General features: G+C 42.7%; 52 protein-coding genes (1 of these 52 running past the window's edge). 34 read left to right on the plus strand and 18 right to left on the minus strand.

Features of this window, described 5'->3' with window-relative positions:
* Positions 1 to 79: 79 nt before the first annotated feature.
* The gene (gene rpmB, locus H0262_RS03675; protein ID WP_011280972.1) at positions 80 to 316 is read right to left on the minus strand and encodes a 50S ribosomal protein L28; all 237 of its coding nucleotides are present in this window, start codon (positions 314 to 316) and stop codon (positions 80 to 82) included.
* Between the two features lie 484 nt (positions 317 to 800).
* Between rpmB and H0262_RS03680 the strand changes: the two genes are divergently transcribed.
* Together H0262_RS03680 and purU are read left to right on the plus strand one after the other, a co-directional pair.
* A complete protein-coding gene (locus tag H0262_RS03680; protein WP_181209725.1) occupies positions 801 to 3,017 on the plus strand; it encodes an Ig-like domain-containing protein in 2,217 nt (738 codons plus the stop codon).
* 237 nt (positions 3,018 to 3,254) lie between these two features.
* On the plus strand, positions 3,255 to 4,133 hold the full coding sequence (purU, locus tag H0262_RS03685) for a formyltetrahydrofolate deformylase (protein ID WP_220432374.1): 879 nt from the start codon (positions 3,255 to 3,257) through the stop codon (positions 4,131 to 4,133).
* A 122-nt stretch (positions 4,134 to 4,255) separates the two neighbouring features.
* Here purU and H0262_RS03690 read toward each other — a convergent pair whose 3' ends face one another.
* On the minus strand, positions 4,256 to 5,062 hold the full coding sequence (locus H0262_RS03690; RefSeq protein WP_181209726.1) for an inner membrane protein YpjD: 807 nt from the start codon (positions 5,060 to 5,062) through the stop codon (positions 4,256 to 4,258).
* Positions 5,063 to 5,295: 233 nt separating this feature from the next.
* On the opposite strand from H0262_RS03690, the gene ffh reads away from it, so the two are divergent.
* From ffh to H0262_RS03725, 7 genes are all read left to right on the plus strand, one after another.
* The gene (gene ffh, locus H0262_RS03695) at positions 5,296 to 6,843 is read left to right on the plus strand and encodes a signal recognition particle protein (protein WP_149409293.1); all 1,548 of its coding nucleotides are present in this window, start codon (positions 5,296 to 5,298) and stop codon (positions 6,841 to 6,843) included.
* 198 nt (positions 6,844 to 7,041) lie between these two features.
* Positions 7,042 to 7,725 carry a tRNA (adenosine(37)-N6)-threonylcarbamoyltransferase complex dimerization subunit type 1 TsaB gene (gene tsaB, locus H0262_RS03700; protein WP_181209866.1) on the plus strand — a complete coding sequence of 228 codons (684 nt, stop codon included), beginning with the start codon at positions 7,042 to 7,044 and terminating at the stop codon, positions 7,723 to 7,725.
* A 126-nt stretch (positions 7,726 to 7,851) separates the two neighbouring features.
* Complete coding sequence (locus tag H0262_RS03705; protein WP_181209727.1) at positions 7,852 to 8,694, plus strand: undecaprenyl-diphosphate phosphatase; 843 nt, start codon at positions 7,852 to 7,854, stop codon at positions 8,692 to 8,694.
* Between the two features lie 67 nt (positions 8,695 to 8,761).
* Positions 8,762 to 9,652 carry a class I SAM-dependent methyltransferase gene (locus tag H0262_RS03710; protein WP_181209728.1) on the plus strand — a complete coding sequence of 297 codons (891 nt, stop codon included), beginning with the start codon at positions 8,762 to 8,764 and terminating at the stop codon, positions 9,650 to 9,652.
* A 40-nt stretch (positions 9,653 to 9,692) separates the two neighbouring features.
* Positions 9,693 to 9,932, plus strand: coding sequence for a hypothetical protein (locus tag H0262_RS03715; RefSeq protein ID WP_011514301.1), 240 nt, complete (start codon positions 9,693 to 9,695; stop codon positions 9,930 to 9,932).
* 253 nt (positions 9,933 to 10,185) lie between these two features.
* Complete coding sequence (ubiA, locus tag H0262_RS03720; RefSeq protein WP_181209729.1) at positions 10,186 to 11,109, plus strand: 4-hydroxybenzoate octaprenyltransferase; 924 nt, start codon at positions 10,186 to 10,188, stop codon at positions 11,107 to 11,109.
* Positions 11,102 to 11,776, plus strand: a complete 675-nt coding sequence (locus tag H0262_RS03725) for a DUF4112 domain-containing protein (protein ID WP_181209730.1) — start codon at positions 11,102 to 11,104, stop codon at positions 11,774 to 11,776. The genes ubiA and H0262_RS03725 overlap by 8 nt, the downstream gene beginning before the upstream one ends.
* 116 nt (positions 11,777 to 11,892) lie before the next feature.
* Here the strand turns inward: H0262_RS03725 and H0262_RS13115 are convergent, their stop codons facing one another.
* The 6 genes from H0262_RS13115 to ispZ form a co-directional block, all read right to left on the minus strand.
* Positions 11,893 to 12,276, minus strand: coding sequence for a hypothetical protein (locus H0262_RS13115; RefSeq protein ID WP_259275389.1), 384 nt, complete (start codon positions 12,274 to 12,276; stop codon positions 11,893 to 11,895).
* Entirely contained in the window at positions 12,273 to 12,512 is a 240-nt protein-coding gene (locus tag H0262_RS13120; RefSeq protein ID WP_259275390.1) for a hypothetical protein, read from the minus strand. Before H0262_RS13120 ends, H0262_RS13115 begins: the two co-directional genes overlap by 4 nt.
* Positions 12,513 to 12,571: 59 nt before the next feature.
* Positions 12,572 to 14,665 (minus strand): FAD-dependent 5-carboxymethylaminomethyl-2-thiouridine(34) oxidoreductase MnmC, encoded by a 2,094-nt coding sequence (gene mnmC, locus H0262_RS03735; RefSeq protein ID WP_181209731.1) that lies wholly within the window; start codon positions 14,663 to 14,665, stop codon positions 12,572 to 12,574.
* Positions 14,666 to 14,764: 99 nt separating this feature from the next.
* Positions 14,765 to 15,259 carry a hypothetical protein gene (locus H0262_RS03740; RefSeq protein ID WP_181209732.1) on the minus strand — a complete coding sequence of 165 codons (495 nt, stop codon included), beginning with the start codon at positions 15,257 to 15,259 and terminating at the stop codon, positions 14,765 to 14,767.
* Entirely contained in the window at positions 15,256 to 15,585 is a 330-nt protein-coding gene (locus tag H0262_RS03745; RefSeq protein WP_181209733.1) for a YciI family protein, read from the minus strand. Before H0262_RS03745 ends, H0262_RS03740 begins: the two co-directional genes overlap by 4 nt.
* A 157-nt stretch (positions 15,586 to 15,742) precedes the next feature.
* Positions 15,743 to 16,294: a septation protein IspZ gene (gene ispZ, locus H0262_RS03750; protein WP_011514294.1), complete on the minus strand. Its 552-nt coding sequence runs from the start codon at positions 16,292 to 16,294 to the stop codon at positions 15,743 to 15,745.
* Positions 16,295 to 16,448: 154 nt separating this feature from the next.
* Between ispZ and H0262_RS03755 the strand changes: the two genes are divergently transcribed.
* Positions 16,449 to 17,330, plus strand: a complete 882-nt coding sequence (locus tag H0262_RS03755) for a PHP domain-containing protein (RefSeq protein ID WP_049751816.1) — start codon at positions 16,449 to 16,451, stop codon at positions 17,328 to 17,330.
* Positions 17,331 to 17,496: 166 nt separating this feature from the next.
* Positions 17,497 to 19,017 carry a diguanylate cyclase gene (locus tag H0262_RS03760; RefSeq protein ID WP_181209734.1) on the plus strand — a complete coding sequence of 507 codons (1,521 nt, stop codon included), beginning with the start codon at positions 17,497 to 17,499 and terminating at the stop codon, positions 19,015 to 19,017.
* Between the two features lie 51 nt (positions 19,018 to 19,068).
* Here the strand turns inward: H0262_RS03760 and truD are convergent, their stop codons facing one another.
* Positions 19,069 to 20,238 (minus strand): tRNA pseudouridine(13) synthase TruD, encoded by a 1,170-nt coding sequence (truD, locus tag H0262_RS03765; RefSeq protein WP_181209735.1) that lies wholly within the window; start codon positions 20,236 to 20,238, stop codon positions 19,069 to 19,071.
* A gap of 171 nt (positions 20,239 to 20,409) precedes the next feature.
* Here truD and H0262_RS03770 point away from each other — a divergent pair, with 171 nt between their 5' ends.
* A complete protein-coding gene (locus tag H0262_RS03770) occupies positions 20,410 to 22,050 on the plus strand; it encodes an FAD-dependent oxidoreductase (RefSeq protein ID WP_181209736.1) in 1,641 nt (546 codons plus the stop codon).
* A 233-nt stretch (positions 22,051 to 22,283) separates the two neighbouring features.
* A complete protein-coding gene (locus tag H0262_RS03775; RefSeq protein ID WP_181209737.1) occupies positions 22,284 to 22,922 on the plus strand; it encodes a GNAT family N-acetyltransferase in 639 nt (212 codons plus the stop codon).
* Positions 22,923 to 22,942: 20 nt separating this feature from the next.
* On the opposite strand, the gene H0262_RS03780 is transcribed toward H0262_RS03775, so the two are convergent.
* On the minus strand, positions 22,943 to 23,152 hold the full coding sequence (locus tag H0262_RS03780; protein WP_149409416.1) for a hypothetical protein: 210 nt from the start codon (positions 23,150 to 23,152) through the stop codon (positions 22,943 to 22,945).
* A 104-nt stretch (positions 23,153 to 23,256) separates the two neighbouring features.
* Here H0262_RS03780 and H0262_RS03785 point away from each other — a divergent pair, with 104 nt between their 5' ends.
* Complete coding sequence (locus H0262_RS03785) at positions 23,257 to 23,625, plus strand: hypothetical protein (RefSeq protein ID WP_310502979.1); 369 nt, start codon at positions 23,257 to 23,259, stop codon at positions 23,623 to 23,625.
* A gap of 150 nt (positions 23,626 to 23,775) precedes the next feature.
* Here the strand turns inward: H0262_RS03785 and gorA are convergent, their stop codons facing one another.
* From gorA to H0262_RS03800, 3 genes are all read right to left on the minus strand, one after another.
* Entirely contained in the window at positions 23,776 to 25,131 is a 1,356-nt protein-coding gene (gorA, locus tag H0262_RS03790; RefSeq protein WP_181209738.1) for a glutathione-disulfide reductase, read from the minus strand.
* Positions 25,132 to 25,213: 82 nt separating this feature from the next.
* Entirely contained in the window at positions 25,214 to 25,666 is a 453-nt protein-coding gene (locus H0262_RS03795) for a threonine/serine exporter family protein (RefSeq protein WP_011514285.1), read from the minus strand.
* 1 nt (position 25,667) lies between these two features.
* Entirely contained in the window at positions 25,668 to 26,456 is a 789-nt protein-coding gene (locus H0262_RS03800) for a threonine/serine exporter ThrE family protein (RefSeq protein ID WP_181209739.1), read from the minus strand.
* Between the two features lie 163 nt (positions 26,457 to 26,619).
* Between H0262_RS03800 and H0262_RS03805 the strand changes: the two genes are divergently transcribed.
* A complete protein-coding gene (locus tag H0262_RS03805) occupies positions 26,620 to 26,901 on the plus strand; it encodes a DUF503 domain-containing protein (RefSeq protein ID WP_181209740.1) in 282 nt (93 codons plus the stop codon).
* A gap of 76 nt (positions 26,902 to 26,977) precedes the next feature.
* Here H0262_RS03805 and H0262_RS03810 read toward each other — a convergent pair whose 3' ends face one another.
* Both H0262_RS03810 and uvrA read right to left on the minus strand, forming a co-directional pair.
* Positions 26,978 to 28,714, minus strand: coding sequence for a P-loop NTPase fold protein (locus tag H0262_RS03810; protein WP_181209741.1), 1,737 nt, complete (start codon positions 28,712 to 28,714; stop codon positions 26,978 to 26,980).
* Positions 28,715 to 28,835: 121 nt separating this feature from the next.
* Positions 28,836 to 31,742, minus strand: a complete 2,907-nt coding sequence (uvrA, locus tag H0262_RS03815; protein WP_181209742.1) for an excinuclease ABC subunit UvrA — start codon at positions 31,740 to 31,742, stop codon at positions 28,836 to 28,838.
* Positions 31,743 to 32,327: 585 nt separating this feature from the next.
* Here uvrA and H0262_RS03820 point away from each other — a divergent pair.
* From H0262_RS03820 to H0262_RS03865, 10 genes are all read left to right on the plus strand, one after another.
* Entirely contained in the window at positions 32,328 to 33,692 is a 1,365-nt protein-coding gene (locus tag H0262_RS03820; protein ID WP_181209743.1) for an MFS transporter, read from the plus strand.
* A gap of 108 nt (positions 33,693 to 33,800) precedes the next feature.
* Positions 33,801 to 34,460 carry a single-stranded DNA-binding protein gene (gene ssb, locus H0262_RS03825; RefSeq protein ID WP_011514278.1) on the plus strand — a complete coding sequence of 220 codons (660 nt, stop codon included), beginning with the start codon at positions 33,801 to 33,803 and terminating at the stop codon, positions 34,458 to 34,460.
* Between the two features lie 499 nt (positions 34,461 to 34,959).
* On the plus strand, positions 34,960 to 35,283 hold the full coding sequence (locus H0262_RS03830) for an H-NS family nucleoid-associated regulatory protein (RefSeq protein WP_020444129.1): 324 nt from the start codon (positions 34,960 to 34,962) through the stop codon (positions 35,281 to 35,283).
* A 216-nt stretch (positions 35,284 to 35,499) separates the two neighbouring features.
* A complete protein-coding gene (gene gspN, locus H0262_RS03835; protein ID WP_181209744.1) occupies positions 35,500 to 36,330 on the plus strand; it encodes a type II secretion system protein N in 831 nt (276 codons plus the stop codon).
* On the plus strand, positions 36,331 to 37,233 hold the full coding sequence (locus H0262_RS03840) for a type II secretion system protein N (protein ID WP_181209745.1): 903 nt from the start codon (positions 36,331 to 36,333) through the stop codon (positions 37,231 to 37,233).
* A gap of 212 nt (positions 37,234 to 37,445) precedes the next feature.
* Positions 37,446 to 39,698: a type II secretion system secretin GspD gene (gspD, locus tag H0262_RS03845; protein WP_181209746.1), complete on the plus strand. Its 2,253-nt coding sequence runs from the start codon at positions 37,446 to 37,448 to the stop codon at positions 39,696 to 39,698.
* A 323-nt stretch (positions 39,699 to 40,021) separates the two neighbouring features.
* Positions 40,022 to 40,177 (plus strand): hypothetical protein, encoded by a 156-nt coding sequence (locus H0262_RS03850; RefSeq protein WP_181209747.1) that lies wholly within the window; start codon positions 40,022 to 40,024, stop codon positions 40,175 to 40,177.
* Positions 40,178 to 40,248: 71 nt separating this feature from the next.
* Positions 40,249 to 41,259: a TatD family hydrolase gene (locus H0262_RS03855; protein WP_181209868.1), complete on the plus strand. Its 1,011-nt coding sequence runs from the start codon at positions 40,249 to 40,251 to the stop codon at positions 41,257 to 41,259.
* Positions 41,260 to 41,331: 72 nt separating this feature from the next.
* Positions 41,332 to 42,234 carry a tRNA threonylcarbamoyladenosine dehydratase gene (locus H0262_RS03860; protein ID WP_259275391.1) on the plus strand — a complete coding sequence of 301 codons (903 nt, stop codon included), beginning with the start codon at positions 41,332 to 41,334 and terminating at the stop codon, positions 42,232 to 42,234.
* A 21-nt stretch (positions 42,235 to 42,255) separates the two neighbouring features.
* Positions 42,256 to 44,055 carry a GAF domain-containing hybrid sensor histidine kinase/response regulator gene (locus H0262_RS03865; RefSeq protein ID WP_259275392.1) on the plus strand — a complete coding sequence of 600 codons (1,800 nt, stop codon included), beginning with the start codon at positions 42,256 to 42,258 and terminating at the stop codon, positions 44,053 to 44,055.
* 126 nt (positions 44,056 to 44,181) lie between these two features.
* Here H0262_RS03865 and efp read toward each other — a convergent pair whose 3' ends face one another.
* Positions 44,182 to 44,754, minus strand: coding sequence for an elongation factor P (efp, locus tag H0262_RS03870; RefSeq protein WP_011514270.1), 573 nt, complete (start codon positions 44,752 to 44,754; stop codon positions 44,182 to 44,184).
* A 193-nt stretch (positions 44,755 to 44,947) separates the two neighbouring features.
* On the opposite strand from efp, the gene epmB reads away from it, so the two are divergent.
* The 8 genes from epmB to H0262_RS03910 all read left to right on the plus strand — a co-directional run bounded on the left by epmB (position 44,948) and on the right by H0262_RS03910 (position 55,707).
* Positions 44,948 to 45,955 carry an EF-P beta-lysylation protein EpmB gene (gene epmB / locus H0262_RS03875; protein WP_181209749.1) on the plus strand — a complete coding sequence of 336 codons (1,008 nt, stop codon included), beginning with the start codon at positions 44,948 to 44,950 and terminating at the stop codon, positions 45,953 to 45,955.
* Positions 45,956 to 46,130: 175 nt separating this feature from the next.
* Positions 46,131 to 47,837 carry a hypothetical protein gene (locus H0262_RS03880; RefSeq protein ID WP_181209750.1) on the plus strand — a complete coding sequence of 569 codons (1,707 nt, stop codon included), beginning with the start codon at positions 46,131 to 46,133 and terminating at the stop codon, positions 47,835 to 47,837.
* Between the two features lie 238 nt (positions 47,838 to 48,075).
* On the plus strand, positions 48,076 to 50,169 hold the full coding sequence (locus H0262_RS03885; RefSeq protein ID WP_181209751.1) for an EAL domain-containing protein: 2,094 nt from the start codon (positions 48,076 to 48,078) through the stop codon (positions 50,167 to 50,169).
* A gap of 143 nt (positions 50,170 to 50,312) precedes the next feature.
* Positions 50,313 to 50,768, plus strand: coding sequence for a cytochrome c family protein (locus H0262_RS03890; protein ID WP_181209752.1), 456 nt, complete (start codon positions 50,313 to 50,315; stop codon positions 50,766 to 50,768).
* A gap of 67 nt (positions 50,769 to 50,835) precedes the next feature.
* Positions 50,836 to 51,843: a MoxR family ATPase gene (locus tag H0262_RS03895; RefSeq protein ID WP_181209753.1), complete on the plus strand. Its 1,008-nt coding sequence runs from the start codon at positions 50,836 to 50,838 to the stop codon at positions 51,841 to 51,843.
* A 142-nt stretch (positions 51,844 to 51,985) separates the two neighbouring features.
* Positions 51,986 to 53,047, plus strand: coding sequence for a hypothetical protein (locus tag H0262_RS03900; RefSeq protein ID WP_181209754.1), 1,062 nt, complete (start codon positions 51,986 to 51,988; stop codon positions 53,045 to 53,047).
* On the plus strand, positions 53,044 to 55,347 hold the full coding sequence (locus H0262_RS03905; protein ID WP_181209755.1) for a DUF3488 and transglutaminase-like domain-containing protein: 2,304 nt from the start codon (positions 53,044 to 53,046) through the stop codon (positions 55,345 to 55,347). The genes H0262_RS03900 and H0262_RS03905 overlap by 4 nt, the downstream gene beginning before the upstream one ends.
* Positions 55,348 to 55,419: 72 nt before the next feature.
* A complete protein-coding gene (locus H0262_RS03910; protein WP_181209756.1) occupies positions 55,420 to 55,707 on the plus strand; it encodes a DUF4031 domain-containing protein in 288 nt (95 codons plus the stop codon).
* 88 nt (positions 55,708 to 55,795) lie between these two features.
* On the opposite strand, the gene H0262_RS03915 is transcribed toward H0262_RS03910, so the two are convergent.
* Together H0262_RS03915 and H0262_RS03920 are read right to left on the minus strand one after the other, a co-directional pair.
* Entirely contained in the window at positions 55,796 to 56,314 is a 519-nt protein-coding gene (locus tag H0262_RS03915) for a DUF302 domain-containing protein (protein ID WP_181209757.1), read from the minus strand.
* A 138-nt stretch (positions 56,315 to 56,452) separates the two neighbouring features.
* Positions 56,453 to 57,319, minus strand: a complete 867-nt coding sequence (locus H0262_RS03920; protein ID WP_181209758.1) for a LysR family transcriptional regulator — start codon at positions 57,317 to 57,319, stop codon at positions 56,453 to 56,455.
* Positions 57,320 to 57,432: 113 nt separating this feature from the next.
* On the opposite strand from H0262_RS03920, the gene H0262_RS03925 reads away from it, so the two are divergent.
* On the plus strand, positions 57,433 to 57,671 hold the start of the coding sequence (locus H0262_RS03925) for an S-(hydroxymethyl)glutathione dehydrogenase/class III alcohol dehydrogenase (protein ID WP_181209759.1). It continues 886 nt past the right edge of the window; 239 of the gene's 1,125 nt are visible here — the first part of the coding sequence; its start codon is at positions 57,433 to 57,435; its stop codon lies beyond the right edge, outside the window.

The raw sequence follows: 57,671 nt of genomic DNA on the forward strand, positions 1-57,671 counted from the left end.
TATATGAGCTGGTAAATCTTCAGCATAACAGCAGCCTAAATAGCGATATTCATCGATAGATTAGACTGCCAATATTTACTTAAACTTTTTGACCTTGTGCGCGTAGATCTACTAGCACTTTATCGATACCCAATTTGTCAATGATGCGCATACCTTTGGTAGACACACGTAGACGTACAAAACGATTTTCAGACTCTACCCAAAAACGATGGTTGTGAAGGTTTGGTAGAAAGCGACGACGGGTTTTGTTGTTTGCGTGCGAAACATTATTACCCACCATAGGGCGCTTTCCAGTCACTTGGCAAACTCTAGACATGGCGAACTCCTAATCTATGAGGTATGAGTTTTTCTCATACCAGTCTGGGCAAGTTGCACGTATTTGCGGCATGGACACAGCAAGCGGCAGCTTTGCACCAAACAAAACTATATGAAGGTTGAGCTGATTTACTGTCATCTAAAGGCAAATAACAGGCAAACCAAATCAGAAAATTTTAAAGCCGACATTTATACCATAAAAGTAATGAATACTCAAATATTTTTGTGATAGTTGTTGGTTTAAAGGGTAGCTATTATACCCTGAAATGAGCGTCCTATGTTATTGATTATTTAATAATAAGGATTCACTTTTTAGTTGTAAGTTATGACAAAAGTCAGTAAAGTCTCAGTTATATATTTAATACAATCTGTTAATACTAATGGCATTATTGTAAGTGTATGTATCATTACTAATCTATTAGGATTCCGTGTAATGATTTTGCCTGTTTACTTACACAAATGATTGCCGCTGCGGAGTTCCAAACATGTCATACACCTTATTACCTACCTCTAAATTATTTCAGCTCACCTTTTTAACCTGCGCATTGGCACTGGCTGGTTGTGGTGGTGGAGATGGCACGGATATAATTGCGCCTGCCCCTGATTTGGGTCCTGAAAAGCCTAGCAATGGTAGCAACGGTGAGGATGGAACAGGAATACCAGTAAGTGCTATCAATGTAACACCTATAACTTTAATAGATTCCTATGGCAAAGTAACTCGTACTATTACGTCAGTTGGAGCGAGTGCAACAGTGATAGTAACTGATGGTAATAGAAATCCAGTAAGCAATGCTTTGGTATCCTTTCAAGCTGAAGGTGTTATATTTGGTACTAGCAATAACACTGTTTTGACGAATGAAAAAGGTGAGGCATCTATATCCGTCAAACCTTTAGATAGTGCAAATACAGGAAGCTATCAACTCAGCGCAACTGTTAATTATAATGATTTGACCGAAACTACGCCTGGCTATAACTTTTCTTTACAGGCTATACAAGTGTCACTAACTGAATTTACATTGTCATCTACCAGTTTGGACTCGGGTAGTAATACAAATATCACTCTCAAAACAAAAGATGCAATCAATGACGTTTACCAAAACGATGTTACTGTAAACTTCACTACTAGTTGTGGCAGTTTTGATAGTAATAGTGTCATTTCTAGCAATCAAGGTGATGTAAGTACAACTTATAAGGCTATTGATGATAATGGTAACTTATGTGAAGGTGCACAAACCATCACTGCTACTCCTGCGAACAATCCAGTAAACAGACAAACAAAGAGTATAAACATCTCTGGTATTGAAGCGAGCTCAATATTTTATACCACAACTGAGAAACTGCAGTTAGGAGCAAGTAATAGTGGCTCATCAAGCTCAGGTCAGATAGAATTTACTGTATTCGCAAATGGCAGACCTGCTGCCAATCAGCAAGTTGAAATAAGTAAATTGCAGGTACCTACTGACTTTAGTTTTGTAACATTAAATAACCAAGCCCCCAGAACAGTAACTAGTGATTCGCAAGGTAAGGTCGTCGTCAACTTATATCCAGGTGCATTACCCGGACCTGTAGAAATTAAAGCCACCTTAAAATCAAATACCAGTATATTTGCCTTATCAAAAGACGTCTCTGTAGCGACAGGACGTGCAACTCAAAATGGTGTTAGTATTTCGTTGAGCAAAAACGTATTAGCTAATAGTGTAGATGGCGATACTGCAACCATTACAGTACGATTAGTAGATAGAGTAGGTAACCCTGTACCCGATGGTACAGTAATGAGTTTCGTCAGTGAAGGTGGTAGAGTAACGCCAAGTTGCGCGACTAACAAAGGAATATGTACGGTTGAGTTCAGTACTCAAAACCCACGTCCAGTAGATAATCGTGTCGCAGTAATTGCTTATGTAGAAGGTGATAAAGCTTATATTGATAAGGATGGCGATAATCAATTTAGCGCTGGTGATATATTCACGCATAACATCGGCGACTTCTTCCGTGATGATAACGAAAATAACAATTATGATTCTGAAGCTGGCGAATTTGTATATAGAAGAGGGGCTACTGGCGCTGTTTGTGCACCTTCTTCTAACTCTCAACCAAATATTGAAGATACCTGTGATAATAAGCTGTCAGCTATCTTACGCCAACAGTTTATACTAGGTTTAGCTTCCGATAGTCCAGTATATGAGGGTTTACCTGGTTCTCTTAATCCTAATTTAGGAAAGACGGCAATCACCCGAGCTTTTAAAATGTATGGTAATAGTGCACGTACGGTCAGTATGCCGTCAGGAACTACCATTAGTGTTGTGGCTGAAGATAAGACTGACTACTCTCCTACGGTAGAACTGACGAATGGTGTAATACAGGTATCAAATGCTGAGCCAAATACTACGGCTATTGTTAAATCAGGTTCAACCTCTATTAGTGTTTCAATCAGTGGGAACGGTACGGGTTCAGTAAGTACCACGTTGCCAGAAGGGTCATCCTTGACTGTAGCAAATACGAATGTGACCTGTGAAGCAGAGCTTACTTCTGGCAATTTGAAATTACCTAGTATTATTAATCTAGGAGTTGGTAAAGTAGTTGATAGCGCGGTAAGCTATAAGTTCGAATATAGCGGCTGTCGTCCTAATGATAAAATCAAATTATCAGTAACAACACCAGCTCCAGCCGCTACTACGACAACGACCACAATATCTGTCATATAGTAAGCCTCTTACAATATTATAAATACAAAACCCCCAACCCTCGCGTTGGGGGTTTTGTATTTATAATCTGAATAATTAAATACAACCAACTCAATCAGCAAATTCTTGCAAAAACGATTAGAATAGTCGGTTTCCTATGCTGCTAGTTATATTTAAAGTGAGCAGCAAGTTTTATTTTTAATTGAGCGTACTATGTCAGACACCGCAACGATTGCTTCACCAAAAACGTCATTTCAAATGACACCTAGAGAGATTCCTACTATTACTGCTACAGCGACCCTATTGATCAAATGCCGTGACCAAGCCGGTATCGTACAAGCCGTATCTGAGTTTATTCATCGCTATGGCGGCAATATCATTACGTTAGATCAGTACTCAACGGCTCATGAAGGCGGTCAATACTTTATGCGTTTAGAGTTTGCTTTAGCAGGATTGAGCGAGATTATCGATAACTTTGAGGCCAGTTTTGCGCATACCGTTGCCAAACGCCACAATATGGAATGGCGCTTACATGACAATGCGATTAAGACCAAAGTTGGTATCTTGGTATCTAAATTTGATCATGCCTTATTAGACTTACTATGGCGTCATCAGCGCGGCTTGCTCGATTGCGAGATTACCTGCGTGGTAAGTAATCATATTGCTTTACGCCAATCAGTAGAAAATTTTGGTATCGCTTTTTATCACGTTCCAGTGACCAAAGATAATAAAATAGAAGCAGAAGAGAAGATCCATACATTGATGGCGGGTAATGATTTATTGGTGCTAGCGCGCTATATGCAGATATTGTCGTCAGACTTTGTTAAGCGCTGGCCCATGCAGATTATCAATATTCATCATTCGTTCTTGCCTGCGTTCGTCGGTGCTGACCCTTATCGTCAAGCTTATGATAAAGGGGTGAAGTTGATTGGCGCAACTGCCCATTATGTGACCGCTGAGCTCGATCAAGGACCTATCATTGAGCAAGATGTGCACCGTGTGACACATCGTCAAGGTGTCACAGAGCTACGTGCTATTGGTCGCGATATCGAGCGTAATGTATTGGCACGCGCAGTCAATTGGCATGTACAAAATCGCGTGATTGTCGCAGGGAATAAGACGGTAGTATTTAATTAGGTTTTCATTAGAGTGGTTTGAAATTTAGAACAGAGTATTAAAAGATATTTAATAAAAAAGCTGCGAGTATTATTATTTAATACTCGCAGCTTTTTTACTATATTATTACTGTGGAACTGGTTCTATAACAGCATCTCTAATACAAACTTACTACCAACAAAGCCAATCGCTAATAAAATAAAAGCATAGATAGTCATATTAGCGGCACGTTTTCCGCGCCATCCAGCACGCCAATTACCGATAAGTAATGCGCCAAACAGCAGCCAAGACATCAGGCTAAAGGCTGTTTTGTGCACAAGATGCTGCGCCATCAAGTCGTCTACGTAAATAAAGCCAATACCCAGTGCGATACTAAGCAGGACAAAGCCGACCAATAGCATATCGAATAATAGGCTCTCCATGCTTTGAAGAGACGGCAGCTTGTTGACCCAAAAGCGGTGAATCGATTGATGCTTAAGCTCACGTATTTGTAGTCGCAAAAATAGCGCTTGTACCGCTGCCATCAACAGCACACAATATGCGGCAAGCGACAGCAAGATATGAGACTCAAGCCCAATGCTAATATCCGTAATCGGACGATAAGGCGCGCGTCCAATATGACCGATTAGCATACCCACAAGAGCAGTCGGTGCCGCGAGGATACCCAGACTGACAATAGGTCGATACAGAGAAAACATGACGTAAAAAAACAAAAAGAATAAGCTGATCAAGCTGATGATATTAAACAGATTGAAATTTAGCCCATAGAGTGTGACTATGTGTGGATAAAGTAGCCCTGCGTGTGCCAACATGCCCACAAATAATAAGCCTAAGCTTGGGCCTTTATGGATAGGTCTATCTTGAATCAGCGCCCAACCAATATAGATGCTGACTAAGAAATAAGCCATCGCAGCAAGTAAAAATGCAAGTTGCAAGATATAAAACCTCATCTCATAATGCGCGCAAAATACGCGCTTAATTTCATGCTAAAGTGGTATTATTAGAATAATTACCCAATTTATCATAAAATGGCACTCAATTGAGCACCGTCTTATGTATTCCTGATAAATGCTTAGCAATTGAGCTTGAATACCTGAGATCACATACCCTAATAGTATTTATCAACTCTTTTATTTATGAAGAGTTAAGCTTAATCCAGAATTATTTTAACTGAGAGTTATTTATGTTTGATACTTTAACAGAACGATTGTCGTCTAGTCTGCGCAATATCGCAGGCACGGGGCAATTGACCGAAGACAATATCAAAGACACTTTACGCGAAGTACGTATGGCGCTGTTAGAAGCCGATGTGGCATTGCCAGTCACTCGTGATTTTGTGAAGCGTGTCAAAGAGCAAGCGCTTGGCGCTGAAGTGCTTAAAGAATTAGCACCAGGACAGGCATTTGTCAAAATCGTCCATGATGAGCTGACTGAAATGATGGGCAGTGCCAATCAGCAGCTTGAGATGACAGGTAAGCCGCCAGTTATTTATCTGCTAGCAGGTCTGCAAGGTGCTGGTAAAACTACCACTGCCGGTAAATTGGCGAAGTTCTTACAAGAGCGCCATAAGAAAAAAGTCATGCTGGTATCTGCTGACGTTTACCGTCCCGCAGCGATTGCCCAGCTTGAGCAAGTCGCTGGACAAGTAAATGCCAAGTTCGTCAATTCAAGTAGCGACGAAAACCCTATTGATATCGCCTTGCGTGCTATCGAAGAAGCTAAAATTCAATATCAAGATATCTTGATTATTGATACAGCGGGTCGTTTGGCTATTGATGAAACCATGATGGATGAAATCAAGGCGTTAACCGCTGCGGTCAATCCTTCTGAGACACTGTTTGTTGTTGATGCGATGACCGGTCAGGATGCGGCAAATACTGCCAAAGCCTTTAACGATGCGCTGCCATTAACGGGCGTTATTTTGACCAAGACTGACGGCGATGCTCGTGGCGGTGCGGCGCTTTCTGTACGCGCCATCACAGGTAAGCCAATTAAATTCTTGGGTCGCGGTGAGAAACTAGATGCGCTAGAGCTGTTCCATCCTGAACGTATTGCCCAGCGTATTCTTGGTATGGGTGACGTCTTAAGTCTGGTTGAAGAAGTTGAGCAAAAGATTGACCGTGATAAAGCCGAAAAAATGGCGAAAAAGATGCAAAAGGGCGGCGAGTTCGACCTTGAAGATCTATTGACCCAGTTTCAGCAAATGAAAAGCATGGGCGGTATGGCGGGCTTCTTAGATAAGATGCCAGGTATGGGTGGCTCGGATATGCAAAAAGCGGTCGAAGAGGCCAAGCCTGAAGAAAAAGTACGTGAGATGGAAGCGTTGATCAATTCGATGACGCCATTTGAGCGCAAAAATCCTGATAAAATCAATCCAAGTCGTAAGCGCCGTATTGCTGCAGGCTCAGGTCGTGAGATTCAAGACGTCAATCGTTTGCTCAAGCAGCACAAGCAAATGGCAAAAATGATGAAAATGATTTCTAAGCCTGAAGGCATCAGTAAAATGATGAAATCGATGCAAGGGTTGATGGGCGGCGGCGGTGGAGCAGGCGGCGGTGGTCCATTATTCGGCGGTGGCGGTCAGCAAGGTGGTGTTAAAGATGTGAACCCACAGCAAATGGCAAAGCAAATGGGACTTGACCCAAATAACATGCCTAGCACTGAAGAGATGCAAAAACAGATGCAAGAGCTACAAAACCAAGCGCCGAAGAAGTTTAAAACACGTTTTTAAATGATTTAGTGCTACTGGGAAATATTGATAATAAAAACCTCAAAGCTAAATAAGCTTTGAGGTTTTTTCATATTTTGAATATTTGAGTGAATTCTCACAAAGAATGCATGAAAAATATAGAAAGCAAGTCAATTAATCTGTCCTAAATGCTATGATAGGCGCTGTTTTACGATGTTAAGAGAATTAGCCGAGGTTATGATGTTTTTAGCAATGGATACCGTGTTCGATCAGTGTTCGATCGCCATTTTAGATGCCAGCGGTCAAGTGTTATCGAGTCATACCGAGACAGGTAAGCGCCAGCAGACCCAGCAAATCTTACCGATGATTGACGCGGCATTATCTGAGGCGCAGCTAAAACTGGCTGATATACAAGCGCTTGTCTTTAATCGTGGTCCTGGTGCCTTTAGTGGTATACGAATCAATACGGCAGTGGTACAAGCGCTATCTGTCGCGCATGATATTCCTTGTGTGGGTATCTCAAGCCTGCAAGCGATTGCGCAAGCGGCGTATCAGCAACAGGGTTTAAGCGAAGTATACAGTGCCCTTGATGCGCGTATGCAGCAGGTATATTTTGGGCAATATGCTCTAATAGACAATATTATGCAGGCGGTTAATCAAGACAATGGCGAAGATACTGAGCAGCTACTTGATTATGATAGCCAGACAGCGCTAGAGATTCCTATCGTTGGCAATGGTGCCGGTTTATTAAGTCTACATGACGGTCAGATTATTCATGCTGATATCCATCCTGATGCGACCGTGATAGGACAATTGGGTGTGGCTCAGTTTATGGTCAATGGCGGAACAGAAGCGGCGCAAGCTTTACCCAAATACTTACGCAATCAAGCGTGGAAAACGTTGAAAGAGCAAGGTAAGGCTTAGTATACCCTTTCTATATTCAGTGCTTATAAAGCTTTCAAGTGTCGCACGCGACAATAACAGTATTACGAATATAACAATATAAAACAAACGCCTTTACTGTTTTCGGAATTTCTTAGGAATAATTTTGTGGATATTATTTTATTAATTCAAGCTGTCATCATGGGTATCGTTGAAGGTATCACTGAGTTTTTGCCCATCTCTAGCACAGGATATTTAATTTTATCCGCTGATTTGATGGGTTTTTGGACCAAAGAAAAAGTCGATTTGTTTGTGGTGGTGGTGCAGTTTGGCGCTATTTTAGCGGTCATATATGACTATTGGGGCAGACTCTGGCAGGCACTGATGGGTTTGCTGACGGGTAAAGCAGAAGGGATGAGTAATCCTCGTCAGCTGGGACTTAGCTTAATTGTCGCCACTATTCCAGTGATGATTGTTGGTTTTACTTTTGCTGATGAGATTAAAGCCTATTTATTCAATCCTATCGTCGTTGCAATTATGCTGATTATCGGTGGTTTGCTGATCTTTTATGTTGAGAATCGCCCGAAAGCCATTATTGCAGAAGAAGCAGAAGACGTTAGCCTAAAAACAGCTTTGATGATAGGTTTGCTGCAATGTTTGGCATTGATACCCGGTACATCACGCTCAGGTGCGACGATTATTGGTGCACTGTGGCTTGGCGTCTCACGTAAAGCCTCCGCTGAATTTTCTTTCTTTTTGGGTATTCCGGTCATTATTGGTGCGGCTCTACTAGATTTTATTAAGCATCGTGACGTTTTAACCAGTAGCGAAGATTGGTTAGTGCTAGGCATTGGTACTGTCGTATCGTTTATCGTGGCCTTGCTTTGTATTCGCTTATTGGTCGCTTGGGTCAGTCGCCGTGACTTTAAAATCTTTGCATGGTTGCGTATTATTACCGGCATCATCGTATTGGTCGCTGCTTGGGGTTTTGGTTATCAGATGGCAGGCTAAACTTCATGATGGAATGGTTTTTAATAGAGATTCATGATGTTATAAGTATTAAAAAGGAATGGCAGTCATGACCAATTTGAAGCAAGTGCTGACTGCTGATATAAGCTGCCAACTACTTTATGTTAATGAAACGCAGGCCAGTCAAGTCGAGAGCTTGCAGGCACTCATAGCTAAGCATAAGCTACCCATTATCTTGAATACTGAACTGGTGACAGAGAAATTAAATCAAAAACGTCGCCAGCAGTTAAGCCAGATAGCTACCCAACCTATATTGCTGTTAGATGAAAAAGATAAACTTTCATGGTTGAGTGATGGGGTAAGCGTTGCCCCCGAATGGGATAAACTGCAGCGGCGCGTAGTCAGTGCAGGGCGTAAGTCGGAGCTGTTATTACAAGCCGCGAAATTGACCGCAGATAGTCAGGTCATTGATGCAACTGCTGGTTTTGGTCATGACAGTTTGATACTGGCGAGTACTGGTGCACAAGTCATCATGCTTGAGCAGCAGCCATTGATGGCGTTATTGTTGCTTGTAGAGCAGCTGCGTATGAGTACGCTGCCAAATTGGCAAAAGCTGATGTCACGTTTGCAGATTATTAATACCGATGCGCTCACTTATTTTAAAAGGTTTAATAACTATCTAGGGGCTGATAACGAGCAAGCCATTGATATGATATATCTTGACCCTATGTTTCCAGAAAACAGTTATCAAGATAGCAAGACGGGGAAGGGCGCGAAAGTCGGTAAGCATATGCAAGCATTGCATCAATTAGCGCATCCGCCAACGTTAGATGAAGAACAGCAATTACTACAATCTGCACAAGCCGTTGTCAGTCAAAACGGTCAAAAACAAGGTCGCGTCATCGTTAAGCGTCCACAATGTGCGCCGTTACTTGCTGATCAACAGCCAAGTGAAAGCTGGAATAATGAAGCAGTACGTTTTGACGGTTATTTCGTTTAATAATATCAAATAAGACAGCTTATAAATTTAGGAGCAGGGAATGTCTGTATTAATCATTTGGGTGATGGGTGCGGCGTTATTGTTAATCAATATTATGCTGCGTACCAGAATCTTGCGCCTTGAAGCACGTCTAAAAGAGTTAAGTAATCCTAAAGAGCAATTGGCATTTTTACGCCAGCAAGCTGCACAAAAAGAGAAAGTTGCTGCGATTAAAGCCTTACGCAAGCAATATCCCGAGCTATCACTCATTGAAGCCAATAAGATGTGGCAACAAGTTTAGTGACATTATTAGCATCAAAAAAAGTATAGTCGATTCCATTTAAAAAGAATGCAGTACTGCTGGGATAAATTTTACGAAGCCTCTGGAGTGCGAAGCGCACAGCAAGCGAGAGAAATTTATCCCAGCATAATGCTATTCTAAACGTAACTCTTTTATATTGAACTCACTATAGCGTACGCCAAGTTCTATAACTTAAATTACTATGCACCCAAATCATTATTTACTATTTTCTATCCATGATAATTAAAACGCCATGACATTTAACGACAAGCTACAAGCTTATATTCAGCTGACACGTTTTGATAAGCCAGTAGGTATTGAACTGCTACTATGGCCAACATTATGGGGTGTATTATTCGCTGCGATGGGGCAGGCGCAGCAACAAGGCGCAGGCATTACGGCAGGACTACCCAGTTTCAGTATCTTTGTGATTTTTGCCCTTGGAGCGATATTGATGCGGGCAGCAGGCTGTGCGATTAATGATTTTGCCGACCGTAAAGTCGATGGTCACGTAAGCCGTACTAAAGGTCGTCCGTTAGCTGATGGCCGTCTGTCTGCTAAAGAGGCAATTGCAGTTTTTTTAGTATTAGTATTATTGAGTGCCAGTCTATTACTGTTTTTACCCATTCAAGTATTCTATTGGTCGTTTGGTGCCGTCATATTGGCGTTTATTTATCCATTTATGAAACGTTATACGCATTTGCCGCAAGTATTTTTGGCAGCGGCTTTTGGTTGGGCGATACCAATGGCATATGTGGCGATACAAGGCGCGCCTGATATCTGGTGTTGGTTGTTATTCCTTGCTTATATGTGTTGGACAGTTGCTTATGATACTCAATATGCAATGGCTGACCGAGAGGATGATATAAAGATAGGGGTTAAATCAACCGCGATATTATTTGGTCGTTATGATGTGATTATCATCTCATTACTACAGATGTTGTTTTTAGTTATCATGGGCGCAGTCATGTGGCATTATTTTGCCCCGACCAGTTTAGGTATTACACCAGTCTTTGGCTTGGCGTTAGTCGCGATGATGTTTGCTAAGCAAAATAGTGCGTGTGCCAGTCGTAATGCTTTGGCTTGTTTTAAAGCATTTTTAGCCAATATATGGGTAGGACGTTACGTTTTTGCTCTTATAGCCATCGCTTGTATCTGGACGACTTTTAATGGATAAGATCAATAAATTTTCGAGACTAAAGACCAAGAAATCATCTACGCATAGTGCTTCTAAGAGTGATTATGAGGCAAGATTGGCTGAGAATGGTTTGACGCGCGAGCAGGTGATTGAGACGGAGCGTAAATTGGCAAAATTTGCCAATACCATGGATTCGCTCGTACGTGTGCCTTTCACCAAGCAAGGTATGGGCGCAGATGCTGCGCTTTCGACCATTCCGCTGGCAGGAGATTTAGCAGGTCTGGCATTAACAAGCTATGCATTTATATTGGGTCGTCAGCTCGGTGTACCCGCGCATAAAATGACGCCCGCTGTTAGATTGGCACTGATTGATATGGTAGTTGGTATCGTACCGGGTATCGGGACGCTGCTTGACATCTTTATTCGTCCTAGTCGTAAGACCTTGGGCATCGTGCATGAGCATCTACAAAACGAGTATGGCATCACCGAAACCATCCATATGGATCGACCGTTTTTGCATCAATCACTTGAAGATAAGCAGCAAAGTCGTTTTGGCGCTTTTTGGCGCAATCCAATAGTTGCTTGGCTGTATCTGCATATTCCTGATATGTTGGGGCTCATTGTCATTGTCATTATCGGTTGGGGTTTGTGGTCATTGATGAGCTGGCTGGTGAGTCTGTTTGGTAAAACTACTGGATTTGGTTAAATAATAGAAAAATAGGTCAGTTAGGCAATAAAAAAGGCAGCAACGATATCAACGTTTGCAGCCTTTTTTATTGCCATTTCCACTAACTTTACGACATATTTTTATACTTATAAAGCTTACTCAGTAATCACTTCTGCATCGGCACTAATGGCATCAAAGCTTGTCATTTTATTATTTTGAATAAAATCTACCGTACCACCGCCAGCATGACTAACTAGCTGAACATTGCCATCGCTTGAGCGATAGGTAGGATTATTACCTTGACCTTCAGGCGCGCTTAAGGTCATTTTAGGTTTGTTCGGTAAGGTGATGATGGCATTAAGCATGCCCGCTGCTGAAGTCTCAAAAACGACTGATAATGATTCGCCCGAGGCACTTCGATATTTAACGTCAGTGATTTGCGAGCCTTTAATGGCTTGCTCTGGATTGGGCGCTGGAGCAGGGTCAATGACAGAGGTATCCGTTGTGCCAATATTATCCTCTAGCTCTGTTAAGTTCACATCTGGTTCTGGATTCGCAGCAGACGCGTTGGCATTAATATCATCGGCAACATTGGTGCATTAATGTTGGAAGTCACAGGTGTCGTTTGAGTTGCTAGTTCTGTGGTTGTTTCATTAGCTGTCTCAGGCTCTGGTGTTTTTTTGCAGGCAATCAACAGTGATAAGCTTAAAAAAATGGCAGATACAGCCTGAAAATATGGTTTTGATTTTATAAAGGTAAAGGGAAGAGTTTTCATAATAAGACAGCTATCCATTAGTGAGGGTCATAATTAGGCATATAGCTAAGGTACTGAACCTAAATTAATGATTGACGTGTTTTATGCTTATGCACTTTATGTAGCCGCGCCCGATTGGGTGATAGGCGCGCTAACATAGCGGCAGATAAAGGTGTAAAACAGCCTAACATCATATCTGCTAAGGCTTCGGCACATATAGGTGCAATCGCATAACCTTTTGCACCCATTGCTGACATGGTCCATAAACGCTGACTTTGTGCAAGTAATCCGACCAAAGGATGATAATCCATCGTTTGAGTACGAATGCCAGCACGCGCATGCCATGTACTGACATCATTTGGCAAGACGCTGCTTAATTCAGGCATATCTTCAATCAACTTGTCATAATTTTGCTGATTTTCTTCATCTCGGACATCGATATTGGTATCGCCATCGATAAAGCTTGCACCAAGTAAAAACTGTGGCTGATTTTCGCTAATATGGTTCAGTTCCGCATCACCGCTCTGTCCAATAAATGGCGCACAGTAGCCACTGTATTTGAGCGGCAATTTAGGCAGTTTAGTCAGTTGCTGCGCAGTTGGTGTAAACCAAGACAGTTGCCCGCGAATCGTCCGGCACTTAACGATACGTTTATCCAATTGATGGCTTTCATAAGCCGCGCAAATCACAACATGGTCAGCTGTGATAGTCAAAGAGGCTTGGCTCGCATTTTTATCCTCTTTAGAACCTGTCAAAATGACATTGCTCTCGGTTTCCTTAATATTAATAATATTGAGCTGCTGATAGGTGATATTGGGGTGCGCAAGAATAACAGTTTTTAAGGCTTGTGGATTGACCAAACCGGACTGTGGCAGATACAAGTTATGAGCTAAGTCTTTATCTTTTAAACCAATGATATCTTGTGCTTTTTCGGGGCTAACAGTGGTTGCCATAGCATCTGGATAATCTGAAATCTGCTCCGTACCAATATTAGTTTTCACCAATAAGTCTAATGTGCCGGTCTGCTCAAGTATCAGCGGCGATTTTTGGATAGCAGCTTGCTGATTAAAGTATCGATATAATCGACCACTGTATAAATAGCCAATAGAATGCAGATGCTCATAAACATGATGAATAGGCGTCATATTCGGGGCAAGTAAGGCGCGCGGATTACCAGATGCACCAGCCAGCGGTGCGTCTTTATCGAGCACTGTCACGCTTATACCACGATTGGCAAGTGACCATGCAGTCAGTAGTCCTGCCACACCAGCACCGATAACGACTGCATTATTAGGATAGTTGGACAAAGGCACCTTATTAGATAAGGTTGAAATAGGCTTATCTAAAGATGACATCTCGCTCATAACCGCCGTGAGCATCTCACGCTTAGACCCAAGCCCTTTGCTCTTTTTAATGACAAAACCCTGCGACTGTAATCCACGTTTGATGATACCTGCACAGTTATAGGTAGCAGCAGTCGTGCCAGCACGTGATAGGCGTTGCATGTGGCTAAAGATACGCTCTGTCCATAAGATCTCATTGCAAGAAGGCGCAAACCCATCTAGAAACCAGGCATTGATGTACGGACGCTGAGTAGCTACTGCACTATCTAAACTTGCTAAGCTATCACTAGCATCACCTAGCCAAATATCAAGGGTTAAATTATCATCAATAAAATCTAGCCGATGACAACCAGCGATAAGAGGAGGATAACTAGTTAAAAGTTGCTCAATCAACAGTGCCAGTTCAGGTGTACGTTGTCCCAGTGGGGCAAGTATCTTTGCTAAGTCATTAAAGGGGACGGGATGTTTTTCGGTAGTAATAAAGTGCAAACGGGCGCTTGCTAAGTGCGGATGTTTTAATCGAAGCTGTCGCCACAACTGCCAAGTCGCGAGTAAATTAAGTCCTGTACCAAAACCTAGTTCGTAGATCGTAAAGCATTGCTTAGGAATAAGGTTTGCCAATCGCGTGGGCAGCTGATTATGTGCCAAAAATACATGGTGAGATTCTGCTAAACCATCTGCTTGCGAAAAATAGGCATCGCCAAACTCACCTGATACTGGCACTTCATTACCAGCATCATCAATTTGCCACTCAATGTTGGCTGGAGAGATAACATGTGCTGGTGTCGTGCTTTTGGTTGTATCAATAGCCATAGAAGCTGGTTTGGGCATAATTATTTATCAACACCACAGTGGTCAAGCAAGTAGGAAGTGGCGCATCGAATCGGTAGACATCAATCCGGTAGATAATTTCAATCGATAAAAATGCAACTACCAGCGTTCACGGCGAACAAATACCAGCCATGAGATGAAAATACCGACCAATAGGCTAAGCAAAACAGTAAATGCACCATATAAAAATAATTGACCTTGACTTTCATAAACCAAGACGTTTGCTTGCGTCTGCAAATCATTGACTTGGCGTTGCAGCTGGGCATTACGGCTTAGTAATTCTTGGTTGGCAGCCGATAAAGCTTTGTTTGATGGTTGCAGCTGTGCCGCCAAGGTATTGTTAATATCGGTAGCAGGCTTTGCTGCGGTAGCCATTTCTATGACCGGAGCAGTTGTTTGAGGGTCGCTCGATGGAGGAGCGTTGCTAGCTGCGATTAGTGCTGGCACAATCCCTGCTGCGGGCTCGGTTTGAGTAGTCAGTGTTGGCGCTGCATGTACTGACATTGACAGGGAAGTAATGGATACTATGCCCGCAAAAACAGTACTTGCAAGACCAGTTTTATGACTTTTTAATGAGAGTAACCGCTGAATCACGATGATGCTACCTCATTTTTTGTGCTGACATTCACTGCTGGTAACGCTTGAATAAATGGCTTGATGTCGACATGACTGTAAACACCGTCACGCAAATACGGCTCAGCGCTTGCCCAGTTTTGAGCTGCCTCAAGCGAGTCGAAATCAGCGATAATCAGGCTGCCTGACATCTCGCTTTTCCCGTGCTCGATAGGGGTTGGTCCTGCGATAATCAAGCGCTGCTCACGATTCAATACTTGTAAGCGCTCAACGTGCTCTGGGCGTGTCAGCTGACGTTGCGCGCTACTGCCTGCTACGTCATGACCGATAATGGCGAATAAAGACATGTTGCTTCCCCAATTAATAATAAAAATAGAGCGTTAGAATCAATAACTATCATGCGTCATTTTGCCTTATCAGACTTTATAAAGCATGATAGTTATCATTGGCATCACAGAGATAACAAAATATCTACTATTAAGTTATCAGCTGCTATTTAACTTTTTATTTAGCTGACTTATCCGTCAATGCAGGGTTCAGATGCTTTTTTAATAACAAAAACTGAGCAACTACGAATACCAGCATAAGCGGAATCCAGCCATAAGTTTTAAAGTTAATCCAAGCTTCATCTGACATGGTAAATGCCGTGATATAATGTAGGACCGCCATCATCGCAAAAAACAATGCCCAAGCAATGGTCAGTTTTTTCCAACCACTCATTGTGAGCGAAAAAACATCTTTCATTGCCAATTGCATCAAAGGTTTATTGATTGCGGCACTGACCAACAGCGTTAGCGCAAAAATACCGTTAATAATCGGTGATTTCCAGCGCAAGTAAATATCGTCACGCAACAGCAGGGTACCACCGCAAAAAACGATAGTTAACAATAAGACGACCCATTGCTGTTTGTCGAACTTACCCTTTTGACGCACAAAGTGAATCGCATAGACGATGATAGTAGCAACGAGCAATGCGCCAGCTGCTGCCAAAATACCATTGTAACGAGCAGCAATAAAAAACGCGATCAAAGGAATGAAGTCTAATAAGGCTTTCATAGCAAATAAAATGTCCAACTAAAACGTATGCGCTAGTTTACACGTCTACTGCGTCAAAAAAAAGCAATCAACACTATAATCCTCTGATATGAGCTGCTTTGACAATTTTAACCTTATTTTACTCAAGAATATTCAAAACTCTAAGGCTTGCTTTATGAAAATCGATTTACATTGTCATAGTACCTGCTCTGATGGCACTTATGCGCCGGCAGAAGTGGTACAGCGCGCCCATACGGCTGGCATTAATGTATTGGCCTTAACCGATCATGATACCTTGCTAGGTATCGATGAGGCACGCGCCGCGGCGGAAGCTTGCAATATACAACTAATCAATGGCGTAGAAATCAGCTGTGAGCATACTTTGAGCGGCGGCTACGGTAAAAATAAATCTACCAATAAAATTATTCATGTACTTGGTCTTGATTTTACCGACCGCGAGAAAATGCACGCCACCCTACAACAGTTGCAAGACAGCCGCGCGACTCGTGGTCAACGTATTACAGAAAAACTCAGTAAGCTGCTTGGTATCGATTATGATGAGCTGTGGCAAGCTGTTCTTGCTAAAGCTAGTGGCAACCCGCAAGCAGTTGGGCGCGCCCATATCGGACAAGTGTTATTTGAACGTGGTGAAGTAAAGACGGTACAAAAAGCCTTTGATAAGTATTTGGCAGACAATAAACCTGCTTATGTGGCGATCGAGGCGCTGACAATGCAGCGCGGCATTGAGCTGATACAGGAATGTGGTGGCAAAGCGGTGTTGGCACATCCAACGAGGTATCAGCTGTCAGCGACGCGCGTCCGTAAGCTTATCGAAGAATTTGCGCAGCTTGGTGGTGATGCTTGTGAGTTACCTGCCAATAGCGAGCCTGTCAGTACGCGTAAAATGGTTGACCGTAGTATTGCTGAGCACAAGCTTGCTGCATCGATAGGTAGTGACTTTCATGGGAGCAATATGCCATGGCGACGCTTGGGCGATGTCCCCAACATGCATCCCGAACAGCAAGGTATCTGGCAATCTTTTGCGGCTTTATCTTAAATAGAAAACAGCTGCACTTATTGACCGATGAATCAATTAAACGGATTGATAAATAGATCAAAAATTGCCACACTCAATGATAAGTTCAGATTTAGTATCAATCATGACACCGGATGGATTGCTCTGGTTTTAACTCAATCACTTTCATTGTTTTCGGTAGCCCATTATGGCTTTTTCGATATCTCATCTAGGCTATAGAAAACTCTCGCGAGTCATTTTTGAGTGGCAGGCTGCTGATAGAGCGTTGCTGCTAGCATTGTTTGTGTTGATGGAAATTACCTTACATTGGATCTGGTGCTTGTATGTTTGGTCTCGTAGAGAGACCTATGGCTCCTATGTTGACATGGCGCTGTTGTATCCTTTATGGATTGGCATTACGCTGCTCGGACTCTTCTTTTTATGGATGATCAGTCGCTCATCGCCTATCAAAACCGGTCACGGCTCGCTACATACGTGGCAAGCGGTATTAACCACGCTTTATAGTACTTATATTGCGGTGGTTATTTTGGTAATGGGGCATAGCAGCTTGGTGGCTGGGGTGTCGCTGGTGGGCGGGGCGATGCTGGGTATGATGCTTATACGGCGACGTTATGTATGGAAGGCTTTTTTGGCTCATAGTATGCTGATTTTTTCGGCTACATTAATTCCCTATTTCGGCTTTACGATTCCTAACCTACAACAAATGACAGCGACCTCTTTTCCCTTGGATAGCTATAACTATTTGACCTATAGCGAGACCACGGCTATCGAAAATGCCATCTCTGCGTCCATATTTCAAAATGGGACACTTAGCTGGGATACGTTTAATCAACTGCGTTTTTCTTCCGCGTTTTTTTGGCGCAGCACGCATATTTATATGTCGCTGCCAAAAGCGATTTTTATCATCTATATGTTTCGTACGCTGTTGTTGATATTGGATAACAGTAAAGCTGAGATTATGCAATATGCCAATCATGACGAATTGACTCAGCTGAAAAGTCGCCGTTATGGCTTAACGCAAATGCAGCAGGCGCTTTTGGCAATGGGAGATCAGCAGGATTTCAGTATTATATTATTAGACTTAGATTGGTTCAAAAACATTAATGACAATTATGGTCATGATGTTGGCGATCAAGTATTGTCTGAGGTTGCACAAACCTTATTGAATTCATTGACAGAAGAGGCGATTGTGAGTCGGTATGGTGGAGAAGAGTTTTTAATCGTGCTCCCAGATACCTCGCATGATAGCGTCATGACGATTGCTAAACAGCTGCGACGAGATATTGCTGAGCAAGTCATCAGTGGCGACAACCATACAGATTTTAATGTTACGGCAAGTTTAGGGGTTTATACCTTGACGCATGCTGAGCGTATTCATATTCAAAGTGAATATAGGGCTGATGAGGCAAAAGAGAATGTACAGTCGCCAAATAATTCAAAAAAAGATCGTTCATCTGTTAAAGGGTTGCAAAAAAGTAGCCCAATACAAAACAGCTCGCAACGAAGAATTGCTCACAGAAGAAAACGAGTCGCCACAGAAATCGCGAAGGCGCAATTACCCATCGACATTTGCCAGCGCTTGATTTGTATCGCTGATAAAGCACTATACGAAGCCAAGGATCGCGGACGTAATCAAGTCGTTAGTGCCAACGAAGTACTAGCAGCAGAAAATAGCACGGTTATCTCATTTTATACCGCTAGCAAATAAATCAGTACTTTAACCTTTTAGGTCCTTAACCGGTTATGACATAGATAATATCTAGGTATTTAATGCTTGTACCAAACTTGCTAATACGCTGGTCGCAAAGCTACCGGTCGTCAAAGTAAAGTTTAAGATCATTATCTGACCACCTTCTGTATCCTGCCATTCCCAACTTAATGCTTCAATAGGTAATCGCAGTGCTCGCCTTTGCGCCTTGATATCACGCTGCTCTAGACCTGTGGCTAGCTGTGTTAACAATGGACTATGCGCTACGATATCAGTTTCCATGGCTGCAGCTTTGCCGCTGACCTTCTCATTACCTGTGCCCCACAGCACGGCGGTCGGATGGATATCGCCTGATTCAAGACGGGCTCGTAAGGTATCGTCTATCTCGTCGCTTGCGAATATCGAGCCTGAGCCATCTAGATTAAATACTTCGCCTGCAAGTCCGTGGTTCCAACTGCCATCACGGACACGTGCTGCCAATATCTCATTAAATATCAAACTGCGTGCCGCCGACAGCTCCATGGTATTTTGCTCACGAGGCACGCGTTTACGTTTGCCTTTATTAGACGGCGGACAGGCCTCAGGTACAGGACGCGCAAACAATGACAATGCCTCTCTAATATTGTTGCCACTGCGACCAAAGCGCTGCGGCCCAAAATAATTGGGCACGCCACTTTGACTAATAATCATTAAGTGCTGCTCGACGGCTTGCTTGGCAGACAATAGCTGTTCAGATGATGGTGTATCAAAGCCTACAAATTCAATATCACGCAAGGTAATAATAAATTGATTGGCGCGGTGCGTGCCGCGATTGAGCTTTTTATTGTGCCACTGCTGCTCAAGGATAGTGATTGACTCATTAGCACCGATATCTACGGGCGCAAACTCAGAGTCTGGTAATTGCTTCTTTGGTATGCGCAAGCTAAACCACTGCGTTGTTAGCGCATGACGGTCTTTAAGCCCTGAGAAACCGACATCCCGTAAGGGAATATCCGCCCATTCGGACAACAGTTTTGCAAGATAAGCAGTATTTATCCCAGACTTTTGGATATGTAACCACAAATGCTCACCTTCACCGGTGAACTCTAATGGTAGTAATTCATTGACAATAAAATCTGTGTTATGAGCTTTATAAGTGACTTGTTTTAACGGCTGCTGCCTAGGCTGCGGTAAATTGGCAGTATCAGTAGCAGCGGTAATATCATGGTCTTGAACAGTCATAAGATAGTCTTTTACGTTTTATAGAACATTAATAGGAATTAAAAAAGCAGTCATTACGTTTTGCAACGTGGTCAATATACAAAAGAACAGCATAAGTGAAGGAGGCTTGCTACTATCGATAAGTCTCGACACGCTTTAAACAGGAACCATTATAACCGTTAAGGATGACTTATGAGTAAGGCAGCTACTATAAATACAGTCACTATAAACAAAGCTGATATTGTCAGCGGCGGCATGAAATCGTACAAGCAAGATGACGATAGTATCATTTTAATTACCCGTGACGACAGCACGTTTCGTGCTTTTGATGGCAAATGTCCGCATGCTGGAGCAGATTTGGGTACAGGTTTGCGTTGTGGTAATCGCGTTATTTGTCCTTGGCATCATGCAACTTTTGACAGCAGCGAAGGCGCATTACTGGAGCCAATCGCGACAACAGGCTTAACTCAATATCAAATCATGGATAATGGCGACAGCCTAACGGTTGATACCTCAGCCAAGATAGATAAGCAGGTTGAAAATGATAAGCTGACTGATACTCATACTATTATCGTTGGCGGTGGCGGTGCAGGGTTTATGACTGCCCATCAGCTACGCAATACTGGCTACGGCGGCAAGATTACCTTGGTGAGTGCCGAGGACAAAGCCCCTTATAATCGTCCTTTATTATCCAAGGCTTTTTTGGCCGGTAATATGCCAGCAGAAAAGCTATTGCTGGGCGGTACAGATTGGGCGAGTAAACATGATATTGAGCTGCGCTTAAACCAAACGCTCAGTGAAGTGTTGCTCACTGAGCGTAGTATCGTGATAACAGATGAAAAGGGTGATAACAACAAGCTAACAGCGGAATTTTTAGTTGTGGCAACCGGTGCTGAGCCCAAGATTCCACCTATTAAAGGGGCAACGCTTGATGGTGTCTATACCTTGCGTAGTATGGATGATGCCAAATTAATCAAAGCCGCCAGTCATGATCAGCGCGTGGTGATCGTCGGGACAGGTTTTATCGGTATGGAGGTGGCGGCAGCATTGACGCAATCGGCCACGACCGCCTCTATCACCGTTATTGGTCAAACGCATCGGGTGATGGGCAATATCGTCTCAGAAACGGTCAGTAATGCGTTGATTAAATTGCATAAAGAAAATGGTGTTGAGTTCGTGTTTGATGCCAGCGTCGCTGAAATCATTGCAGCTGAAAATACTACTGATAATGGCGAAGAGAATTTCTCACAAGTGTCTGGCGTCAAATTAGCCAATGGTGAGCAAATCGATGCTGATATCGTCATTTTAGGAACAGGTGTCGCACCGCGTATTGAGTTATTACAGGATACAAATCATCCAGATGGCGTAAAAGTCGATGAGCATTTACAACTGCGTGATGGCGTCTATGCGTTGGGGGATATTGCCAAAGCGCCCAATCAACTGGGGCGTATGCGTATTGAGCACTGGCGGGTTGCATTACAACATGGCATGGTGACGGCAGCTGCTATCTTAAATGATGACAAGGTCAAATCGCTTCAGGAGCGTATTCCTTTCTTTTGGACGATGCAATATGGCAAAAGTTTGCGTTATAGTGGACATGCTGCGACGCCAGATCATGGCATTATAATGGGTTCGCCAGATAGTTTTAACTACATAGAATACTACTTCGATGACGAGGATGAAAACACGCGTGCCAGTGCAGCAAGCTCGCTTGGACGTGATAAAGAGCTGGTAGCATTCTCTGAGTTATTACGCCAAGGTCATGCGCCAACGCGTGCACAGATTAACGCAGGGTTTGATATCATCGAGCAAGCGCAGGCGTTATCGCGCTAGTAATGAAAACGGATAAATATTACTATTAAAGCTGAGCTATTTATTTAGGTCAGCTTTTTAATCTAGGATAGATATCACATAAAAATCTCACCTATTTTATCAATACATGAGGCAGATAGAAATTTTCTTGCGTGCTGTGCCTCCGCCGACAGAGGCTGCAAAAATTTCTATCAGCCTCTTTATGAGCTTTTTATAATGAACTGAACATACGGATAATAAAAGGACAAAATAATATGAATGAAAACCAGACTAATAACGACAATGCCAATAAAGAAACTGTTTTCTTACGTCAAGCAGAAGCTAGTGATATCGACGCACTTGAGCAGCTATTGAATCGCTGTTACCGGCAGACAGAAGGCTGGACCAATGAAGCAGACTTAATCGGTGGTATTCGTATCACTCAAGATGAGCTGGCTAGTACCATCGCCAATCCAAAACATTATCTTTTCGTTTATCCAAAAACCATAACAGGTGAGCGTGATGGAGAAGAAACGGGTGAGCTATTAGGCTGTATCGGAGTAGATATGCAAGTTAATGCTGCTGGTGATAAAAAAGCCTATATCGGCATGTTTGCCGTCCATCCTGAGCTACAAGGTCAGGGCGTTGGTAATGTGATTTTGCAAGCAGCCGAGACATTTGCAGGTCGTCATCTACAACCAGATGAGCAAGCCACTGATAGTCAAGCAACCGATAAAAAACCTGCTCGTTTGACCATGTCTATTTTAAGCCATCGTCCTGAGCTATTGTCTTATTATCAGCGCCGCGGTTATCAGCTAAATGGCAATAAAATGCCGTTTCCAAATGATGGTAATAATGGCGAGCCAAAGCGTCAGGATTTGGAATTACTAGAATTAGAAAAACCAGTCAGTTAAAAAATATGTAGAGGCTAATATTATCGACCCCAAAAGTATTTGAAAGTCATAAACAGTCCTATACTCAGCAGTAAAAATGCCACCACAATTAAGCGCTTAAACCAGTTAAATGCTGGTAAGCGTGTGGCATTGTCATTAGAGGTGATATAGGCAAATAAAAATATCAGACTGACAACCAAGGTTAAAATGCCAAGCCCAATCGGTAATATAAAAAAATACGCCTGCCACATGATTATCTCGCAACCATCATTATTAAGCACATCATAGCAGCATCCCGATTGTACTGTCTGACTTATCCGCACCTTAAATTTTATAAACATATCAGGACGACGACGTGAGAAATTTCAAAAAATCGGTATTCATTATGGTATTCACGCCGTTTTTTACCGCGTGTTCTAATGCGCCTCCTGAAAATACGGTTGAAGGGCTGATCGAAGCGCAATATGAGCAAACTACCAAGATAGTAGAGGACGCAAAGGCTAACGCAGGCAATGATAAGATGGCAAAAGCCATGAGCGGCATGATGGAGACCATGATGCCAAAGCTTGAGCGCATTGAGAATATCGACTGCGATGCCATTGAGGGTGAAAATGCCTATCTCTGTAGCGCTGATGTCACCCAAACGATTGCAGGTAATAGCCAAGCCAACAAGACGGGATTTAAAGTTTATCTAATTAATGATGAGTGGGTATTAGGTAATTAGAGGTTTTGATACTTTTTAATAAATAAGGGCTAATAAATGAGGGCTAATAAATAAGCACTTCTATTGGTTGCTGATAATAAAAAAGGATACCCAAACGGCATCCTTTTTACGTAATAGATAAGGCTATTACTAATATTACCCGGTCCATTGCTAGCGCATCGTCACAAACTCTTCTGAGCCAGTGGGATGAATGGCGACGGTATTATCAAAGTCAGCTTTGGTTGCGCCCATTTTGATCGCTACCGCAAAGCCTTGAATCATCTCATCCACGCCAAAGCCGATACCGTGCAAGCCAATGACTTTTTCTTCCTCGCCTAAACATATCAGCTTCATCGTAGACTTTTGGCGATGCTGAGTCACCGCACTATACATATCTGTAAAGGTGGAGGTATAGCATTTAATATTGTCTTTACCAAATTGATTTACGGCATCGATTTCAGACAAACCAATGGTGCCGATAGGAGGGTGGGTAAAGATAACCGTCGGTATCAGCTCATAGTTTAGATGCTCATCAGGCTTGTTATTAAACAAGCGCTCCGACAAGCGGCGACCTGCTGCGATAGCCACCGGTGTCAAATCAACACTGTTTTCGATAATATCGCCTACCGCATAAATCCCTTTAACATTGGTGTTTTGGAATTTATCGACTATGATCTTGCCAAACTCGGTCGTTTCCACGCCCGTCACTTGCAAATTGATATTGTCCGTCGAAGGCGCACGACCAATCGCCCAAATCAAGCAGTCTACGGTATCAAGAGCACCATCTGTGGTACACAAAGTCAGGCTACCATCGTCATTTTTAACAACTTCAGTGAGCGTGGTATTGGTATGCAATTGAATGCCATCTTGCTCCATCTCTATCAGCAAAGTCTCCACAATGGTGTGATCAAACGAGCGCAGTGGCGAGTGCTGACGGACATACAAGTGTACCTCAGCGCCGAGACTATTCATCACACCAGCGATCTCAACGGCGATATATCCCGCTCCAATGATAGCGACTCGTTTTGGCAAATGATTTAAGGCAAAAAAACCATCAGAATCGATGCCATGTTCTGCGCCTTTGATATTTGGCTTAATAGGATGACCGCCTGTAGCAATCAAAATATGGTCAGCGGTAATAAGCTCGCCATTTACTTCTACGGTATGATTATCAACAAATTTGGCAAAGCCTTTTATCACTTCAACACCGTTTTTTGCCAAGTTATTGTCATAAGCGCGGTGAATGTTTTGAATATATTGTTGACGGCTCTGTACCAGTTTTTGAAAGTCAAAGCCTTTTAGTTCAACGTCAAAGCCATAATCTGGCGCATACTTATGAATGGCTCCAGCAACTTGTGCGCCATACCACATCACTTTTTTGGGTACGCAGCCCAAGTTCACGCAGGTGCCGCCCAATTGGTTGGCTTCGATAATGGCACATTTTTTGCCATAGCTCGCTGCGCGATTAATCGAGGCAATGCCGCCGCTACCGCCGCCAATGGCGATATAATCATAGTGTTTAGTCATATTGAGTCTCTTTATTAAGGGGTTATTAATGTAATTTTGAACGTTAATTGAAAACAGTGCCTAGCTAAGAACAGTCCCCCATCTATACGATGGGACGACGTCTATAAAATAATAGTCCAGGAATGGACAAGCCCAGCACCAATCCTGAAGTCACAAATAACGCCTCAAATAAATACACCATCATTTGGCTAAATAACTCGTCTGAAAAGCCAAAATAACCAATCTGTACCATACTGACCATCGCCTTATATGCAGCGATACCGGGCATCATACAAATGACACTTGGCGAGATGAGTGCTTTGGGCGGTAGGGTATATTTCTTAGAAAAGTACACCCCCAAAAAGCTGGCAAGCATTGCCCCAAAAAAGCTGGCCACAACGAGATGGACGTGTTGATAGACAAGCGCTGTTTTTAATCCAAAGCCAAACGCGGTCATCAGCAAACAAGGCAAAATATAGCGTTTGGGTACACTAAACATCAGCGTCCAACCAAGGGTGATGATACACGACAGCACCACGGTTTCAATGAACCACATCTTAAAACCCCCAGTGCTGTATTCTAAGTAAGCCCAGCGCCATCACGATACCAACGCACGCGGACAAAGTCAGCATATAGGTAAAAACGGCACGCCCAATCCCAATATTGACATAGCCTTTTAAGATATCTGAAAAAGAATTAATCAGTGGGAAGCTGGGTACTAGTAGCAAAACGCTTGAGGCTACGGCGATATCACCGTTATTACCGATATCAAAATAATAGGTCGTCGAGCCAATGAGCGAGGCGATAAAGGCGGTCACAATGACGGTGATAAAGGGGTTAAAATGATGCTTGGACAGACAAATACGGGTAATCATCGCCACCATGCCTGCAATAAAAGTCACAGCGGTAATCGACCAGCTGCCACCATTCAAATAGGCAAACGCAGCACAAGACGCGCCAACAAACACGGCCACTAGCCACGTCGGGTAAACGGTCTTATCTAATTCATCAAAGGCAAGGGTAGTGCGTTCAGTCAACTCATTATCATCGACAGTGGCTTCGGTTTTATTGACGATTTGCTGAATTTGTACCAATAAATTGACATTAATACTCTGATTGATCGTGTCTCTGGTGGTGGTGATACAGCGCTCATCGCAGATAGTGGTCAAGGTAATGGCATTAAAATTCAGCGAACATTCTACGCTGTTCATCCCCAAGGCAAGCCCCAAGCGTTTGCATAGGTCCACTACCACGGCAGACTCAGCGCCATATTGCATAAGCAGTAATCCACAGCGCACGCATAAGCGAGTAATGTGCTGTTGCTGTACGTAGCTGATAGAGGTCATTGATTAGACACGCATGTTGGCTATTGTGATATTTGTGAATAGTATAACTATAAACATTGTGAGCGATTATAGGATATCAATACGGCAAGGTAACGATAGCATAACTTGCCGTGCTTATTTTCTACTATTATAAAGCGTAAACCACTGTAGTAAGGAGAATAAAATGCATATCGTCATTCTAACTTTAAGCTTTGCTCTACCCGGTTGTGGCTCGTTAAAAGAGAAGCGCCAACGTATGGGCGGCTTGCACGCCCGCTTTGGCAATACGCCAAGCGTCGCGGTATGTGAGAGTGGTGAGCGTGATCGGCATGACGCCAGCGAGTGGACGTTTGTGATTGTCGGGCTGTCCAAACGTGAGGTCGAGTCGCAATGTAGTCAGATTGAGGAGAAAATAGAGCGGACAGTAGATGCGCGGGTGATGAATGTTGAGAAGGAGTTTATTTAGGAAGTAGCTTTATATTTGTAGAGAGCTTTTTTCTTATCTAGGCAACTATCTTAGTCGAAAGCTATAATAACTATGACTAGAACAGGTTTTTTGTTAAATTATCAGTACTACTTAACCACATTTTGATAGGCGCTTTTCTCTCTGGACTTATACTTATTTTTTCATTCAAAAGCTCTATTATCCACTGTCTTACTTCTTCTCTTTTTCCTTCAATTTCATTTAGTACTGGATGCAAAAGTATTGAGTGAATAAAATGCTTTCGATATTTTTTATCATCAAGGTCTGCCCAAATTAGTTCTTCTAAAATGTCTTTATCGATCATTGATATTGTATCTTTATCACTAGAGTTCCACCCATTACGATTGTGGTCATGAAAGTTTAAGAATATTGTAGAAATAAGGCTAGATTTGATATTTGATATCTTATAATTTTCAATTTCATTTTGGATGAAATCATAGAAGCGGTCGTGGGGCTGCCTACCGAACCTATACCAGTTATCAATAGAAGGTTTTGATTGTGATGATTTTATTTTATTTTTGATAAACTGCTTAGCGTGAGTCTCTAACTGCTGCGCTAAATCTGCCCTCTTACAGTTTTCAAGTATGTCACAATAAAAGCTAACATTATTCATCTCAGATTTTTGAATTTTAGTACAGGCTGAATAATATAGGCGTTCACAGAAATTAGGCTGAAGCTCAAGACTATGAAATTCATCTATAACCTGTTCATGAGCTAGTTCATCTTGAAGTTGCACCTCTGATAAGACGTCTCTTTTCAACAAGTCTTTTATAGAATCTTCTGATATATCATGATTAGTAAGCATGCTTATAATATGCTTAGCCCAATCATCAAACAAAAATAAAGGATAAAATGCATCTAGGTAATGTCTAAAAGCCTTGAGCTTATCACTTTGATTTAGAAAGTCATCATCCGACATTATGATGAAGTTGCTATTACTATCATGAAATAAGTCTAAAGTAGCTTTAAAAGAATCTTTATTATCATCTAGCGGTATTTCTGGCTGAAATTCATCTATCCATCGAATAACCAGAAGGTTTTTCAGTATATATTCTTTACTAGTTTTGCTTAGTGATGCAATGGAGGTGATTATCTGCTTATAATTATTAAATATCTTCTTATAAAACCTTAAGTTTTTGACCTTTATTGTACGATAGAATAGTTGCATGACCTCTAACGCAATCTCATCTGTAATAAAAGTTTCTAGTATGTCTAAGTTATCATCAAAAACCAGAACTTCATCAAGTACCTTTTCCTTGTATTCTTGAAATTGCTCACTCGCTTTAGCATCATGTAGAATTATAATAACTTGGCAGTTTTTCTCTAGCTTTAGATCGTTGACTAAACCCATAACATCTTTAACTGATAGACTATCTGAAATTCTTTCAACATCATCAATGCAGATAACAGTATTAGATACTAAGCTAGAAAGAGCGCTAGTTATGAGGCTCTTACCTATATTTAGACTTAGTCCTTTTCCTTCTATGCTAGACAGATCCACAGTATCTAAAGCTTTATTAAATAGTAATTTAGCTCCTTGCATTCTGTCTTCTGACTGATCAGCTTTATGAGTTTTAACTGCTATTTCATATTTCAAAGACTCTAAAGAGTCAATGCCGAATAGAGATACATAAGCATATTTTCTTAGTTTAAATTGATCATGATGTTTTTTCTTAAAATTATTCCAAAATTGTGTTTTCCCAACTCCCCATTCGCCAGTTAAAGCAATGGCACAAGGTTTTTCAGTTTCGATAAGCTTTACAAGCTTTTTTTCGAGGTTCGTTACATTTGCCATTACTTATTACCTTACAGATGTTCTTAAAATAATTATCATATTAACACTAAAATAAAAACTCAACCCAACAAAAAAGGCCACCCCCTAAAGAGTAGCCTTTTATCAATCATGACTAACGGTATTAGTTGACTTCTTTCATACCTTGCTCTAGCATCGGCTTTAAGAATATACCAGTGTAGGACTCTTTGACTTCCGCCACTTCCTCTGGCGTACCTTCCGCAATAATCAGTCCACCACCTTTACCGCCTTCAGGGCCAAGATCAATCACCCAATCCGCCGTTTTGATAACGTCAAGATTGTGCTCGATGACCACGATGGTATTGCCTTTATCGCGTAGAGTATGCAAGATATTGAGCAGCTTATCGATATCATGGAAATGCAAACCAGTGGTTGGCTCATCCAAGATATAGAGCGTCTGTCCAGTATCGCGTTTGGCAAGCTCACGCGCTAACTTAACACGCTGTGCTTCACCGCCAGATAGCGTCGGTGCAGACTGACCCAAGCGGATATAACTCAGACCGACATCCATCAAGGCTTGTAGGCGACGATAAATCGCTGGTATCGCTGAGAAGAACTCAGTCGCATCTTCCACGGTCATATCGAGCACATCGGCGATACTTTTGCCTTTATAGAGAATCTCTAACGTCTCGCGGTTATAGCGCTTGCCTTCACAGGTATCACACGGCACATACATATCCGGTAAGAAATGCATCTCAACTTTGATAAGACCATCACCTTGGCACATCTCACAGCGTCCGCCTTTGACGTTAAAGCTAAAGCGACCGGCTTTATAACCACGGGCACGTGCTTCTTGCGTCTGGGCAAACATTTCACGTACAGGCGTAAACACGCCAGTATAGGTAGCTGGGTTTGAGCGCGGTGTACGACCAATCGGGCTTTGATCGATATCGACCATTTTATCCAAATGCTCAAGTCCGCTGATGCTGTCATGCTTATCCGCGATGAGCGTTGAAGCATTATTTAACTGCGTTGCGGCAAGTGGCATAAGAGTGCGGTTAATCAAGGTCGATTTACCAGAGCCTGAAACACCCGTGATACAAGTCATGATACCGATTGGCAAGGTCAAATCAACATCATGTAAGTTGTTGCCGGATGCACCTTTTAGCTCAATAGTCATCGGTACTTGTTTGGGCTTGGCTTTACCTTTGACTTCCATATCGATCGTTTTGGCTTTATGGCGTATGCTTGGAATCTCAATTCTTTTCTTACCAGACATATATTGTCCAGTCAGCGATTCTTTGTTTGCCATGATGTCATCGACCGTACCTTGAGCGATGATATGACCACCATGTATGCCAGCGCCCACTCCGATATCGATGACGTGATCCGCTTGACGAATCGCATCTTCATCATGCTCAACCACCAATACCGTATTACCCAAATCACGCAAGCGCGTTAAGGTCTTGAGCAAGCGGTCATTGTCACGTTGATGCAAACCAATCGATGGCTCATCGAGCACATACATCACGCCCATCAAGCCTGCACCAATTTGGCTAGCAAGACGAATACGTTGTGCTTCACCGCCCGATAGCGTCTCAGCAGAGCGGGCAAGGGATAAATAATCAAGTCCGACACTAACGAGGAAGTTGAGACGCTCATTGATCTCTTTAAAGATTTTCTCCGCAACTTCGCCTTTATGACCGCCAATTTTAATGGTCTTATAATATTCAGCCGCGTCACCGATAGACAGCTTCACGATTTGAGCGATGGTCTGGTCATCAACGCGCACATTACGTGAAATTTCATTGAGACGCGCGCCATCACAGACATTACAAGTGGTATCAGCCAAGTATTTAGCTAGCTCGTCACGGACGAGATTGCTTTGGGTCTTGGCATAACGGCGCTCTAAGTATGGAAGCACACCTTCAAATGGTACGGTCTTGTTGGTTTTACGACCGCGCTCATCAGTAAAATTAAACGTCAGCTTCTCTTTACCAGAGCCTTGCATAATAAGGTCTTGCTGTTCTTTTGGTAAATCTTGCCACGGTGCATCCATGTCAATTTTGAAATGATTGCAAACGGTTGAAAGCAGACCAAAGTAATAGGCATGACGCTTATCCCAACCATTAATTGCGCCTTGATTGAGCGATTTTTCATGATGGGTGATTAGTTTTTCGGCAGAGAAATACTGACGTTTACCGAGACCATCACAGCTTGGGCAAGCACCGTACGGATTGTTAAAACTGAACATACGCGGCTCAAGCTCAGAGACTGCACGATCACAGACAGGGCAGGAGTGCTTGGCTGACATGACTTGGTTTTCATCGCCGCCTTCTTTTGGATTGCCATCCATAAAGTGTAGCGTCACCAAACCTTGGCCTAGACGTAGTGCTGTCTCTAAACTTTCGGCGACGCGGTTACCTAAGTCATCACGAACTTTAAAGCGGTCAACGACGACTTCGATGGTATGCTTTTTCTTCTTATCGAGTGTCGGTAGCTCATCAGTATCGTAGACATCACCGTCGACGCGCACACGTACAAAGCCTTGACCAATCAGCTGCTCAAGCAAGACCGTATGCTCACCTTTACGTTCACGAATGACAGGTGCCAAAATCATGATTTTGGTGTCATCTGGCAATGCCATAACTTGATCGACCATTTCAGTGACCGACTGCGCCACCATTGGTTCGCCATGCTCTGGGCAAAAGGGCGTACCAATACGCGCATAAAGCAGACGCAGATAGTCATAAATTTCGGTAATCGTACCGACGGTTGAGCGCGGATTATGGTTAGTCGATTTTTGCTCGATAGCAATCGCCGGTGACAAGCCTTCGATACTATCAACGTCAGGCTTTTCCATTTGAGATAAGAACTGACGCGCATACGCCGACAAGCTCTCGACGTAACGACGTTGTCCTTCAGCATACAAGGTATCGAATGCCAAGGAAGATTTACCAGAGCCTGATAAACCCGTAATAACCACAAATTTATCTCGTGGAATGTCTAAGTCGATATTTTTTAGATTATGAGTGCGTGCGCCGCGAACCTTAATATACTCGTGTGCCATCGGTGATAGGTTTCCTATTTGCTAAATGATATTTTCAAAAAAATTAAAAGGAGCAATCAATATGAGTCAAATGATTCATCAAAAACGTGGATAATTTTAAAATTGCTATTCAAATTAATACGGCTTTATAAAAATATGCAGTTTTCACAAAGCGATAGTAATGGCTGTCTATATTAGAATATGCTTTTAATACTTGAAATGGATAAAGGTAATCTAAATAAAGATTAACTAATATGAGTGGTTTGTTATAGATTTGGCAGAATAACGTCGTTTTGTAAAAAGATTTATCATAAATTTTTTCAGACCACAACGTTCTCAACGTCTTACTTTATTGTCATGATAGCTGCATTATTCAAGGTGCAATGACTCATCAGATGCACTCGGTAACAAAATTATCGCGTAAAATGAATGGTTTAAGTCGTTGGCCGCTATGATGCTGAAGTGGGAGGGCAAAAGTCTCGGCAAGCAAACGGCGAATGTCTTATACTAGTGAGCTTAATTTGTAGGCTAAAGCCTTGATACAGTCGTAATAATACAAGCAGAGCTGCCGTGATAAACCAGCAATGATGAACCAGTGAGGCAAGTATGAATAGCGTAGAAAAACGGGCAATCCTCGGGGTCGGTGGCATCTTTGCCTTGCGGATGATTGGTTTGTTTATGATTGTGCCAGTATTTTCTGTGTATGGTGATAATTATGCGCATGCGACGCCGTTTCTGATTGGTTTGGCAGTCGGTATTTATGGGCTAGGACAGGCAATTTTTCAGATTCCAATGAGCCTTGCCGCGGATAAGTTCCCGCGTAAGCCAATTATATTTTTAGGTCTTGTCTTGTTTGCCATCGGCGGTATTATTGCTGCCAATGCCACAGATATTTACGAGGTCATTATTGGTCGAGCACTGGCAGGTAGTGGCGCGGTTTCCGCAGTATTGATGGCGCTGTTAGCAGACGTTACGCGCGAGGAGATGCGCACCAAAGCAATGGCGACCATGGGTTTGACCATTGCAACCTCTATCATGCTTGCTTTTGCCTTTGGGCCTCTATTAGTAGGCTCGCTTGGCATCTCAGGATTGTTTTGGTTGACTGCAGGCTTTGCAGTTTTGGCGATGTTATTGTTACTGTTCGTCCCGACACCGCTACGGGTACTTAAGCACAATTTAGACAATAAATCGATTGGTCAGCAGTTGGCAACAGTTCTAAAAATTGGCGATCTAAATCGCTTGCACATTGGCATATTTGCTCTGCATCTGACCATGACCGCTATCTTTGTTATTTTACCGCATCAGCTTAATGACGTACTAGGATTGTCGGTACGTCAGCAAGGCTTGGTCTATTTGCCTTTATTGTTCATCGGTTTTGCCGTCGCGATACCTTTTATTATTATCGCCGAAAAGAAACGCAAAATGCGCCAAGTATTCTTGGGCGCGATTGCACTGATGACGGTTGCCTTAGTATTATTGGCGCTCGGTGGTCAGGTTGGCATTGGTATTATATTAGGCTTATTGCTCTACTTTATGGGCTTTAATCTACTTGAAGCAACGATTCCTTCATGGATATCCAAGCGCGCACCAGTCGCCAATAAAGCCACTGCGATGGGGTTAAATTCATCCAGTCAGTTCTTTGGTGCTTTTGTTGGTGGCGCGATGGGCGGGTTGTTATTAAGTCAGCCTAATTTGTTGGCATGGGGCATATTGGCAATTATAATGGCCGCCTCTTTACTGCTGATTATTCCTATTGCTGATCCACCATATTTATCAAGTACGACTGTGACGATACCAAAGAATATCGATATTCAGGACTGGTCACGGCAAATGCTGGCAGTAGATGGTGTTGATGAGCTGGTGGTCATGGCAAAAGAACAGGTCGCTTATTTAAAATTGGACAAGACGCAGCTCACAGATACTTCGCGACAGGAGCTGTCGCATTTGGCACAAAGCCCTCTAGATATTTAACAGAAAAATGGTTAAAGTAAAAGTATATTACTGCTAAGATTGAGGCTTTATATTAAAGACTCGATTAAAGCTGGTAATAAAATTATTCATAAGTAAAAGGACGATATCATGCGCGGTGTTAATAAAGTTATCATCATCGGTAACCTCGGTGCAGACCCTGAGGCACGTCAATTCAATAACGGCGGTAGCGTGACCAATATTTCGGTTGCGACATCAGAGCAGTGGACAGACAAGCAAAGCGGTGAAAAAAGAGAAGCAACGGAATGGCATCGTATCTCACTATTCAATCGCTTGGGCGAAATCGCTGCGCAGTATCTTCGTAAAGGCAGTAAGGTATATATCGAAGGCAGCTTACGTACCCGTAAATATCAAGATCCCAATGGACAAGACCGTTATATCACTGAAATTCGTGCTGAACAAATGCAAATGCTAGATGGCTCGACAGGTGGTAGTAATGATGCTGGTGGTGGCTTTGGTAGCAATAATCAAGGTGGTCAAAGCAACCAAGGTGGCTATGGTAATCAGGGTGGCGGATTTAGTAACCAAGGTGGCCAGAACGACTATGGTCAGCAAGGAGGCAATCAGCCCGCTCAACAAGGCGGTTATAATCAAGGCGGCAGTGCGTCACAGGGTGGTCATCAAAATAGCTTTAACAATCAGAATGCGCCCGCTCAGCAGAATCAATTTAATAAACCGACTCAAGCACCAGCGCAGTCGAAGCCTACAGCGATGCCAGATGGCCCTGTAGACGATGACATTCCGTTTTGAGGAATACATGATTAAGTAATGTTGATTAAGTTAGATGGAGCCTTGCTAATGCAAGGCTTTTTAGTATGTACAGATTATGAAAGTGTAAGGAGTCATTTATATAATTAAGTCATTTTAAAACCGATATGCCAACAGAACCTGTGCATCAATGATGCCTCATAATAGCTATACAGTCTTAATCATTACGGAGACTATTTAAAGAAAGATTAATAAATAAAGCTATTTATTTAATATCATTGATTGTCATCGAATTAACTGTCATTTACTGATTTTAGTAGAAAATAATGATAAGTCATTGTTATTGTCAGTATTTTTGTTTATATTAGCGTTGCTTATAATTTTAAGCATTCACACGATATTTATCAGTAGACAATCAAATTTTTATCAATATTCGAAAGATTTATTATTTAATAATTACTGTATTTAGTAATTCTTGATAAATCTATTTTTAGTATAAATGCTATTTATTTATACCCTTTATTTTAATGTGGAAAATACTATGAACAAAAGTAATGTTATTGATTTAAACAGCTTAAATGTTGATGAGCTACGTGCTATTACTGAAAATGCACAGCAGCTTATTGCTCAAAAGCAACACCAGCGCTTGTATGATGCTTATACGCAGTTTGAAAAAATCGCTGAAGAAAGCAATGCCAGCATCGAGGAGATTTTACAAGCGGGCGAAAAACTAGAAAAGAAGCGTAGCATTAAATACCGTAATACCGACAATGACGAAGAAACATGGACTGGTCGTGGACGTAAACCAACATGGTTAGTAGAGGCATTAGCCGCAGGTCGTCGTCTTGAAGATTTTGCTATTTAATTTTCTATTGGATAGTCGCTGTTATATTTAGCAACGAACGCTCTGTCTATAAAGTTCTGTTTGATTAACGAGTAGATTGAACCTTTATAGGCAGATAAAAGCCAGTATCTTTTTACCAAAATAGTGGTAAAAAGATACTGGCTTTTTTGCTGTCATCTGTATGCTATTGTTTGCTATGATAATGACGTTTTTACCTGATATAAGAGTTATGCTATCGTGCCCCAAGTATCTGCCTCGTCTCATAAGCATCCCCGTAAGCTGTGGTGGTTGATTGGGCTTGTCTTGTTCGCGCTATTTGCTGTTTTGCAAATGCCGGCAGCATGGCTACTTGAAAAATATGCACCAGAGACGCCTTATATACAGCATGTGTCCGGTAACGTATGGCAGGGCGCTGCGATTTGGCAGATACCTCTGTCAGCGACGCCATTGATCGGGGCGGCTGAATGGTCGTGGCAGCCGTGGCATTTATTATTGGGTAAGTTTGGTGCGAAAATTGATATTTCATCAGAGCAAACTCGCCTCAGTGGGCAGGTAAAAATAGGCGCAAATTCTTGGGAAGTAAAAGACATGAGCGGTAAAATTGCGCCTGAGACTTTGACTCGGGTTGTCGATTGGCAATTACCAAATACGCCAATTCAGCTTAATAATATCTCGCTCAAACGTCAGTCTGGTTCAAACGATAGTGACTCAAACAGTGACTCTAATAGAAACACGTCGGGCTTTCGTCAAGCGTCAGGTCAGCTGACATGGATTGGCGGCGAGCTTGGCTATCCTAGCGGCGGCAAAATATTTTATCTCACCATACCTGCTCTGCGTGCTGAGCTGAGCACCGAGCAAAAAAATAATAAAAATCTGCTGCATATCAATCTTGTCAACAATCAAGACAAGCGTTTAGGCGACTTGTATCTTGATGGCGATAATATGTTGGATGTCAGCTTGACCCAGCGTCTGCTCGAGAGTATGCCTGAATACAAGGGGAAAGCGCCGCAAGATACGCCTGTGGTTAGTGTGCGTCAACCACTGTTAAATGGGCTAGGGGCACGCTAGATGATGACGCTCCCTACAAGCTTAAAACCTGTGCTAAATATTTTTAACCGCTTTGCCGTTTGGCTGCTATTATTATCAATCACTTGGTTAAGCTGGACGGCAGCGCGACTCTTATGGCTACTGCTTGCGCCACCGTTAGCGCCTGCATTACCACTGGTACCTTTACAGGATAACGTTTTATCCGCTCCAGATTATAGTAGTCTATTTGCTATTTTTGCCGACCCTGATCCTATCGCTGCTGTAGTGCAGCCGCCGCCTAATATTGTGCTAAAGGGTGTATTGCTGGCCATTCCAGAGAGTTTGTCTTCGGCACTTTTAGATGTTAATGGTGAAGTCAAAAACTACCGAATTGGTGACACCTTAAAAGACAGCGATTACACGTTGGTTGCGGTTGCTTGGAACGAGATTATTATCGCTGATGCTATTGACAAGGAAACGGTGATTCGTATGCCAGAAGCCATGCCACTTGATCAAAGTGCGATGATCTCAGGCGGGGTCAGTAATCAGCGCTTGCAAGATGGCAATATGCTACCTAATGCGCCTGTGCCTGACCTAAGCAATACTGGTAATCAACCGGCTGCCGAAGCACCTAGCGACAGCGCGCCCAAATCTGCAATTGACGAAGCAGTGACTGAATTACAAGAAAACCCTGCCAGTTATTTAAGTAGAATGGGTGTAATGGCAGGAGGCGATAACTATCAAGTCACAGCAGCGATGCCTGCTAATATACGCAATCGCTTGGGACTTGAATCTGGTGATCGAGTACTGAAAGTCAACGGGCAAAGCGTCGGTAGTAATCCTGCTCAGGATGCTCGCGTATTACAACAAGTGAAGCAATCAGGGGAAGCACAGATAGAAGTACAACGTGGCGATCAAGTTATTACGATTCGGCAGCAGTTTTAGCATATATAAGTGACAAAAATGATTCTTCAAAATAAATATTTGTTGGTTGATATTATTAGCGATATGATGGCCAACATAACTTAGTATCAATTAAAATTATGACTTATCAAAAGCATTAAAGAATCAGGACTTATCAAATCCAGTAACCATTATATTCAACATACGTTGAATTCAGTACATACCAAGCGCCATCACTGTAGGTAATCATCAATATGGTCAGTTCTTATAATTTTTCAGTCACACCTTTGCATCATATTTTGCAGCGTTTGATGCGATTGTGCCGTCCTCTTTGCTTGGCCATACCACTATGGGCGGCTAGTACTGGGCTGGTGAGTGCTGAAAGCTGGAAGGTCAATTTGCAAGATGCTGATATCAAAGCCTTTATCAATGAAGTGGCGACGATTACCAATCAAAACTTCGTTCTTGATCCGCGCATCAACGGTAATGTGACTGTGATCTCCAATAAGCCTTTGTCGCGTGATGAGATTTATCAGCTGTTTTTGAGTGTGATGCAAGTCAACGGTATCGCTGCTATCGATTCAGGAACAACGATTAAACTGGTGCCAGATAACGTCGCCAAACAAACCGGTGTTGCTGTTGATTTACGTGGTGAGAGCGTCGGTGAAACCTTGGCAACGCGGGTGATTTATCTGACGAATACCCAGGCAGCAGAAGTCTTGGGCGTTATCCGTCCGCTCATGCCACCGTCTGCACATGCTGCTGCTGTGCCTGGAGTCAATGCCTTAGTGCTGTCCGATCGTGCTGATAGCCTAAATCAGCTGACAGCGCTTATCCGTGATTTAGACAGTAATGTGAATGACAGCTTACAAGTCATACCACTACGTCATGTCGATGCCGAGCGTATGATGGAGTTGATTAGCGCGCTGGTAGCGAGTGCTGGTAGCGGTCAGGCAACTGGCAACAATCAGCTAAAGGTTATCGCCGACACGGCGAGCGATAGACTGTTGGTTAAAGGCAGTCCTGAGATGATTGCCAAGGTTCAAGAGATGGTCAATCAATTGGACACAACGCCTTCAAGGCGCTTAAGTGGTCTGCGTGTTTTCCGCCTAAAATATGCCAGTGCCGGTCATATTGCTGAAATGCTGCGCGGTCTCCTTGCCAGCCAATCCATCAATAGCTCTGGCGGTTCTTCAACATTAGAGTCAGCATCATTGAATGATGCCGCTGCTACAGGATCGTCGCTAACTGGTGGCGCTAATAGTAAGGTAGGTAGCAATAGTATCGGTGGTACTGCTGCTACGCCTTTACCGAATAATAGTTCAGCGGGTACAAGTATCGGTATCGGTGGTCGACCTTTTAGTATTATCGCTGATGAAACTCAAAACGCCGTCATTGTTAATGCAGCACCTGAGCTGATGTTTGAGATCGAAGACGCTGTCAATCAGTTAGACAGCCGCCGCTCGCAAGTATTGATTCAAGCAGCTATTGTTGAAGTGTCGGGCGATGATGCAACGCAGCTTGGGGTTCAGTGGGCACTGGGTAATGCCAATAGCGGTTATGGCGTGGTGAACTTTAATAACGTGGGCGCAAGTGCAGTTTCGCTTGCTGCTGCTGCTTTGTCAGGTGGTACAGGTATAAGCGCGGCAGCAGGATCCATTGCTGGTGCTTTGTTAGGTATTGGCAGTAGTAGTAAAGACAGCAAAGGCAATGCGCAGTTCTATGGTGCTATCTTGCAAGCGCTTGATTCTTCTACCAGCGCCAATCTGCTATCTATGCCATCGATTTTGACCTTGGACAATGAAAAAGCCAGTATTTTAGTGGGTCAAAACGTACCGTTTGTGACAGGCTCCTACACGACGGGTAGTGACTCTTCGACGAACCCCTTTCAAACGATTGATCGCCAAGATATTGGTATCAATCTAAACGTCATCCCGCATATTGGTGCAAACGGCACCGTACGTTTAGAGGTATCACAGGAAGTTTCTTCAGTCGTACCGGGTAGTGCTGGGAATGCCAGCGGTCTTATCACCAATAAAAGCCTGATTAATACCACCATTTTGGCAGATGATCAGCAGACCATTGCCTTAGGTGGCTTGATGCGTGACAACTCCACTACGCGCCAACAAAAAGTGCCAGGTTTGAGTAATGTACCCCTTATCGGTAGACTGTTCCGCTCGGACAATGACAATAGCCAAAAAAGCAATTTAATCATATTTTTACAGCCGACTATCCTCCGTGATGGCGGTGCAGTAGCAAGCGTGACAGAGCGTAAATACAATCAGATGCGCGTCCTTCAACTGGTTATTGATAAAAACGGTACGATTAAACAGCTGCCATTAAGCGGTACCGAAGGTTGGAATGGTGATATTAGTGCTGATTATGAGCTTATGCCACTCAATCCTTTGATTCCTAAACGGGATCAAAAGCCAAAAACAACTTCCAAAGGTTTTACTCGTGTTGATAGTCCAAGCACAGGTATCACAACTTATCCCTTAAATCGTTAAGCGCTTTTATGGCTGTTTGCTAATAAATTATCTAGGCTTTTAGCGCTTACCAAACTCTGCTTTCATATCTCTCTCTCAAAGTTTTACTATACTTAAAAGTACGGTGTATGATACATACACCGTACTTTAGTTTGCGTATCCATATAATAGATAAACATATGCCTTGGCTATACGCGTATAATAAAAACAGATAACATAGATATGTCACGCTTTTGCTGATAGTACGATATATTTGTTAAAATAGATAAAGGTCACCTATAAAGCCGTATTTATCAAATATCGGCTAAGTACTATTCGTCAGTTAATTTTAAAAGGTAACTATAATGACAAGCACTAATAATAAAAAAAAGTGGCTGGCATTAAGCGTAGTGGGTATTGCATTGGTACTGATACCAAGACGCAGTAGTCAAAAGGCGCACAAACCAGTGCCTGAAAATTATGACCCTATAGAAAAAGCTAAAAGTATAGATAGTGAGTAAAATGATTCTTTAGAAAATAGTTAATGGGAAAGCTGACTTATCATAGCAATGATGAATTTTGGAGTTTCTTGATGACGGGGATTGATACATCAGCTATCAATAATAAAGTAAGAACGAAGATTTTTCCTTTAATTGATACTCATACGCATTTTGATGCTCCTGTGTTTGATAAGGATAGAGGTGAGCAGGCGCAATTTGCCTATGATAAAGGTGTGCGCCATTTAGTTTTGGTTGGCTACTTGCACCGATATTTTGCACGGCTTTATGAGAATCAGCAGCAGATAAATGATCTTTGTCAGTTGGATAAAAAAAATTGTTTGAACCAAAGAAACCGTTTTCCTAAAGTACATATTGCACTAGGTTTACATCCTTTTTATATTGAGCAGCATACAGAAGCCCATTTGGAAGAAATGGCGCAAATACTAAATGAACAGCGTCCATTGGCCATTGGTGAAATAGGTTTAGATACTTTTACCGATGCCATGAAGCAGCCTGAAACGTTTGCCAAACAGCAGCGGTTTTTTATTGCGCAGTTAGATATGGCAGTGGCACATCAGCTACCTGTTATGCTGCATATTCGTAAAGCACATGCCGAAGCACTGGCTTTACTAAAAGCGCATAATTATGACGCGCATAAGCTTGGCGGCATTGCCCATAGTTTTAGTGGCGGTGTACAAGAAGCCAAAGCCTTTGCGAAATTAGGGTTTAAGCTTGGCGTGACTGGGCAAATAACCAATCCCAATGCGAAAAAACTGCGCCTTGCCATTCAAGCTGCGGTTGAGAGTTATGGTATTGACTGTTTGGTTATCGAGACAGATTGCCCCGATATGATGCCTATCCTAGGCCAGACGCTAGATAATAATTTAGAAGATGCGTCATCTAATAACGCATCTGTGCTTGGACGAGATAAAAATAGCGAATGGCATGATACATCTATGCATAGTAGGAATGTTCCTGCTAATTTGCTTTACGTACTACATAGCTTGAGCGAATTACTAAATGTTCCTGCGGCTATCCTCGCTCAGCAATTGTGGCTCAACAGTTGTAATGCTTTGCAAACTAAGTGGTCTTATACGCTTTGAAGTTTTTAGCGCATACTAATCAATATATAGATGGTTTAACAATAAAATTTTTGAAAGAGTTTCCACATCGTTATGAATGAAGACACACAGATGCAGTCAGATATTATCCAACCAAAGCCTATCGAAGAGCAAATGTTTGTATCTGAAATATTAGAGACACCTGATAGAGATAGAGATAGAGATGCCGAGCAGTATGAGCGCCGTTTTAAAGGTACTCAGACACTGTATGGTAATGCTGCGGTAGATACATTTTCTGCTGCGCATGTTTATGTTATTGGGGTAGGCGGTGTCGGTTCCTGGGTAGCAGAGGCTTTGGCGCGTACGGCTGTTGGTACTATTACATTAATTGATTTAGATATATTGGTAGCATCCAATGTCAATCGGCAGCTGCCCGCTTTAGATAGTACCTTTGGGCAAAGTAAAATTGAGGCGATGGCAGCACGTATTCGTGAAATCAATCCAAAAGCTACGTTGCATTTGGTTGATGATTTTTTGACCACTGAAAATGTCGCAACATTGCTGCCCAGTCGTGAAGAAGCAAAAACGGCGGCACAAACCGCTCCGATTGTGATTTTAGACTGTATCGATGATATGGATGCCAAGCTTGCCATTGCTTTGCATTGCCGCTTTAACAAACTAAAATTGGTCTGTGCTGGCGGGGCAGGTGGTAAAATAGACCCCAGTCAGATCAGAGTCGGCGATTTACGAGACACCTATCAAGATCCGTTATTGGCCAAATTACGTAATAAATTGCGTCATGAAAAGGGCATCAATAGTGCCCTAAAAGAGAAATTCGGTATCAAGTGTGTTTATTCGACAGAACCACCGCGCGTAGACAAGAGCTGTCAAACAGGTGGTTTGCACTGTGGTGGTTATGGCTCAGCGGTCGTCGTCACCTCAGTGGTTGCCATGCTTATGGTGAGTGAGGCATTACAATTATTGCTTAAGCAGGCGGCTGTTAAACCAAGCCTCTGATATGAATTTATGGAGTCCACCTTGTCTATATCCAACGTACCAGACTTTGATTACCCTATCGCAGAAGATGACGCGGAGCGTATCAATAGGCTCAAAAAATATCAGGTATTTAATACCAATCAAGAGTCTTCTTTTGCACGTCTGACTGAGCTTGCGAAACTGTTTTTTAATGTGCCGATGGTTGCGATTACTTTTATAGATGAGGAAACTCAGTACCTAAAATCTGGTATTGGTCTTGACGAGGTATGTACCACGACACGTAATGTGGCTATTTGTAATTATACTATATTGTCTGATAGTATTTTTGTGGTAGCTGATTTGGCAAATGATGAGCGCTTCAATACTTATCCATTTGTCGCCCAATGGCCTAACCTACGCTTTTATGCTGGCGCTCCTATCATTATGCATGAAGATGGCAAACAGTACCGTTTTGGCTCTTTATGTCTGATGGATATAGAGCCTCATCATGATTTCAGTGATGAAAAAGCCAATATACTAGCCCAATTTGCGACGATGGCAGCCGACGCTTTAAAGCTACAAGAGCAGCAGCGTAATGCCAAATATGCCAATGAGATGAAGTCAGCGTTTTTGGCCAATATGAGTCATGAGATACGCACACCGATGAATGGTATCATCGGTATGGTTGAGATGCTCAGTGACACCATGCTGAGCGTTGAACAAAGAGAATATATCGAGAATATAAAAGTATCAAATGAGCATTTGCTCGCGATTATCAATGGTATTTTAGACTTATCAAAAGTCGAAGCCGGTAAAATGACTATCGATTCTATCCCGATGAATCTATCTAGTCTCTGTAATGAGGTTGTCAGCTTATTTGCTATCAAAGCTCGCCAACGTGGCTTAGTTTTAGACTATCACTATACCGAGTCACTATCGCCTTATGTTAAAGGGGATCCCGTACGTCTTAAGCAGGTCATGGTAAATTTGGTCAATAATGCGATTAAATTTACCCGTGAAGGCGGGCGTGTAACGATTGATGTTAAACATATGCAAGACAATCCTTGTCTAGATAATAAGGATTGCGATCACGCTAAAGGAAGTAATGATAGTCGTTTAGATTTTGCTATTGATGATAAAAATAGTACAACGATTCATCAAGAAATGACTTTATGTATTGAGGTTACGGATACGGGCGTCGGTATTAAGTCTGAATCATTAGAGGCAATATTTGATGCTTATGATCAAGCAAATAAATATACCCACAGGCTTTATGGTGGTACCGGACTTGGATTGTCTGTTTGTAAGTCTCTAGTGGAGCTAATGGGTGGCTATATTGAAGTAGATAGCGTAGTCGGCAATGGTACGACCTTTAGAGTATTATTGCCGCTACCGTGTATTGCTGCAGAAGATTATGAGATATGGCAAACGGACAATGAATTCACAATAACGTTACCGAGTGATGAGCTGGTCGGTCATATTCTGTTGGTTGAGGATGACAGTGTGAACGCGATGATTGCCAAAAAAGCCCTTAATAATGGTGGTCATACGGTCACTCACGTCAATGACGGGCAACAAGCTATCGAGATATTTGCCTTATATCCTGAGCGTTATGATGTGATTTTGATGGATCATCACATGCCGATTATGGATGGGGTACAGGCAACCATCAAACTTCATGAGCTGTATGCGCCCCAAGACTTACCGCCTATTATTGCGTTGACTGCCAATGCAATGGATGGCGAGCGTAAAAAATACCTTGATGTGGGTATGCAGGATTATTGTACCAAGCCTTTCAAACAAGAGCAGCTGAATGCGTTGGTTCAATATTGGTTGATGCATAAGCAATCATTAGAACAATAACTGGCAGTCTAATTCCACCCTTTATTATTCATGACTTATTTGCTAGCCATTAAAAAAGCTTAACCTCTCTCTGAGCGGTTAAGCTTTTTGTTTTTACAGACAGACTAGAGCTATCTATTAATAGCTTTAGCTAACGCGCGTTTGATAATCGCCAGTACGAGTATCTACACGTACTACCTCACCTTGCTGCACAAATAATGGTACACGTACCACAGCGCCAGTCTCTAACGTTGCAGGCTTGCCGCCGCCGCCTGAGGTATCACCACGTACACCCGGATCGGTTTCAGTGATTTGCAATTCAACGAAGTTTGGCGGTGTTACTGAAAGAGGAGCACCGTTGAATAAAGTGATGGTACATAGTGCATTGCTGTTTTCTTTTAACCACTTTATTGAATCGCTCATCGCTGTTTTGTCCGCTTGAATCTGCTCAAAACTCTCAGGATGCATGAAATGCCAAAATTCACCATCGTTATAGAGATAGTTCATTTCAGTGTCCATGACATCAGCAGCTTCTAAGCTATCGCCTGACTTAAAGGTTTGTTCCAATACTTTACCACTACGAAGATTGCGCAATTTAACACGGTTAAAGGCCTGTCCTTTACCTGGTTTGACAAACTCGTTTTCAAGAATGGCACAAGGGTTGCCATCGAGCATGACTTTGAGACCAGATTTAAATTCATTGGTAGAAAAACTTGCCACGGAAGACTCCTAAGGGTTTAGAAAAAGGGTTGAAAAAAAGGATGGTAAATATTTTTAGTGAAAATGGAGTGCCAGATTTACCGTGCTAAAAGATATGAGCCATTCTGGTACATAAACGATAGGACGTTTGCTTTGATAGGCGACGCCCTAACAGCGTATAATATCGGCTTTTGGGCACAGGTATTAGGTTGTCATGATAAACCATTTAATCACACAAAAAAACTGGCAAACGCAATTATCCGAAGCCATTACCTCTATTGATGAGCTGCTTGAGATATTAGAGCTACAATCTCTGCGCTCAGAGGTCTACGTGCCTAAGCATTTTGAGCTGCGAGTACCGCGTGCCTTTGTGGCAAAAATGACCGTTGGTGATCGTGATGATCCTTTGTTAAGGCAGATACTACCCAATCATAAAGAGCAAATGGCAGTGGCGGGCTATGTGGCTGACCCACTAGCCGAAAATGCGCATAATCCTGTTAAAGGCGTGCTGCATAAATATCAATCAAGACTGCTATTAACCATTACTGGTGCTTGCGCGATTCATTGTCGTTACTGCTTTCGTCAGCATTTTGACTATAGTGCCAATATGCCAACTGCCAGCGCAAAACAGGATATTATCGATTATATCAGCGCCCATCCTGAGGTTAATGAAGTTATCTTAAGTGGCGGTGATCCATTAAATGTGACCAATAGACGTCTATTTTCTTGGCTAGATACTTTGGAGGCGATTGGGCAATTGACAACCATTCGTGTACATACCCGTCTGCCGCTCGTGATTCCAGCAAGGCTTGATGATGCGCTATTAGAGCGTTTGGCACAAAGCCGCTGTCAAATCGTTATGGTCATTCATGGTAATCATGCTAATGAGATTGATGCGTTGACAGCAGAGTATTTGCAGCGCGCTCGTGCTGCAGGAATTACTTTATTAAATCAAGCGGTACTTTTAAAAGGTATCAATGACAGCGTTAGTGCGCAAACGGCATTGAGTCAGCGTTTATTTGCAGCGGGCGTGTTGCCCTATTATCTACATGTACTAGATAAAGTAGCGGGCGCGGCTCATTTTGACAGTGATGAGAAATTTGCCATTGAGCTTTATTGGTCGCTATTGGCTAAATTACCGGGTTACCTAGTACCCAAACTGGTCAGAGAATTGCCAAACGAACCTTTCAAGGTACCAATTAATGTTTACAACAATAAGTAAATTGTGCACTATGATAGGGTTTTTATTTTGGCAAATACATAACAAGAAATAGATTTGAGAAAATTATAAATAAGCAACATATATAGAAGAATGGTTAGGTATGATAGCAATATTCTTTTTTAAGAATATATCCTTCTACACTCATGGATAACTTACGCAATTACTAAGGATGGTAATGGTAAATTTATCGACGTTTCAAGCGTATTTAGCGGCTGAACCCCCTTTTTTAGAAGCTTGCAATAAGTTTAAGAGTAGCAATGAGCCGCACTTGCATAAATGGGCGGCACTATTGCCAGCGCAAACAGAGGCCCAGCAAGTCGAACAAATAGAAAAAGTATTAACAGAATTGCGCCTGATTCCTACTGATGATAGGCAGCGTTTAAGATTGATTAAGATTGTCACTAATGCCGCCAGTCAGCTAATTGCGGCGCTACGCCAACAGTACATTTATGAGACAGGGGCGCTCAATGAAGCTCAGCTTGGCTATGTTGCTCGGGTTAAGTCGCTGTACTATTCATTGATTATGACCTATGACGGCGTGATACGCCGCGAAATTACCCTTTTAAAGGATAAGCAGCAAGCACCTTCAAGTAATCTGTTGCAGCGCTATTTTACCAGTGAAAAATCATCTCCTGTTACCTTGGCGATTGCCACTTACCAAACGCTACTGATGTATCAAAAACTGCTATTTGAAGATGGCTTTTGCTATCAAAAGTCGCCAGCCTATATATGGGCCAATGTAAATAACTTATATCTTAACGCATGCCAGCAGCGAGCCTCACATATCGTGCTGAGTGCTTACATTCCAGCGCAGCAAGGTGATACTATCCATCACTTATATTGCCAAATATGCTTGCATGAGTTGCTAAATGTACGTGCACTGCGTCGACCTCATATCCTACTGCTACAGCGTCTGCTGCCAGCGTGGAGTGCACATATAATTGCTAGCATAGAGCCGCGCACAGCAACGCGAGTGTTCGTCAATCTACAGAGTAAAGAGCCACCTACTTACTTAACTGCATTATCTACTATCAACCCATATGATGCTCATCACACCTGCTTATTTATAGAGCTTGAACCTTTAGTGACGTATTTACAATCGCGTATAAAAACCTTAATCGATACTGATCGAAGAGGGGTTGAATATTTTCTGATTAATACCGTTTCAATGGCGATAAGATATCGTTATATTAAACCAAAGCGCATGCCTCCTATTGATCACAATACAAAGCAGACGGCGACGATAATATCGGGTTTTAATGAGATACATTACCGCATCAGTAACGGTGAAGCTTTTAGAAGTTTAATAGCATTTAAAAACCTGCCCGAGTATCAGCAGCCGCGTTATGATACCTTACCAAAAAATAATGCTACCCATAAAGAATTAAGGGCGGAAATATTTGAGGGTAATAATCAGTTGTCACACTTTCGTACCCTACGCTTGTTTCTAGATTCATCTGAGACAATTGATAAAATTGATGATCTCATTTCCATCGCACCACCTTTACAAATAATGAGCCTTTTTTTATTGTGCCACAAAGATAAGGCTACCGAGCCTAAATGGTCTATGGGAGTGGTGCGTTGGCTTAATTTGGATAGCGCAAAACCCGAGCTTGAGTGGCAAATCCTTGGTCATAAGATAATCGCCTGTGGAATTTGTCTACAAGATAGACAGAATCGCAGTCAGCATTTTGTGCCAGCGTTTGTCATCGGAGCAGATGAACACCTACAAACGTCTTATAGTCTATTATTGCCGACCTCTCATTTTCAAACAGATGATAAGGTTATCATGCGTATTAACGACCAACAGAAATCTTTGCGCTTGGGTCGTAGTCTAATGGTGACTGATGAATTTAGCCAATATGAGGGGGTGCAGGGTTAATGACGTTAATCTACATAAAAGCCGGACCTCTAAAGACCTAGTTACTCGTGTCATATAAAATTGCTATGTCGAATTATTTAACAATTACCATGATAAGTTAAGCAACAGTCGGCTAAATTATTGTTTATAATGACAACAATAACTACGACGCTGTTTCTTAATATTCTGCTATCTTTTATATATTTGACGACAGCTCAGCGGCGATTCATATTATTTTTTAAGATTAAAAAGGCTTTCTATGCGTACTCAGTCTCTCTTGAACTTATTGGTTATCGATGCTGATCAGCTTTATGCTGAGCGCCTTGTAGACTTGCTCGGTTCATACTATGACAGCGTGAATTTAGGTTTTTTGGACGATAAAGATGAGTTGCTAAAATCATTGCGTCAATCATGGGATGTGTTGGTTTTTGGTCAAGCGTATGATATGAATTTCACCGACGTGGTTGCTATCATTCAAGAGCAAGATATTGACTTACCATCGGTTTGTTTGATAAGTAAAAACACGGTAGCCAACGCTCACAATGACGAAGGCTTACCGTCTATCATGAATGGTACGATGGTTAAGGCACTCTATGTAGAGCAAGAAATGGCAGTCATCATGGCTATTCGCTTATTGCACGAAAACTTGCACAGTCGCCAACAGCTTAAGACATTGCAGTCTGTGCTCTCTGAGGCAGAACAGCGCGCAAACGTATTGATTAAAAACTCAAAAAGTGCAGTCGCATACATTGATCAAGGTATTCATATCTTTGCCAATGATCCGTATCTGCAGTTATTTGGTTTTGAGGCAATGAACGATATTATCGGTATACCTGTGATTGATTTGATTGCAGGCGGTGATAATGTTAAAGCTGTTAAACAGTTTTTACGTCAGTTCGACAAAGGGAACCGTAAAGACGTTGAGTTTAATTTTGAGAGTAGACGTAAGGATGGCAGTACGTTTGAAGCAAAACTACAATTGGCAATAGCGACACTAGATGGTGAGCCGGTCACCCAGATTATTATTCAACAAAATAATAGCAATAGCATTGAGGTCGCCAAACGTTTGGCTGAAGCTGAGCGTAAAGACAGCTTAACGGGCATTGATAATCGCCATAGCTTTGAAGAGCAGCTGGCGGCAGCATATGAGCAGGCAAGAAAAGGGGCTTTAACGGCGGCGCTTTTTTATGTGCAACTCGATAATGTCGGAAAAATTAGAAGCAGTTTAGGTCTGCAAGGTATTGATAGCACGGTGAAACAAGTCGCTAATACCTTAGATGAGCTGGTAGTCGATGGTCATGTCAGCCGCTTTAGTGATACAGCATTCACTATTTTGGTCGAAAATCAGACGACAGCTGCGCTTGAAAAGCTGGCTGAACAGATTGGCATGAGTATCAGTAAGATGCTTATTGAAGTGGATAAGCGCACAACCAATACGACAGCAAGTACTGCGATTGTTAAAATTGAAAAAAATACGCCTGAGCCTAGAGTGTTGCTTGAGCGCGCCATGGATGCCATCAATCAAATCATGATTGAGACCTCCAATCATGGCGGCCGTTATCATCTATATGATGCAAGTGAGCACGCCAATAGTGACGATCATGCGCTAGCAGAATCCTTGGTCGATGCCATTACCAATAATCGCTTTGAGTTATTGTTCCAGCCTATATATGACATCAATAATGACCGTAGTGACTTCTTTGAAGTATTCCTGCGGCTGCCGCTAGCAGATGCTGAGAATACCGTATTGACGCCAGAACAGTTTATGGCGGTTGCAAAATCTCATCAATTATTAGAAAAAATAGACCGCTGGGTATTGATTAATGCCTGTAAGAGAATCAATGAAGTGCGTAAAACCCATCCAGAGGCGCGGTTACTGGTACAGCTAACCAGTGCGTCCTTAATCGATAAAAAACTGCCCAGTGTTGCAAGCCAGCTCATCAATGCCATCGGTGGTAAAGCTGGGGCCTTGACACTACAGTTCAATGAAAAAGACATCTCAGATTACTTAACAGTAGCGAAATCTCAATTCACCGCACTCAGTCAGGTAAACTGCCAGCTTAGTATCAATAATTTTGGCTCATCCATAAAATCTGTGGAGCTTGCCAATTTTGTTCATCCTAATGTGGTACGTTTAGCCCATAATTATGTCGAAGGGATTGATGCCACTGACAATTTAGAAACGGTCAAATCAATTATCGTACGTACCAATGAGATTAATGTTGATGTATTGATGCCTTATATTGAAGATGCTGCAACCATGTCTGTTGCATGGAGTGTCGGCGCACGCTACCTACAAGGCAATTATTTAGAAATGCCGAGTAACAGTATCAAAGTCTCTAATGAGAGTTAAGTCTTATTTTATATTCATAAATACTATATAGATACTCTGCATTTATGGTCTACAGACGGCTATCGATGTCTATCAACCTTTGCATTATAGAATGTTTGATGTAGACTCATCGACATCAATACCTATTAATTAAAGATGACACCATGTCTATAGTCAATAAATATCAACTGGTCGGTATGCTTGTTGCTGCTTTGCTACTAAGTGCTTGTGAGAAAACGCCGCCTGATTATCGTCCTACTGTCACGCTACCGCTTTATATTGAAGGCGATGCCGATAATGGTGCACTCATATATCAAGATGCTTGTGGTCAGTGTCATCAGTTAAACCCCGGTCTCAATAAAAAAGGCCCACAGCTGATGAATATTTATGGCGCGCCGGCAGCGGAACTTGCAGATTATACTTATAGTGAAGGACTTAAAGCCTCGGGTTGGGTATGGGATGCTCAAACGCTTGATACTTATATTGCGGATGCTGAAAAAGCCATGCCAGATTCGAAAATGCTATCAGACCCGATGCCAGATTCTAAAGAGCGCGCTGATGTGATTGCCTACTTGTCTACCCTTCGCGCAGCTGCCCCAAGTGTTGAAAATGACAAATAACCCTTACCTGATACCTTTTGTTTTCCTCATAAATTAAACCCATAATCGCCTTAACGCAGCCACTAATATGCCCCTTTCATCGAAACATCAGCTGATATCAGAAACGCGTCCTCAAACGGTGCCTAGTGCTGCTGATTATAGCCATAATCAGCAAAAAATTGCTCAGTTAATGGCGCAATTGAATCAAATCGTATTGGATAAATCGCAAGTAGTTAAGCTTGCGCTTAGTGGTATTTTAGCAGGCGGTCATTTATTGCTACAAGACTTGCCGGGTATGGGTAAGACGACTTTGGCACAAGGTTTAGCTCAGTTATTAGGCTTGAGCTTTAGCCGTGTGCAGTTCACCAATGATATGCTGCCTGCCGATATATTGGGCATGAGTATCTATGATCAAAATAAGCGCCAATTTGAGTTTCGAGCAGGTCCTATCTTTACCCAGCTGCTGCTCGCTGATGAGATCAATCGCTCAAGTCCCAAAACCCAGAGCGCTTTACTTGAAGCGATGGAGGAGCGGCAAGTGACACAAGATGGGCAAAGTTATCCCTTACCCAGGCCATTTTTTGTGATAGCCACTCAAAACCCTTTGCAGCAAGCAGGTGTTTACCCGCTTCCTGAGTCGCAGCTAGATCGATTTTTATTGTGCTTATCGCTTGGTTATCCATCAGCTGCAGCAGAGCGGGCATTATTAAAAGGTCAAGATCGCCGCGAGCTTTTAAACAGTTTGAATGCGGTGCTTGATACAGAAGCGGTGTTATTGGCGCAGCAAGGGGTTAAGCAGGTATACATCGCAGATGTGGTCTTGGATTATCTTCAGCGTCTGGTCGCAAAGACGCGAGCAAGCCAAGAGTATCATGGGCTGTCGCCGCGCGGTTTATTGTCACTACAGCGCGCCGCGCAGGCTTACGCCTATGTATCAGGACATATGGAGGTCACGCCTGAAGATATTCAAGCGGTATTTGCTGCAGTCACCGACCATCGTTTGGGTCAGCGTTTTGTGCCAGCCCATGTCACTGGCGGGCAAGCTACCCCGACCATTTCTCAACGTATTTTGTTAGAAGTAGCAGTTATTGTTTAAATGTTTATGATTCGATAAATGCTCATCTAAAATCATTTAACACTGAAGGTGATTCTCTAAGTAATTATTCAACATATTGGTATCGAACGCTTTCTCTGAATATCAATGATATTGTCAATTTTATGGTAATGATAGGGTAGCCATGAGCCTTTTGCCAAAAGCTTTCACCGTACCAGCCACTTCAGCATTAAGCCGTTGGTTCGCCTCGCGTGCGCCCAAAAGTGACAGCGCCAAGCTCAATTTGCGTAATGTCTATATATTTTTTAGCCGGGAAGGCATGCTATTTGCGGTACTGCTGATCATTACTTTTATTGCCGGTATTAACTATGGCAATAACTTAGTATTAGGTTTATGTTTTTATTTGATTAGCGTTTGGCTGATCAGCTTTCATGTAACCTTTGCGCACATTTCAGGCCTGCAAGTACGTTTGCTTGAGGTGACTATGGCAGAAGCGGGTGCGCCTGTTTGGGTAACTTTGCAGCTGCGCAGTGAGAGCCGTCAACCAAGACGGCAGTTGTTATTTAGCTTTGAGCAGACTGATGACAGGGCTAATAGCAAGAAAGATAAAAACATCAGCAAAAAAATTAAACATAACGCTGATAATAAACAGTCAATACTGGTGGCACGACTGCAAAACGAGCAAATTATTCGCTTGCCTGTACCGACGCAGAATCGTGGGCAGTTTGAATTACCACGGTTAAAAATAAAAACGGTTTACCCTTTGGGTATCATGCGGGCATGGTCCTATGTTTATTTTGCCCGTACTGCTTGGGTCTATCCAAAACCTGAAGTATTCGATTGGCAAGCGCAGTATGCAGTTGCCAGTTTGGAGGATTTACCTATAGGCGGGCAATATCGGCAAGGTCAAGATGACTTTGAGCGGCTAGATGTCTATATCGAAGGAGAGTCACTGGCACGAGTTTCTTGGGGACATGTGGCACGCGGTCAGGGTATGCTTACCAAGCATTTTGCCGATCCTGTTGGTCACGAGCAAACCTTGGATTATGCCGATATGCCAGCTGCGCAGCATGAACAGAAGCTGGCACAACTGGCTCACGGGGCGCTCACACTAGGGAAATTGGGTGTGCCGTTTAATATGTGTTTACCAAATGAGGCACCGTCTGAATTTTCCTCTGCGGTAATGACGGGCGAGGGCGACAGCTTTGCACAAGCTTGCTTACTAAGATTGGCAAAAGCGCCATGAACAATTCTAAACGATCTTCCTCAAATGACATTGAAAATGTATCGATCGATTTTCTTACTAAAAATTCTACAGAGACAGCCATTTTTGAGCAATTGGCAACGGGTCAAAGCACCCGCGCTAGTGTTGACCACGGTTACGCTAGAAAATGGTATCGCAATTTTTTAGCGCTACCAGCCTATTATTGGGTATTAATTGCCCAAGTCATTGTTATCTTACCTCATGCGGCACACTTACCATTATGGCTAATGGGTTTTGCTGTCGTCAGTATTATTGCCCAATTGCCACGCATCAAAGTGCGTTTTAAAAAAATAGCATATTTAAAACGCGTCTATCAAGGCATGCAAATGCTCGGTTTCTTGCTGGGTCTTGTCGGTCTATGGCTGACCTACAATACTGCATTTGGACTGGATATGGGCGTGGCATTTTTAGTGCTCTGCCTTATCAGTAAACTGTGGGAGCTTTACAAGCGGCGCGATGCTTATGTGGTGTTGAATCTTTCACTGTTTGTACTTGCAGCGTTGTTTTTGATGGATCAAGGGTTAATAACGACTTTAGAAGTGATTGTTGGCACGATTGTTGTGTTGCTGGCATTTATCGCGCTAAATGATGATGGGAATAGTCGCGGTGATGGTCGTCTGCGCACCTTGGGTGTATTGGGTATTGGAGCATTGCCATTATTGGTGGTGCTATTCCTATTCTTTCCGCGTTTGCCCCCACTATGGTCAGTACAGTTATCAGGTCAGCAAGCGACCACAGGCGTCTCTGATAGTATGTCGCCAGGTGATTTTGCTAATTTAGGTCAGTCAACCGAATTGGCTTTCCGCGTAGAGTTTACAGACAATAGACCCCCGCAGCAGGAGTTGTATTGGCGAGGCTTGGTATTTAGCGATTTTGATGGCATTACTTGGCGTCAAAGCCCTCAGCAACAACAATGGCGACCTGGACCGCAAATGCCTGTTTGGATTGAGAACGCCTTTGCTACTATCCCCGATGAAGTGAAAGTTGCGCCTACCAGCTATGAGGTTATTTTAGAACCCACACAACAAAACTGGTTATTTGGACTCGATTATCCGTTTACCCAGCAGCAAGATGTCAGTGTCACCTCAGACTTTACCCTGTTAAAAGACCAGCCTGTTACTCAGCAATTACGCTACGATGTAGCACAGTTTACGCCGATGCAGATTGACCCTATACTCACTGACGAGGCACGACGACTAAATCTTGCCTTGCCTAATAAAGGCAACCCACAAGCACGAGCATTAGCCCAGCAGCTTTTTGCCCAGTCAGGCTCAGATCCTCTACGCTATATGGCAGCTATTGAGCGCTGGATCCATAAAACAGACTTTCGCTATACACTATCGCCGCCACGCTTGAATAATAATCGTATTGATGAGTTTTTATTTGAGACCAAAGCGGGATTCTGTGAGCATTATTCTTCCAGCTTTACCTTTATGATGCGGGCTGCTGGTATTCCAGCACGCGTCGTGGCAGGCTATCAAGGTGGCGAGCCAAGCCGCGGTGGCAATGTGTGGGAGGTGCGGCAGAAGGATGCACACGCTTGGACGGAGGTTTGGCTTGAGGGTCAAGGCTGGGTACGTGTCGATCCGACTGCATTTGTTGCGCCTGAGCGGGTCGAGCAGGGGATGGATGCGCTGACGCAGTTGCAGGGAGCTACAATGTTTGGTGATGGGGCTAGCGCGCAAATCAGCTATCAGCAGTATCAGATGCTACAAACCTTACGCCGCCTCTCAGATCAAGCCAGTTACTATTGGCAAAAAGACGTCGTTGGTTACGATCAGGACAAGCAAGCGGACTCACTACTCAAATGGTTTAACATCCGCTCAGTGATGCAGCAAATTATTTGGTTGGCAGTGAGTGCTATTACCGTCATGGTAATTCTCGTTTTTGTCATTTGGCAACGCCGCCGCAAGCGCTGGCATCCAGCAGATCTGCCACTTGCACAGCTATCAAAACGTATTGGCAAGAATAATAAAACGTTGGCTAGGTTTGAGAGTGAAGGGCAATTGGCATGGCTTGAACGCTTGGCAATGTCACTTGATACAAGTGCTCGTCCAAAACCTGAAGCAAACACAGGGACAAATACTCAGAGTAGTAGTCCTAGTCAGTTGGTAGACAGCAATGCTTTAACAGTGGCTCAAATGAAAATCGAGCAGATTAAACAGGATTATCGTCAGCTGCGTTATGGGCGTTTGAGCACGATAGATATGAGTAATAATGAGTACCAGCAAGTACTTAAGCAGCTAAAGAAAGACGTAAGGGAATTACCAAGGTTATACTGATTTGTGTGTGGTAGATGCACTAGAGTAAAAGTACTTAAATTATTTTAAAGCAATAAATAAAGGGATAGCTCTATGGCGATATACGTCGATTTTATGCAGATAGAGTTTAAAGGCTATAAGTGGTGCCATCTGCTGGCAGATACCTTGCAAGAGCTGCATGATTTTGCTGCGTTGATTGAAGTGGATGCGCGCTTATTCCATCGTCATGCCAGTTACCCGCACTACGATGTCACCGTGCAAATGCGTGAAATAGCGATTGAGTATGGCGCTATACCTGCCGGTCGAAAAAAGATTATCGAATGTGCAAAGAAATTAAAAGTAGAGTTGCATGAGCAAATAGCACGCTCTGAGCATTGCTAATAAATGAGTTAATATTCTAGAGATAGAAAAAAGGTGGGTTGTGATTTGGCTACCCACCTTTTTATTTATTAAATTTTCTGCTAGAAATTTACTTGGCAATAGCTGCCTTACTAACACTGTTGAGCGCTTTTGAGATGTTAGCGATCTCGGTATCACAACCTTTGATGTTATGACGATTTTTTAAATACTCAGGATTATTATATGATAGCCATACTTTTTTATCGGCATCTTCGCTGATGAGAATTTTTTGCGGTAAGTCGATGGCGGCGCTTTGCTCGCAGTGCATCAATGGCGTACCCGCTTTTGGGTTACCAAACATAATGACCTGTGTTGGTCTTAATGTTAAATCGACACTTTGTGCATTTTTTTGATGATCGACGCGTGCGAATACCTTCATACCTTTGCTTTCAATAATCGCTGCCAGCTTATCAGCGGTATCTTGCACAGAATGAGGACTTTGCATCGTAACCAAACCTTTTTTAGCATTGATAGCAGTCATCGTGTCTGGCGTTGATGGCATCTTATCAGGCGCATTTAAAATATTTTCAACACTGGCGCAAGAGGATACAGCCAAAGCTAGGGCCGCAATAGAGATAATCTTAAGCATAGAAATTCCTTTTTTATGGTGGTCGTTTGTTCAATGAGTGATGGTTGGCAACATCGAGTCCTTATAGTGCATCATTACATTGTGCGTAATAAACGGTGCATAGTAAAGAGTCGCATTGCAACATGCCTTAACGAATTATTAAGCCAAATGATCTGCTAGATAGTCTACCAACAGCCTAATTTTTGGCGATAAATGACGATTGTGCGGGTAGACTGCCCATATCCCTTCTTCTTGCTCTCTATATTCGTCCAATACCGTCATTAAACGACCGGTTGCTAGATGTTTTTGTACATAATAATCTGGCAGTTGTACGATGCCAAGCCCCTTTAGCGCGGCATCAACCAAGCTATAACCACTGTTATAACGTATCTTGCCGCTCACGCGTATATTGCGCTCTGTATCTGCTTCTTTAAAATGCCAATAATCAAGTGTACCCAATAAGCAGCTGTGTTGACTGAGTTCATCCAAGGTTTTTGGGCGACCATATTTCTCAAAATAAGCGGGCGATGCACAGACAAAGTTGGTACGGTGACTGAGTTTTTTTGCCATCATCGTAGAGTCGCTCAGCTTACCGATACGTATTGCCAAATCATAACCACCTTCAATCAAATCAATCTTCTGATTGCTCAAAAAAGCCGTCACTTCGATATCACTATATTGCACCATAAAATCATTTATCAGTGGCAATAGCTGCTGCTCCCCATAGGTGACAGGAGCTGTCAGATTGATGCGACCTTGCGGTTTGGACTGCAAATTACTGACCGCTTGCTCTGCGGCATCAAGTCCATCAAGGATGCTGCGGCAATGCTGATAAAACACCCGCCCTTCTTCTGTTAGCGACACTTTGCGTGTCGTTCGATACAGCAGCTTAGTATTGAGCCGCTTCTCCAGTGCAGTGACTTGCCGACTCACTTGCGCTGTCGAGATAGCAAGCTTTGCCGCCGCTTTAGTAAAGCTCTCAAATTCTGCCACGTAGACAAACTCACTGATACCATCCCACTTCATGATTATTACCACTGTGTAAAAGATATTTGCAAATATGCTATATTATCATTAGCAGGGAAGTAATATAAAATAATCACACTATTAAAATTCAACCATTAAAAAGAGAGACTTTTATGTCAGATAAATTTATCAAATCAAAAGCCGCCATTGCTTGGGGCCCTAATCAGCCATTATCGATTGAAGAAGTGGACGTCATGCTACCGCGCAAAGGCGAAGTATTGGTTAAAATCATCGCCAGTGGCGTCTGCCATACCGATGCGTTTACCTTATCTGGTGAAGACCCAGAAGGTGTATTCCCAGCTATCCTAGGTCATGAAGGTGGCGGTATCGTTGAGCAAATCGGTGAAGGCGT

It is taken from the genome of Psychrobacter sp. D2, from assembly GCF_013608135.1.
Taxonomy (GTDB): domain Bacteria; phylum Pseudomonadota; class Gammaproteobacteria; order Pseudomonadales; family Moraxellaceae; genus Psychrobacter; species Psychrobacter cryohalolentis.

Excerpts from the sequence above, each read along its gene's own strand:
- rpmB (WP_011280972.1), bottom strand. The coding sequence starts at position 316 with ATGTCTAGAGTTTGCCAAGTGACTGGAAAGCGCCCTATGGTGGGTAAT.
- H0262_RS03680 (WP_181209725.1), top strand. The coding sequence starts at position 801 with ATGTCATACACCTTATTACCTACCTCTAAATTATTTCAGCTCACCTTT.
- purU (WP_220432374.1), top strand. The coding sequence starts at position 3,255 with ATGACACCTAGAGAGATTCCTACTATTACTGCTACAGCGACCCTATTG.
- H0262_RS03690 (WP_181209726.1), bottom strand. The coding sequence starts at position 5,062 with ATGAGGTTTTATATCTTGCAACTTGCATTTTTACTTGCTGCGATGGCT.
- ffh (WP_149409293.1), top strand. The coding sequence starts at position 5,296 with ATGTTTGATACTTTAACAGAACGATTGTCGTCTAGTCTGCGCAATATC.
- tsaB (WP_181209866.1), top strand. The coding sequence starts at position 7,042 with ATGTTTTTAGCAATGGATACCGTGTTCGATCAGTGTTCGATCGCCATT.
- H0262_RS03710 (WP_181209728.1), top strand. The coding sequence starts at position 8,762 with ATGACCAATTTGAAGCAAGTGCTGACTGCTGATATAAGCTGCCAACTA.
- H0262_RS03715 (WP_011514301.1), top strand. The coding sequence starts at position 9,693 with ATGTCTGTATTAATCATTTGGGTGATGGGTGCGGCGTTATTGTTAATC.
- ubiA (WP_181209729.1), top strand. The coding sequence starts at position 10,186 with ATGACATTTAACGACAAGCTACAAGCTTATATTCAGCTGACACGTTTT.
- H0262_RS03725 (WP_181209730.1), top strand. The coding sequence starts at position 11,102 with ATGGATAAGATCAATAAATTTTCGAGACTAAAGACCAAGAAATCATCT.
- H0262_RS13120 (WP_259275390.1), bottom strand. The coding sequence starts at position 12,512 with ATGAAAACTCTTCCCTTTACCTTTATAAAATCAAAACCATATTTTCAG.
- mnmC (WP_181209731.1), bottom strand. The coding sequence starts at position 14,665 with ATGCCCAAACCAGCTTCTATGGCTATTGATACAACCAAAAGCACGACA.
- H0262_RS03745 (WP_181209733.1), bottom strand. The coding sequence starts at position 15,585 with ATGTCTTTATTCGCCATTATCGGTCATGACGTAGCAGGCAGTAGCGCG.
- ispZ (WP_011514294.1), bottom strand. The coding sequence starts at position 16,294 with ATGAAAGCCTTATTAGACTTCATTCCTTTGATCGCGTTTTTTATTGCT.
- H0262_RS03755 (WP_049751816.1), top strand. The coding sequence starts at position 16,449 with ATGAAAATCGATTTACATTGTCATAGTACCTGCTCTGATGGCACTTAT.
- H0262_RS03760 (WP_181209734.1), top strand. The coding sequence starts at position 17,497 with ATGGCTTTTTCGATATCTCATCTAGGCTATAGAAAACTCTCGCGAGTC.
- truD (WP_181209735.1), bottom strand. The coding sequence starts at position 20,238 with ATGACTGTTCAAGACCATGATATTACCGCTGCTACTGATACTGCCAAT.
- H0262_RS03770 (WP_181209736.1), top strand. The coding sequence starts at position 20,410 with ATGAGTAAGGCAGCTACTATAAATACAGTCACTATAAACAAAGCTGAT.
- H0262_RS03775 (WP_181209737.1), top strand. The coding sequence starts at position 22,284 with ATGAATGAAAACCAGACTAATAACGACAATGCCAATAAAGAAACTGTT.
- H0262_RS03780 (WP_149409416.1), bottom strand. The coding sequence starts at position 23,152 with ATGTGGCAGGCGTATTTTTTTATATTACCGATTGGGCTTGGCATTTTA.
- gorA (WP_181209738.1), bottom strand. The coding sequence starts at position 25,131 with ATGACTAAACACTATGATTATATCGCCATTGGCGGCGGTAGCGGCGGC.
- H0262_RS03795 (WP_011514285.1), bottom strand. The coding sequence starts at position 25,666 with ATGTGGTTCATTGAAACCGTGGTGCTGTCGTGTATCATCACCCTTGGT.
- H0262_RS03800 (WP_181209739.1), bottom strand. The coding sequence starts at position 26,456 with ATGACCTCTATCAGCTACGTACAGCAACAGCACATTACTCGCTTATGC.
- H0262_RS03805 (WP_181209740.1), top strand. The coding sequence starts at position 26,620 with ATGCATATCGTCATTCTAACTTTAAGCTTTGCTCTACCCGGTTGTGGC.
- H0262_RS03810 (WP_181209741.1), bottom strand. The coding sequence starts at position 28,714 with ATGGCAAATGTAACGAACCTCGAAAAAAAGCTTGTAAAGCTTATCGAA.
- uvrA (WP_181209742.1), bottom strand. The coding sequence starts at position 31,742 with ATGGCACACGAGTATATTAAGGTTCGCGGCGCACGCACTCATAATCTA.
- H0262_RS03820 (WP_181209743.1), top strand. The coding sequence starts at position 32,328 with ATGAATAGCGTAGAAAAACGGGCAATCCTCGGGGTCGGTGGCATCTTT.
- ssb (WP_011514278.1), top strand. The coding sequence starts at position 33,801 with ATGCGCGGTGTTAATAAAGTTATCATCATCGGTAACCTCGGTGCAGAC.
- H0262_RS03830 (WP_020444129.1), top strand. The coding sequence starts at position 34,960 with ATGAACAAAAGTAATGTTATTGATTTAAACAGCTTAAATGTTGATGAG.
- H0262_RS03840 (WP_181209745.1), top strand. The coding sequence starts at position 36,331 with ATGATGACGCTCCCTACAAGCTTAAAACCTGTGCTAAATATTTTTAAC.
- gspD (WP_181209746.1), top strand. The coding sequence starts at position 37,446 with ATGGTCAGTTCTTATAATTTTTCAGTCACACCTTTGCATCATATTTTG.
- H0262_RS03850 (WP_181209747.1), top strand. The coding sequence starts at position 40,022 with ATGACAAGCACTAATAATAAAAAAAAGTGGCTGGCATTAAGCGTAGTG.
- H0262_RS03855 (WP_181209868.1), top strand. The coding sequence starts at position 40,249 with ATGACGGGGATTGATACATCAGCTATCAATAATAAAGTAAGAACGAAG.
- H0262_RS03860 (WP_259275391.1), top strand. The coding sequence starts at position 41,332 with ATGAATGAAGACACACAGATGCAGTCAGATATTATCCAACCAAAGCCT.
- epmB (WP_181209749.1), top strand. The coding sequence starts at position 44,948 with ATGATAAACCATTTAATCACACAAAAAAACTGGCAAACGCAATTATCC.
- H0262_RS03880 (WP_181209750.1), top strand. The coding sequence starts at position 46,131 with ATGGTAAATTTATCGACGTTTCAAGCGTATTTAGCGGCTGAACCCCCT.
- H0262_RS03885 (WP_181209751.1), top strand. The coding sequence starts at position 48,076 with ATGCGTACTCAGTCTCTCTTGAACTTATTGGTTATCGATGCTGATCAG.
- H0262_RS03890 (WP_181209752.1), top strand. The coding sequence starts at position 50,313 with ATGTCTATAGTCAATAAATATCAACTGGTCGGTATGCTTGTTGCTGCT.
- H0262_RS03895 (WP_181209753.1), top strand. The coding sequence starts at position 50,836 with ATGCCCCTTTCATCGAAACATCAGCTGATATCAGAAACGCGTCCTCAA.
- H0262_RS03900 (WP_181209754.1), top strand. The coding sequence starts at position 51,986 with ATGAGCCTTTTGCCAAAAGCTTTCACCGTACCAGCCACTTCAGCATTA.
- H0262_RS03905 (WP_181209755.1), top strand. The coding sequence starts at position 53,044 with ATGAACAATTCTAAACGATCTTCCTCAAATGACATTGAAAATGTATCG.
- H0262_RS03910 (WP_181209756.1), top strand. The coding sequence starts at position 55,420 with ATGGCGATATACGTCGATTTTATGCAGATAGAGTTTAAAGGCTATAAG.
- H0262_RS03915 (WP_181209757.1), bottom strand. The coding sequence starts at position 56,314 with ATGCTTAAGATTATCTCTATTGCGGCCCTAGCTTTGGCTGTATCCTCT.
- H0262_RS03920 (WP_181209758.1), bottom strand. The coding sequence starts at position 57,319 with ATGAAGTGGGATGGTATCAGTGAGTTTGTCTACGTGGCAGAATTTGAG.